Source organism: Pseudomonas sp. LBUM1649 (assembly GCF_059716155.1).
In genome coordinates this window covers 459,175-516,845 of sequence record NZ_CP166807.1, presented here as the reverse complement: position 1 = coordinate 516,845, position 57,671 = coordinate 459,175, and the positions used below count along the sequence as shown (strand labels likewise).

46 protein-coding genes and 1 pseudogene (2 of these 47 only partly in view) are annotated in these 57,671 nt (G+C 60.0%); 18 read left to right on the top strand and 29 right to left on the bottom strand.

All coding sequences use genetic code 11. The features are described 5' to 3' along the window. The 17 genes from ACA058_RS02275 to ACA058_RS02195 form a co-directional block, all read right to left on the bottom strand. Positions 1-259, bottom strand: the beginning of a protein-coding gene (locus tag ACA058_RS02275; protein WP_497637658.1) for a glycosyltransferase. 836 nt of this gene lie to the left of the window's left edge; the window shows 259 of its 1,095 coding nt (coding positions 1-259); it begins with the start codon at positions 257-259; its stop codon lies off the left edge, out of view. A gap of 48 nt (positions 260-307) precedes the next feature. Continuing rightward, complete coding sequence (locus ACA058_RS02270; RefSeq protein WP_497637657.1) at positions 308-1,069, bottom strand: glycosyltransferase family 2 protein; 762 nt, start codon at positions 1,067-1,069, stop codon at positions 308-310. Between the two features lie 55 nt (positions 1,070-1,124). Further along, entirely contained in the window at positions 1,125-2,081 is a 957-nt protein-coding gene (locus tag ACA058_RS02265; RefSeq protein ID WP_497637656.1) for a glycosyltransferase, read from the bottom strand. A gap of 85 nt (positions 2,082-2,166) precedes the next feature. Next, on the bottom strand, positions 2,167-3,567 hold the full coding sequence (locus ACA058_RS02260; RefSeq protein ID WP_497637655.1) for a PIG-L deacetylase family protein: 1,401 nt from the start codon (positions 3,565-3,567) through the stop codon (positions 2,167-2,169). Between the two features lie 8 nt (positions 3,568-3,575). Further along, positions 3,576-4,472, bottom strand: a complete 897-nt coding sequence (locus ACA058_RS02255) for an antimicrobial resistance protein Mig-14 (protein ID WP_497637654.1) — start codon at positions 4,470-4,472, stop codon at positions 3,576-3,578. Then, positions 4,472-5,602 carry a glycosyltransferase gene (locus ACA058_RS02250; protein WP_272604392.1) on the bottom strand — a complete coding sequence of 377 codons (1,131 nt, stop codon included), beginning with the start codon at positions 5,600-5,602 and terminating at the stop codon, positions 4,472-4,474. Before ACA058_RS02250 ends, ACA058_RS02255 begins: the two co-directional genes overlap by 1 nt. Further along, complete coding sequence (locus tag ACA058_RS02245; RefSeq protein WP_497637653.1) at positions 5,586-7,343, bottom strand: carbamoyltransferase family protein; 1,758 nt, start codon at positions 7,341-7,343, stop codon at positions 5,586-5,588. The genes ACA058_RS02250 and ACA058_RS02245 overlap by 17 nt, the downstream gene beginning before the upstream one ends. Before the next feature lie 165 nt (positions 7,344-7,508). Further along, positions 7,509-7,844, bottom strand: coding sequence for a YceK/YidQ family lipoprotein (locus tag ACA058_RS02240; protein WP_497637652.1), 336 nt, complete (start codon positions 7,842-7,844; stop codon positions 7,509-7,511). 228 nt (positions 7,845-8,072) lie between these two features. After that, positions 8,073-9,524 carry a lipopolysaccharide kinase InaA family protein gene (locus ACA058_RS02235; protein WP_497637651.1) on the bottom strand — a complete coding sequence of 484 codons (1,452 nt, stop codon included), beginning with the start codon at positions 9,522-9,524 and terminating at the stop codon, positions 8,073-8,075. Beyond that, positions 9,524-10,276 carry a lipopolysaccharide kinase InaA family protein gene (locus ACA058_RS02230; protein WP_497637650.1) on the bottom strand — a complete coding sequence of 251 codons (753 nt, stop codon included), beginning with the start codon at positions 10,274-10,276 and terminating at the stop codon, positions 9,524-9,526. Before ACA058_RS02230 ends, ACA058_RS02235 begins: the two co-directional genes overlap by 1 nt. Beyond that, complete coding sequence (locus tag ACA058_RS02225) at positions 10,273-11,007, bottom strand: lipopolysaccharide kinase InaA family protein (protein WP_497637649.1); 735 nt, start codon at positions 11,005-11,007, stop codon at positions 10,273-10,275. Before ACA058_RS02225 ends, ACA058_RS02230 begins: the two co-directional genes overlap by 4 nt. Beyond that, positions 11,007-11,813 carry a lipopolysaccharide core heptose(I) kinase RfaP gene (gene rfaP, locus ACA058_RS02220; RefSeq protein ID WP_497637648.1) on the bottom strand — a complete coding sequence of 269 codons (807 nt, stop codon included), beginning with the start codon at positions 11,811-11,813 and terminating at the stop codon, positions 11,007-11,009. Before rfaP ends, ACA058_RS02225 begins: the two co-directional genes overlap by 1 nt. Next, on the bottom strand, positions 11,814-12,935 hold the full coding sequence (locus ACA058_RS02215; protein ID WP_497637647.1) for a glycosyltransferase family 4 protein: 1,122 nt from the start codon (positions 12,933-12,935) through the stop codon (positions 11,814-11,816). It lies immediately after the preceding gene. Further along, complete coding sequence (waaC, locus tag ACA058_RS02210) at positions 12,935-13,996, bottom strand: lipopolysaccharide heptosyltransferase I (protein ID WP_497637646.1); 1,062 nt, start codon at positions 13,994-13,996, stop codon at positions 12,935-12,937. The genes ACA058_RS02215 and waaC overlap by 1 nt, the downstream gene beginning before the upstream one ends. Before the next feature lies 1 nt (position 13,997). Further along, positions 13,998-15,032 (bottom strand): lipopolysaccharide heptosyltransferase II, encoded by a 1,035-nt coding sequence (gene waaF, locus ACA058_RS02205; RefSeq protein WP_497637645.1) that lies wholly within the window; start codon positions 15,030-15,032, stop codon positions 13,998-14,000. A 297-nt stretch (positions 15,033-15,329) separates the two neighbouring features. After that, complete coding sequence (gene glnE / locus ACA058_RS02200; RefSeq protein WP_497637644.1) at positions 15,330-18,266, bottom strand: bifunctional [glutamate--ammonia ligase]-adenylyl-L-tyrosine phosphorylase/[glutamate--ammonia-ligase] adenylyltransferase; 2,937 nt, start codon at positions 18,264-18,266, stop codon at positions 15,330-15,332. Further along, the gene (locus ACA058_RS02195) at positions 18,263-18,577 is read right to left on the bottom strand and encodes a hypothetical protein (protein WP_497637643.1); all 315 of its coding nucleotides are present in this window, start codon (positions 18,575-18,577) and stop codon (positions 18,263-18,265) included. Before ACA058_RS02195 ends, glnE begins: the two co-directional genes overlap by 4 nt. Positions 18,578-18,649: 72 nt before the next feature. Between ACA058_RS02195 and aceE the strand changes: the two genes are divergently transcribed. The 5 genes from aceE to msrA all read left to right on the top strand — a co-directional run bounded on the left by aceE (position 18,650) and on the right by msrA (position 28,497). Then, the gene (gene aceE, locus ACA058_RS02190) at positions 18,650-21,295 is read left to right on the top strand and encodes a pyruvate dehydrogenase (acetyl-transferring), homodimeric type (protein WP_497637642.1); all 2,646 of its coding nucleotides are present in this window, start codon (positions 18,650-18,652) and stop codon (positions 21,293-21,295) included. A gap of 11 nt (positions 21,296-21,306) precedes the next feature. Continuing rightward, the gene (aceF, locus tag ACA058_RS02185; RefSeq protein ID WP_497637641.1) at positions 21,307-23,247 is read left to right on the top strand and encodes a dihydrolipoyllysine-residue acetyltransferase; all 1,941 of its coding nucleotides are present in this window, start codon (positions 21,307-21,309) and stop codon (positions 23,245-23,247) included. A 257-nt stretch (positions 23,248-23,504) separates the two neighbouring features. Further along, complete coding sequence (locus tag ACA058_RS02180; protein WP_497639849.1) at positions 23,505-24,905, top strand: alkaline phosphatase D family protein; 1,401 nt, start codon at positions 23,505-23,507, stop codon at positions 24,903-24,905. Positions 24,906-25,093: 188 nt separating this feature from the next. Beyond that, the gene (locus ACA058_RS02175; protein WP_497637640.1) at positions 25,094-27,787 is read left to right on the top strand and encodes a putative bifunctional diguanylate cyclase/phosphodiesterase; all 2,694 of its coding nucleotides are present in this window, start codon (positions 25,094-25,096) and stop codon (positions 27,785-27,787) included. Positions 27,788-27,849: 62 nt separating this feature from the next. Further along, positions 27,850-28,497 (top strand): peptide-methionine (S)-S-oxide reductase MsrA, encoded by a 648-nt coding sequence (msrA, locus tag ACA058_RS02170; protein ID WP_497637639.1) that lies wholly within the window; start codon positions 27,850-27,852, stop codon positions 28,495-28,497. 126 nt (positions 28,498-28,623) lie between these two features. On the opposite strand, the gene ACA058_RS02165 is transcribed toward msrA, so the two are convergent. The 5 genes from ACA058_RS02165 to putP all read right to left on the bottom strand — a co-directional run bounded on the left by ACA058_RS02165 (position 28,624) and on the right by putP (position 34,581). Further along, the gene (locus tag ACA058_RS02165) at positions 28,624-29,460 is read right to left on the bottom strand and encodes a 23S rRNA (adenine(2030)-N(6))-methyltransferase RlmJ (protein WP_497637638.1); all 837 of its coding nucleotides are present in this window, start codon (positions 29,458-29,460) and stop codon (positions 28,624-28,626) included. A gap of 127 nt (positions 29,461-29,587) precedes the next feature. Beyond that, entirely contained in the window at positions 29,588-29,902 is a 315-nt protein-coding gene (locus ACA058_RS02160) for a hypothetical protein (RefSeq protein ID WP_497637637.1), read from the bottom strand. Between the two features lie 734 nt (positions 29,903-30,636). Then, positions 30,637-32,061, bottom strand: a complete 1,425-nt coding sequence (locus ACA058_RS02155; RefSeq protein ID WP_497637636.1) for a PAAR domain-containing protein — start codon at positions 32,059-32,061, stop codon at positions 30,637-30,639. Positions 32,062-32,319: 258 nt separating this feature from the next. Further along, positions 32,320-32,649: a hypothetical protein gene (locus tag ACA058_RS02150; protein ID WP_497637635.1), complete on the bottom strand. Its 330-nt coding sequence runs from the start codon at positions 32,647-32,649 to the stop codon at positions 32,320-32,322. A gap of 447 nt (positions 32,650-33,096) precedes the next feature. Continuing rightward, positions 33,097-34,581: a sodium/proline symporter PutP gene (gene putP, locus ACA058_RS02145; protein WP_497637634.1), complete on the bottom strand. Its 1,485-nt coding sequence runs from the start codon at positions 34,579-34,581 to the stop codon at positions 33,097-33,099. 462 nt (positions 34,582-35,043) lie between these two features. Here putP and putA point away from each other — a divergent pair, with 462 nt between their 5' ends. Together putA and ACA058_RS02135 are read left to right on the top strand one after the other, a co-directional pair. Beyond that, positions 35,044-38,994 (top strand): trifunctional transcriptional regulator/proline dehydrogenase/L-glutamate gamma-semialdehyde dehydrogenase, encoded by a 3,951-nt coding sequence (putA, locus tag ACA058_RS02140; RefSeq protein ID WP_497637633.1) that lies wholly within the window; start codon positions 35,044-35,046, stop codon positions 38,992-38,994. A 253-nt stretch (positions 38,995-39,247) separates the two neighbouring features. After that, positions 39,248-41,050, top strand: a complete 1,803-nt coding sequence (locus ACA058_RS02135) for an acyl-CoA dehydrogenase (RefSeq protein ID WP_497637632.1) — start codon at positions 39,248-39,250, stop codon at positions 41,048-41,050. A 125-nt stretch (positions 41,051-41,175) separates the two neighbouring features. Here the strand turns inward: ACA058_RS02135 and ACA058_RS02130 are convergent, their stop codons facing one another. The 4 genes and pseudogenes from ACA058_RS02130 to ACA058_RS02115 all read right to left on the bottom strand — a co-directional run bounded on the left by ACA058_RS02130 (position 41,176) and on the right by ACA058_RS02115 (position 43,758). Further along, positions 41,176-41,907 (bottom strand): methyl-accepting chemotaxis protein, encoded by a 732-nt coding sequence (locus ACA058_RS02130; protein ID WP_497639848.1) that lies wholly within the window; start codon positions 41,905-41,907, stop codon positions 41,176-41,178. Between the two features lie 132 nt (positions 41,908-42,039). After that, a pseudogene (locus ACA058_RS02125) lies at positions 42,040-43,083 on the bottom strand (HAMP domain-containing protein); the annotation flags it as partial. A 145-nt stretch (positions 43,084-43,228) separates the two neighbouring features. Further along, positions 43,229-43,531 (bottom strand): cell division protein ZapA, encoded by a 303-nt coding sequence (locus ACA058_RS02120; RefSeq protein WP_497637631.1) that lies wholly within the window; start codon positions 43,529-43,531, stop codon positions 43,229-43,231. Continuing rightward, entirely contained in the window at positions 43,528-43,758 is a 231-nt protein-coding gene (locus ACA058_RS02115) for a hypothetical protein (RefSeq protein ID WP_497637630.1), read from the bottom strand. Before ACA058_RS02115 ends, ACA058_RS02120 begins: the two co-directional genes overlap by 4 nt. Positions 43,759-44,149: 391 nt before the next feature. Between ACA058_RS02115 and ACA058_RS02110 the strand changes: the two genes are divergently transcribed. From ACA058_RS02110 to selO, 3 genes are read left to right on the top strand one after another with little or no spacing between them, the layout of a single operon-like run. Further along, the gene (locus tag ACA058_RS02110; protein WP_497637629.1) at positions 44,150-45,892 is read left to right on the top strand and encodes a potassium/proton antiporter; all 1,743 of its coding nucleotides are present in this window, start codon (positions 44,150-44,152) and stop codon (positions 45,890-45,892) included. 34 nt (positions 45,893-45,926) lie between these two features. Then, positions 45,927-49,277, top strand: coding sequence for a mechanosensitive channel MscK (gene mscK / locus ACA058_RS02105; protein ID WP_497637627.1), 3,351 nt, complete (start codon positions 45,927-45,929; stop codon positions 49,275-49,277). Between the two features lie 48 nt (positions 49,278-49,325). Then, the gene (gene selO, locus ACA058_RS02100) at positions 49,326-50,789 is read left to right on the top strand and encodes a protein adenylyltransferase SelO (RefSeq protein WP_497637626.1); all 1,464 of its coding nucleotides are present in this window, start codon (positions 49,326-49,328) and stop codon (positions 50,787-50,789) included. Between the two features lie 6 nt (positions 50,790-50,795). Here selO and ACA058_RS02095 read toward each other — a convergent pair whose 3' ends face one another. Both ACA058_RS02095 and ACA058_RS02090 read right to left on the bottom strand, forming a co-directional pair. Then, positions 50,796-51,197: a helix-turn-helix domain-containing protein gene (locus ACA058_RS02095; RefSeq protein ID WP_497637625.1), complete on the bottom strand. Its 402-nt coding sequence runs from the start codon at positions 51,195-51,197 to the stop codon at positions 50,796-50,798. Next, positions 51,194-51,490 carry a type II toxin-antitoxin system HigB family toxin gene (locus ACA058_RS02090; RefSeq protein WP_497637624.1) on the bottom strand — a complete coding sequence of 99 codons (297 nt, stop codon included), beginning with the start codon at positions 51,488-51,490 and terminating at the stop codon, positions 51,194-51,196. Before ACA058_RS02090 ends, ACA058_RS02095 begins: the two co-directional genes overlap by 4 nt. A gap of 198 nt (positions 51,491-51,688) precedes the next feature. Between ACA058_RS02090 and trxC the strand changes: the two genes are divergently transcribed. After that, on the top strand, positions 51,689-52,123 hold the full coding sequence (gene trxC / locus ACA058_RS02085) for a thioredoxin TrxC (protein WP_497637623.1): 435 nt from the start codon (positions 51,689-51,691) through the stop codon (positions 52,121-52,123). Between the two features lie 49 nt (positions 52,124-52,172). Here the strand turns inward: trxC and ACA058_RS02080 are convergent, their stop codons facing one another. After that, positions 52,173-52,943, bottom strand: a complete 771-nt coding sequence (locus ACA058_RS02080) for a ParA family protein (protein ID WP_497637622.1) — start codon at positions 52,941-52,943, stop codon at positions 52,173-52,175. 356 nt (positions 52,944-53,299) lie between these two features. Between ACA058_RS02080 and ACA058_RS02075 the strand changes: the two genes are divergently transcribed. The 7 genes in view from ACA058_RS02075 to ACA058_RS02045 are tightly spaced (at most 9 nt apart) and all read left to right on the top strand, a layout consistent with a single transcriptional unit that may run on beyond the window. Continuing rightward, positions 53,300-54,025, top strand: coding sequence for a beta-ketoacyl synthase chain length factor (locus ACA058_RS02075; protein WP_497637621.1), 726 nt, complete (start codon positions 53,300-53,302; stop codon positions 54,023-54,025). Beyond that, positions 54,001-54,813 carry a lysophospholipid acyltransferase family protein gene (locus tag ACA058_RS02070; RefSeq protein ID WP_497637620.1) on the top strand — a complete coding sequence of 271 codons (813 nt, stop codon included), beginning with the start codon at positions 54,001-54,003 and terminating at the stop codon, positions 54,811-54,813. The genes ACA058_RS02075 and ACA058_RS02070 overlap by 25 nt, the downstream gene beginning before the upstream one ends. Continuing rightward, positions 54,791-55,066 carry a phosphopantetheine-binding protein gene (locus ACA058_RS02065; protein ID WP_497637619.1) on the top strand — a complete coding sequence of 92 codons (276 nt, stop codon included), beginning with the start codon at positions 54,791-54,793 and terminating at the stop codon, positions 55,064-55,066. The genes ACA058_RS02070 and ACA058_RS02065 overlap by 23 nt, the downstream gene beginning before the upstream one ends. 9 nt (positions 55,067-55,075) lie before the next feature. Then, positions 55,076-55,330, top strand: coding sequence for an acyl carrier protein (locus tag ACA058_RS02060; protein WP_497637618.1), 255 nt, complete (start codon positions 55,076-55,078; stop codon positions 55,328-55,330). Then, entirely contained in the window at positions 55,327-55,872 is a 546-nt protein-coding gene (locus ACA058_RS02055) for a COG4648 family protein (RefSeq protein WP_497637617.1), read from the top strand. The genes ACA058_RS02060 and ACA058_RS02055 overlap by 4 nt, the downstream gene beginning before the upstream one ends. Continuing rightward, on the top strand, positions 55,869-57,548 hold the full coding sequence (locus tag ACA058_RS02050) for an acyl-CoA synthetase family protein (RefSeq protein ID WP_497637616.1): 1,680 nt from the start codon (positions 55,869-55,871) through the stop codon (positions 57,546-57,548). Before ACA058_RS02055 ends, ACA058_RS02050 begins: the two co-directional genes overlap by 4 nt. Then, on the top strand, positions 57,541-57,671 hold the 5' portion of the coding sequence (locus tag ACA058_RS02045; protein WP_497637615.1) for a glycosyltransferase family 2 protein. The gene runs 604 nt beyond the window's last position; 131 of the gene's 735 nt are visible here — the first part of the coding sequence; the start codon lies at positions 57,541-57,543; its stop codon lies off the right edge, out of view. Before ACA058_RS02050 ends, ACA058_RS02045 begins: the two co-directional genes overlap by 8 nt.

Genomic DNA, 57,671 nt, shown 5'->3' with positions numbered 1-57,671 from the left:
TGTCCTTAAGGGCGCGGTGAAACCGGGCTCGCATCCAGGGTTTGGTCAATCGCCAGAAATGCCGCCCTTTCAATTGGGCAGAAGACAGCCCCCATTCCCGTATCTCACCAACGTTCACTCCACATTCGGCGGCGCCTCCCTGAAGCAACCAGGTTTTCACTGGAGTCGAGGGCAAGGCCTGAGAAAGTATCTGCTGATGCACCTTGTGGATGGAGGCAAACGGAGCACCACCGGCCCACATCACGTTGAGAATACTCATAGGGCAAGCAGCCAATACAAAAGGTTATGGGGATAAGCTGCGGTGTAGCTACTTGATGGTCCAGCCAATGCAGACTCCCACCAACAAAAACAAAACGAACTTGACCTGTTCGCGCCGACTGCGACGCGCCTTGCGCCGTCGCTCGACAGGCGTTTGCACGTGCAGGCCAAACCCGGTGTGCATGACTGCGTCTGCTTCAAGCGTCAGGGCAGTCAGATTCAACTGTGCGTATCGCTGTGACAGCGCTTTCTCGCCACCGTGCCCGGAAAATGGCGCGCACAATCGATATTCCTTGACCCGGCGCAGGCCCGGATTCAGCGAGAACCCCTGCCACTCCGGCTTGTCGGAAATCAATGGATGGCAAGCCACTCCACCGACGACCTCACGCGGCCCCAGATGAATGTAGGGGCTGTGAACCCGCAGGTCATGAGTATAGCTACGCAGCCACACTTGCAGGATTTCCGGGCGGGATTGGAGAACGGTCATGGAGTCTTCCACAAACCCTGGGCGATAGAATTCCCAGTCATCCTCGCAATGGAAGATGTAGCTCGTGCTGACGTGTTCGTACGCCAGATCGATCGACGCCAGCTGACCCAGCTTGGGTCGATTGACGAACACCGTACAGTGATCCTTCCAGTTGGCCGGAATGACCGCGTGAACCCCTTCGTCACCGGCATCTTCGGTGATGAACACTTCACGGATGGGTGCCGTATTGAATCGATCGAAGCTCTCGAGCGTAGTCTTGAGCAGATCCAGGCGACCACAGCTTGTCACCACTAGCGTGATGTCACTTTGGCTGGAAAAATGCACGGTTGTCTCAATAGAGTAAAAGTGGTCAGCAATATCAATGGCCGGCCAACGCTTGTCAAATACCCAAATTGAGTCGAATTCTTTCCAACAGGCTTAATGGCGCGCGAGCACGCAGTGCAGGCTCAAGCTCTTCGACGATACGTTGGCCGATGCGTGAAAAGCTGAACTGGCTGACCGCCAGTTCGCGACCGTTGCGAGCGATACGCTGTGCCAGTTGCGGGTCGCTGCGCAATCTGGCCAGCTTTTCCCGAAGCTGTGCAATGTCCTGATACAACACCACGTTGTGCATATCCTGCAAACCCAGTGCCTGGCTTTCCGTCGCGCCCTGATCATAGGCCAGCAAGACACAGCCACAGGCCATGGCCTCGAAATTCTTGATCATGAACTCGCCCATGCCGACGTCGGCACTGACGAAAAAGCGAATACGGTTGAGCGTATCGCGGTACTCCTCGCCGGATTTGGTGCGAGTTACAACCAGGGGTTCGACGCCCGCCAGCTCATCGAGCAGGGCCTTGCGACCGCTGTAGGCAACGCTGTTGGTACTGCCGACGAACGCCAGCTCGATATCTCGCTCGCGCCCTTGATCCGCAAGCTGCGTCTGGTCGTAGCCCTTGGGAACGAACACCGCATCGAAACCCTCCGCACGCAGGCGTTCGGTGACAACGAAACCGGAACTGATGACCCGCGCCCACGGCAGGCGACGGTAGTGCGCGCTGAACTTGCCGGTGTACTTGCAAGGAATGTAGTTCTGGTAGGCATCGTGTTCGAGGATGACCAGATTGGGAATCGTGCGGATAAATCCGACCTGGCGGATCTCCTGCTTGAAACGCAGGAAAAACACGATCCGGTCGTACCGGGACACATCGACTTCACGCCGGAAATAACTGCGCAGGTTGCGCTGTTCCTTGCTGCTCAACCACCGCAAGTCGCACTCGCAATGAGCGGCTACCCCGTCGTACAGACGGTCCAGAATGGCCCGCTGATCTTTCTGCACCAGAAATAAAACTTTCATCGTCTTCCTTGCCACAACAGGCAAATGGAGCAACACCTGAAACCGAACCTGCCCTCGGACAGCCGAACTTCAGGCCCATGACACCTTACAAACGCCAAAACAGTTCCTGGCGCCGCACAGCCTTGCGAAAAAATTCATTTTCGCCGTAATGCGAACCGGCCCGCCCCGCCAGCAACCGCTGCAACCCACGCCGCAAGCGACGCTTGAATGGAGCCGGTGGTTGCAGGTCGTGCATCATTGCCAATGCCATGGCCTTGTCACGCTGCTGATCCAGGGAAAGCTGCAGGCAGTAGGGATGCATCTGCTGGCCAAGATCGAACAGAGGAGGAAGGGCAATACCGGCTCCGGTGTCACCCATGGGCCAGCGATCGTTGTCATGCAGGTGATTGGCATACCCCAACAGCGTCGGCTGCCAATCAAGACCTTTGAGCGCTTCGAGCACCGCGGCCTGCGCACAGATATGATCGGGATGGGGGTCAAGGGTCGGGTGCGGCAACACGATCACTTCAGGCCGGGCTCGCTGCAGCAGGGCTTGCAGATCCGCCAGCAGGTTGTTCCAGGTTGGCGCGCCATCGACATCGCCCGGCAGGCCAAACGGGTTCAACTGGCGAAACAACCGGGTGTCGTGCAAATCCGCTTCCCGAGAGCCTACCGGCTTGGCGGGCGATGCCTGCATGGTCGCCAGTTGCAAGCAGAAATAGCCCAACTGCACGCAATGGGCTTGCGGTACGCCCGCCCAGCGCGGCACGGCAATGCTGTCCCAGGCGCGCAAACGGCCTTTCAGGCGCGCCGCCTCGACCTTGTTCATGCCGATGCGCTGATAATGTTCGGCTTCGATTTCACCGGCGGTGAGCGTCACGATCCAGGCCTCGTCTGCCTGGCTGTACAGACCGTAAGCCGCCAGCTCGGCATCATCGGCATGCGGGGCGATAACCATCACCCGTTGACGGCGAAAGTCCGGATGCTCGAATGCCCACAACACAGGCTCGCCCTGTAGCCGGCAGAATCGCCCGCGCAGACGCAACTCGCCGCGCGACAGCACCTGGGCCTGGCCACTGAGGTTGAGGTAACGCAGGCCGTTCACACCCCGCTCGAAGGTCTGCCGGTCAGGGTTGTCGCCACCCGCCAGCTCGACCACAGGATCGAAGAAGCGTCCCAGCCACGTGCTTTTTACCTTCAAGGCCAGAACCAGCGTCGCGTCGTCGACCAGCATGACACCCTCATCCAGGCGCAAGTGCTCCCCGCTCAGGTGCACTTTGGGCTGCGGGGTGTAGGGTGCAAAGGTGTACTGATAGTCGTCTTTGGGCGAATAGAACAGGTGATCGGCAAACCAGGCTTCGTGGGCCACCCAGCCCACCAGCGCAAGCACCAGCGGCAACCACCAAACCACCAGGATGCCGGACAGGATCAACAGCACCAGCGCGATCAGCAGACCGATGCGTTTGTTGCGCCGATGGCGCTTGAGCAATTGCTGTTTGCGGGTCATGGGTTGACTCATACGGTGTAGACCGGCACAGGGTTGCACCAGCGATCCTTGTATTCCCGGTCGGCGCGGCCAAAGGAAAAGCGCAGGGGCTTGTCCAGTGCCCTGGCGTGTTCCCAGGCGCTTTGGGTGTTGAGGAAACTCAGCACGCTACCGGGGCTGAACTCGCGGGTTTCGGGATCGACTCCGCCATTGATGTATTCGACGCTGATCCACTGCGGCGTCTCGACGCGGTACACCAGTTGAATGGCAATGGGGGCATCATTGAGGAAAATCACCGAACCGATCAGAAACTCGCGCAACAACTCGATGACGTCGGCCATGCGTTCGGCACCGGTCGCCGGAAAACCCCAGCGACGCAGGAACAAATCGCAATAGATTGCCCCCAGCTCCTGGCTGGAAAACTCGGAAACCGGTCGTACCACGCCACCCGCTTCTTCCAGCAACCTGAGTTCGCGGCGCTGGTTGTAGCGAAATTTCTTCGACAACTCTTCAGGCGTGCGGGCCATGGCAAGCTGTTCGGCCTGCAGCCTGATGCCGGTGAAACGGCTTTCGTTGAGCGCCGACAAGTAGCGCCCACGATGGCGCAAAGGTGCCTGGGCATCGGCGGCAGCCGGCAGGATGATCTCGGCATTGCCAAGGTCGAACAAGCCCTTCTTGCCGTTACGCTTGAGCACGTCCTTGGACAAGGCGAGGTCGCGCCCCCAGGTCGGGATCGCGGCCTTGATTTCGCCGTCTTGCTCCCAGGCCAGGTATCGCACGGGAATGCCGGCCAGCCGCGCCAGGCGCTCGACTACCAGCGGGTGAGTGGCGACGCTGCCGCCAAAACGCTGCCAGGTCTCGGCATAGGTCGGGGCATCGGATAGCGACCAGCCGCGTTCGCGCCAGCCTTGAAATCGGTTGAGCATCAGCCCCTCTGTGCCAGTTCGGTAACGTGCGGCAAGTGCCAGAAAGCATCGCGCACCGCGCGGTCGGAAAAGCGTTCACGCAGGCGCTCCAGCATCAGCTCGGCGCACTGGCGACGTTGCTGCTCGTCCATTGCGGCCAGATGCTGCAGGCCTTGAGCCAGGTGCTCGGCATCGCCCAGGGGGAACAGGATGCCCACGCCTTCGACCACTTCCTTCGCTCCGCCACAGGCCGTTGCCAGCAACGGTACGCCCGCCGCCATGGCTTCGAGCAGCACCATGCCGAATGGTTCATGATCGGAACTCAGGGCAAACACATCGAAAGCGCTGAAATACCGCCGGGCCTCAGGGACCTGACCAAGGAACAGCACCCGGTTGCCAATTCCCAGCTCGCGAGCCTGGGCCTTGAGATCCTGCTCCAGACGACCGCTACCGAGAATCACTAGCTGGCTGTTGGCCGGCAAACCGGGCAGCGCCGCGGCAAAACCGTCCAGCAACGTGGCCTGATCCTTGTCCGGATGCAGGCGACCGACGTTGCCGACAATCCAGGCATCCGCGGACAGGCCGAGGGTCTCCCGCGCCTCACGGACCGACACTTGGCTAGCCTGCAAAGCCGGTACATCGATCCGGTTATACAGTGTCTGGATCCTTGCCGCCGGCCACTTCGGCAGGCATTGGCGCATGTCATCGCGCACGGCATCGGACACCCCGAGCAGGCTCAGGCGCTTGCGGAAAATATGCGCGAAGAGCTTGCGTGTGCCGCGCTTGTAATCGTCAAACGCATGGTGCACGCCAATCACCGGCAACGAGGTGCCGAGCAAGGCGATGTAGATCGGCTTGAAGCGATGGGCGATGCAGAAACTGAAATTGCGCGAAGCGGCGATCTTGCGCAGATCGCCGATGGCGCCCAGCTTCAGGCCACGAATGGCCTTGGAGCTGTACTCCATAAACAACACTTCATCAGAGGCGCAACCTGCGGCCACCTCAGCGTCGGCGACCCCGGTCAGAAACACCGTGGTCACCCGATAACCGGTCCCCGCGAACAGGCTGGCGTACTGCCGGGCGCAGTCCAGGAACGGCCCGTCATAGCCGTGACAGAACTGCAGCACATGGCGTTCAGCCGAGCGTGTCATAGGTGTCCGCGCCCTCTTTGACCACCAGGATGTCTTCCATGATCAGATACTGTAGATCGGAACCGAAGAACATGTTCAAGGCGTCCGTCGGCGAGCAGATCATCGGTTCGCCACGACGGTTGAGCGAGGTGTTCAGCGACACTCCGTTACCAGTCAGCACTTCCAGCGCCTTCATCATGTCGTAGTAGCGCGGGTTGTATTCACGCTTGAGCACCTGGGCACGGGAAGTGCCGTCTTCGTGGACCACTTCCGGCACGCGGGTTTTCCACTCTTCAGCCACTTCGAAGGTGAAGGTCATGAACGGCGCCGGGTGATCGATCTTGATCATCTGTGGCGCAACGGTGTCGAGCATCGACGGGCAGAAAGGCCTCCAACGCTCGCGGAACTTGATCTGGTGGTTGATGCGGTCGGCCACGCCCGTCGCGCTTGGGCAACCGATGATCGAACGACCACCCAAGGCACGCGGGCCGAACTCCATACGCCCCTGGAACCAGGCCACCGGGTTGCCGTCGACCATGATCTTGGCAATGTTTTCCGGCATGTTCGCCAGCTTGCGCCACACCGGCTTGCTTGGGTGCCGGGCACAAGCCGCGAGCACGTCTTCGTTGCTGTACGACGGACCGAGGTAGACATGCTCCATCTTCTCGACTGGCACACCACGGGCGTGAGACACATAAGCCGCCGCGCCCACTGCGGTGCCGGCATCGCCGGATGCAGGCTGCACGAACAATTCCTTGACGTCGTCACGGGCGATGATTTTCTGGTTCAGCTTGACGTTCAACGCACAGCCACCGGCGTAGGCCAGTTTGCCGGTTTCCTTGAGCACGTCGCCCAGGTAGTGGTCGATCATCTGCAGCGCAATTTTTTCGAACAGCGCTTGGATGCTCGCTGCGTAGTGGATGTACGGCTCGTCGGCGATGTCGCCTTCGCGCTTAGGACCCAGCCACTCGATCAGCTTCGGCGAGAAGTAGTAACCCTTGCCCTTCTCTTTGTAGCGACGCAGGCCGATGACGTTGGCGTAGTCGGTGTTGATCACCAGCTCGCCGTTCTCGAACGAGGCCAGGCGCGAGAAATCGTATTTGCTGGCGTCGCCGTACGGCGCCATGCCCATGACCTTGAACTCACCGTCGAGCATATCGAAACCGAGGAACTCGGTGATCGCGCCGTACAGGCCGCCCAGGGAGTCGGGATCAAAGAATTCCTTGATCTTGTGGATCTTGCCGTTTTCACCATAACCGAAGAAGGTCGTGGCGTATTCGCCCTTGCCGTCGATCCCGAGGATCGCGGTTTTCTCCTTGAAACCGGAGCAGTGGTAGGCACTGGAGGCGTGGGCCAGGTGGTGCTCGACCGGCTCGATCTTGATCTTCTTCGGATCGAAGCCCAGTTGCTCGAGGCACCAGACGATCTTGTTGCGATAGCGCTTGTAGCGACGGTTGCCCATCAGGATCGCGTCCAGTGCACGGTCCGGGGCGTACCAGTAACGCTTGGCGTACTGCCAGCGTGCCTTGCCGAACAGGCTGATCGGCGCGAATGGAATCGCTACCACGTCAACGTCGGAAGGCTTGATGCCGGCCTGTTCCAGGCAGAACTTCGCCGATTCGTAGGGCATGCGGTTCTTTGCATGTTTATCGCGTACGAAGCGCTCTTCTTCGGCCGCCGCGACCAGCTTGCCGTCGATGTACAAGGCTGCGGAAGGATCATGGCTTAGGGCGCCGGACAGGCCAAGAATCGTCAATGCCACAGGGGTCTAGCCTCTTTAGTCTGCGTGCAGGCGCAATGCGCCTCAAAAATTAATGTGCCCTCGCAACGGGCGAGAGACAGCTAAAGGGCGGGATTATAGCTTAAAAGCAGCTTCAAGCCTCTAGCGGCAAGCTGCAAGCGACAGCGGTGTTGACCTTGCCGTTGGTTATCCGCGCGCAGGCCGCCAGTAGATGCGGATATTGCCATCCGTGCCCTGCCGGTAAATCGTATAGGGCAAGGCGATGGTATCCAGCGCACCAGACAACGCCAGGTCCAGCAAAATGACTGGAACGAAGATACCCGTTGGATCGGGGGGCGCATTCAATACGCAAAAATCGTAGGCCAGGCCGCTGTAAATCCGTGGGATGGACTGACAATAGGTTTTTTGCCGTCGAAGCCCCTGGGCTGCGTCGGCATCGTCCTGCAAGACCGTTGCGACGGTCCCGCACCCTGTCAAAGCCAGCGAGATGACACCTGATACGACTACCGTTTTGATCGTCAAAGCTTGCCCTCCGTAAGCGTCAGGCAAACTAGCATCGCGGTCATTCAGGCCACAGTTCATGGCTTCTCAAAATCGTGTAGGACCGTTCACAAGAACTTGTCCGCTAATCGCGGGCGACTGTTCCGGCCTCTTCGCGAGCAGGCTCGCTCCCACAGGAGTTCTTGGCCGCACACAAAATATGTGCGCGACGTAGAACCAGTGTGGGAGCGAGCCTGCTCGCGAAGGGATTCAGACAGCGCTGGAGATATCTTTCGGTAGACGCAGATCGATGACCTGATAGAGAGCACTACTCTCGGGCCAGTTACGCATGAACCGCGCCCGATCCCGCGCATACGCCGGTGCGAAACTGGCGAGCGAACCGTGCTGGCACATCGAATCCAGATCGATCAGCGCCCAGCGGTCCTGCTGCCAGAACAGGTTGTGGCCCTTGAGGTCGCCGTGGCTGATGCGCTCACCAATCAATTCGGCGAACAGGTCATCCAGCGCCCGCAACTCGGCTTCAGGAGCATCGCCGCTATCAATGTACGGCGCGAAACGCTCGATGATGTCCGGCCCCGGCAGATGCTCGGTGATCAGATAGGCACGGCTGCGCAGCCAGAGAAAACGTTTCTCCAGCACCGCCAGGGGCTTGGGCGTGGCGATGCCGAGAAATGCCAGGCGGTTGCCTTCGCGCCAGGAGTGCCAGGCACGGCTCGGGCGCCAGAAGCGCTTGAGCCAGTGGGCAAAACCCTTGATGTTGTAGCGCTTGATCACCAGCGCACGACCGTCCACCTCGACCTTGCCGACGCTCGCCGCGCCGCCGGTCTTGTAGAGATGCCCCTGATCCAGCAATGCGTCAGCTTGAGCCAATACCGGAAGCATCGCCGCTTCTTCCTCGCGACGGATCGCCCGCAGGCCGAACGCACCGCGCTGGACGCTGAACAGCGTGCATTCGCGACCGACCTTGATCAGGAAGTCCTTGAGGCGCCAGTTGCGAACCTTGTCGACCTGCTTCTGCAGCGCCTCCATGGGCAGGGCATGCTCGCCGTTGCTCAGTAGGTAGTACACCAGCAATTCTTCGGTAAACGGTTCCAGCGACTTGGGCAACTGGGCGAAAAACACCCCGAGGTTTTCCAGGACCTTCTGGCGCGAGAGTGGCTGGCCCGCCGTTTCGCTGCAGATCCCGGCGCCATCGATCAAATACAGTCGATTGCCCTGGCGCAACAGGTTGTCCAGGTGCAGGTCTTCCTGCCACAAACCTTTGCGATGCATTTGACCGATTGCGCCCAAGGCTTGCGCCAGCACGGCTGAATGCTCATCGGCCAGCACCGGCAAGCCTTCCACCTGCTGCCAGGCATCACCCAGGCTGTGGGCGCCTTCAAGGAATTCAAACAGCAGCCAGCCACCCTCGCCGTCCTTCAGACCGTCAGCCAACAGCAGCGGCGTCGTCAGGCCTTGGGCGGCGAGCAATCGCACGCCATCCAGCTCGCGCTGGAAATGCCGCGCGGCCTTGCTGCCAACCAGCAACTTGGCCAGCACTGGCCGGCCGCGCCAGACACCCGCACCGACATATCGCTGTCCGGGCAAGACCCGCAACAGAGTCAGCAACTGCAACTGCGCCGGCCCGGCAGCATCGGCCAGTGAAAGACTTAATGGCAGGTTCGGGTGACGGCCAGCGTTTCTCAGTTCGGACAACCGCATCAGCGCGTCTCCTTATGGCTGCGCCGCTCGGTCAAGCGCGTCAGCCAGCTATCGATCAGCGTGCTGCCCTGTGGCTGATCCAGATAGGCGGCCAGCAAAATGCGCAGCTGCGCCTCGTTCCATTCCGGCGCCCGACGCAACAGCGGCTCCAGATCCTTGACCCGATCCCGCTGACCGAACAGTAGCGGCCGGGTCTTTTCCAGATCGATCAGTTGCGCCTGGTAGCCGTCACCGGTGGCGCACAGGAAAATATGCTTGGGGTAAAAACAGCCATGTACCTGACGCTTGCCGTGCAGGCGCTGCGCCAGTTTTCCGCAGGCTTGAAGTATCGCGATATGTTGCGCCTCGCCGAGGTCCGACCAACGCTGCAGCAGCGAGTCCAGGTCATCCCAGCCGTCCAGGGCGCGAGTCAGGAGAATCGCCCGGACTTCGCCGTCGACCTTGCGCTCACCGAAGAACACCGCTTTCAGCGCCGGAATGCCGAGTTTTTCATAGTGGCTGATGTTACGAAACTCCCGGGCAAAACTCGGCTCGCCAAAGGGCGCGTGCAAGGTGTGCATCTGGTAGTTGCTCTGACGCTTGAGGTAGAACCCCTGACCCTCCAGATCCAGTCGAAACACGCTGCTCCAGCCACCACGCAGGGTGTTGGGTTCGTCCACGGCATCGAGCTGCCGGGCCCAGAGCGCATCGAAAGTGCCGAGGCCGTGACGCTCAAGCAGCGCACGGTCTTCAGCGGCCAGAAAATCAGTCATTCGCGTCCCTCGAAAAATCTCACCACGTGCCGGATGCGCTTTTTATCGGCGGCATTGAGCCGGCTGCATTGGCGGTATTGCAGGTAAAAGCGCAGGCGCTGGGTGGCCGACAGTTGATACTTGGCGACCTTGTCCAGGCAGGCCAGGTCCTTGGTGATTCGGTATTTGAGCCAGAAACCGCTCCAGAAGTCACCGTTGGGGCAGTCGATCAGGAACAGTCGGGCCTGATCGTCGACCAGCAGGTTGCGCCACTTCAAATCGTTATGGGTAAAGTGATGCTCGTGCATCGTGCGGGTGTAACTGGCCAGTTGTCGGCTGACGGTATCAACCCAGGCGCGGTCCGCCAGTTTCGCATCGTGCCGCTCGGCCAGTGCAGACAAATCTTCTGTACGTGGCAATTCGCGAGTGATCATCGCCCCACGATCATAGGCCGCACCCCGACGCTCCAGCCCCCAGGCCACTACCTCGGCGGTGGGAATGCCCCACTTGGCGAAGCGCTTGAGGTTCTGCCACTCCATTTTCACCCGTGGCTTTCCCAGGTAGCGGCGCAAGCCTTTGCCAGCCCCCACGTAGCGCTTGACGTAATAGTTGACGCCATTGCGCTGGACGCGAATGACCTCCGACAGCGGATCGCAGGTCAGGCGCTCGCCTTGCAGCGCAAACACGGTATCCAGGCTGCCGAAGTCTTCTGCCAGATCGCTGTAAGCGGGCTCCAGTCTCCAACCCGCCATCAGAGCGCGTCTCCGTATCGCTGTTTACGCTGGTAAAGCTTGTTGGCCTTGCCTTCGAGCCAACTCAAAAGCCCGGCTTCTTCGCTCAAGATCTGTCGCAGCGGCCGCTGGAAATAGCCTTTGAGGAAACGCAGCTTGTCGCGCCGGGTCAGGCCGATATCCAGGGCGGAGAAATACAGCGCCGCCAGATCCTTGTTACGCCAGCGTGCGGTGATCGTCGGGCGGGTGTGGGCGCGATGCAGGTCGATCACCGAGAGTTTGAAATCGTCCGCGGTCACCGGCTTGTCGGTGTGCAGCAGGAAGTGGCAGATGTAACAGTCTCGATGGTTGACCCCGGCACGGTGCATCATGCCGGTCATGCGCGCCACTTCGGCGATCAATGCACGCTTGAGTTTTGGTTCGGGCGGCTGCTTGATCCAGTTGATGCTGTAATCTTCGAGACTGACCGTCGGCGCCAGTTCTTCGGTGACGATGAACGAATGCTGGTCCGCCGGATTGCCGCCCTTCTCGCCATAAGCGACGGCGGTCATGGTCGGCACGCCGACTTCCTGCAGGCGTTGTATGGCCTTCCACTCCTGGCCGGCCCCCAGGACCGGCAGCTTGGCGGTGAGCAGATTCTTGAAGATTTCGCCCCAGCCGATGCCACGGTGGATCTTCACGAAAAACCCGTTGCCGTTCACCTCGGTACGCAAGGTTCGGCGAGCTTCGAGCTCACGGTACACTTCACCCTGCAAGCCCTCCACTTCGGCGAACGGGTCGCGTCCGGCCCAGAGGCTTTTGAACGGTTCAGCCAGCATCAACTTCATTTATGCGTGCTCCGCCAGAATCACATCGGCCGCGTGCTGCGGCATGCTGTAGAGGTCGGCCGTCTCGGCGAAGGCCACACCATTGCGGCTCCAGGCCGCCCTTGCTTGAGCGTCGCTCAACATACCAGTCAGGTATTGCGTCAGCTGGGCTTGATCGAATGGCTCGTCCAGCACCAGGCCAGCATCGGCCTCGGCGATGTAATGGGCGTACCCGCATACCGCGCTCACCAGCACCGGCAACCCGGCCACCAGCGCTTCGAGCAGCACGGTGCCGGTGTTTTCGTTATAGGCCGGGTGGATCAACAGATCGGCACCCAACAGGAAACGCGGAATATCGCTGCGGCCCTTGAGGAACGTCACGTTGTCGCCGAGCCCCAGTGTGGCGCTCTGCATCTGGAATAACTTGGGGTCGTCCTGGCCAATTACAAACAGCCGGGTGCGCTTCTTCAGATCAGCGGGCAATGCCGCCAAGGCCTTGAGACTGCGATCCACGCCTTTGGTCTTGAACCCGGAGCCGATCTGCACCAGCAGCAAGTCATCGTCCTTCAGATTGAACTCGGCGCGGAATCCGGCGCGAATCTCGTCCGCATCCGCCGGGCGGCGACGGTCCTGGGCGATGCCCGGAGGCAGCAGGTGGAAGCGCTCCAGTGGTGTGTCGTAGTGCTTGATGAACAGCGGTTGCTGGACCTCGGAAATCATCAGCACTTCAGTCTTGGCGTCCCTGGCGAATACCGCGCGCTCGTACTCGGCGAAATGGCGGTAGCGACCCCAGCGCCGGTACAGCGAATTGCGCAGGTTCTGCGCCTTGTCTTCGAAACAGCCGTCAGCGGCGTAGTAGACATCCAGGCCCGGCATCTTGTTGAAGCCGATCAAGCGGTCCACCGGACGCTTGGCCAGGTCGGCTTCCATCCACTCGCTGAGCTTTTCGTTGCGCCGGTGGTTGAAGAATGCCTTGACCGGTGCCACCAGCACTTCAAAACCTGGCGGCACCTCGCCTTCCCAGATCAGCGTGTAGACGCGGATCTGGTGGCCGCGCTTCTGGCACTCCAGGGCGATGCGCATGAAATCGCGCTGCAGGCCACCAAACGGAAAGTATTTGTACAGGACAAATGCCAATTGCATCAGCGCAGCTCCTCAGCCAGTAATAACGTGCTCAGTCGGCTCGCGACACGCTCGGGATTCAGACGCGTGAAGCACAATGGCCACTCGCGTTTCAGGTCAAACCGATTGGCATCTTCGGCCGTCGGTTGATAAGTGCATTTCTTTTGCAGGCACGGCGCGCAGGGAAAATCGCTGGCCATGTGAATCTGCGACTTGCCGTAGGCCCCGGTCAGGCCCGGATTAGTCGGGCCGAACAGCGATAGCGTCGGCACATCAAGGGCCGCGGCCAGATGACCGAGGCCGGTGTCCACCGCCACGCAGGCTTGCGCGCCAGCCAGCACCTTGCCGACCCCGGCCAGATTTAGCTTGGGCAATACCTCGGCGTGTTTGAAGCCGGCAGCGAGGCGCTCGGCGCGGGCCTTCTCCGCCGCGTTGCCCCACGGCAGTTTCACGCCCACCCCGAGATAACCGACGCGTTCGGTCAGCTCACGCCAGTAGGCTTCAGGCCAATGCTTGGTGTCCCAGGTGGTGCCATGCAGGAATACCACATACGGATTCTTGCGCGGCAGTTCCACCAGGCGCTCGACGCTCAGGCCGTAGTCGCCCAGGCCCTTGGGCAAGTCATAACCCAGAGCGATGGCGAACAACTGACGCACCCGCTCTACCGCATGCTGGCCGCGGGCAACCGCCAGGCGCCGGCTATAGAAACGCGCGGCGACAGGTTCGCGCGCCGAACTTTTGTCGAGTCCGGCCACAGGGGCTTTCACATACCGGGTCAGCAAAGCGCTTTTCAGCAGGCCCTGGGCATCGATGACCAGATCGTATTGGGTGGCGCGAACGCTTTGCTTGAAGCGCTTCCACTCGCCACTCTTGATGGTCTGCCAGATGTTCTTGCGCCAGCGACGGATCGCCACCGGAATCACCTTGCCCACCGCCGGGTGCCAGGTCGGAATTTCGGCGAAGCCTTCTTCCACCACCCAGTCGAACGTGATGCCGGGGATGGCCCGCGAGGCGTCGGTCAGCGCCGGCAGCGCATGAATCACGTCGCCCAGCGATGAAGTCTTGATCAGCAGTACCCGCAAACTATTTGACCTCGACCACAGTGCCCTGCAAACGCTGCAAGGCTTCGTTCACCGCCTGCGGCATCAGCTGACGCAGGCAGTTGTAATGGCCGAAACGGCACGTGCGGTCGAAGCATGGGCTGCATTCGATGCCCAGGCGCACGATCTCGACATGTTCGGCCAGCGGTGGCGTGAAGCCCGGTGACGTCGAGCCGTAGACTGCCACCAGCGGGCGGTTCAGCGCGGCGGCAACGTGCATCAGGCCAGAGTCGTTGGACACCACCGAATCGGCGCAGGACATCAAATCGATGGCCTCGGCCAACGAGGTGCCGCCACTGAGGTTCACCGACTCTTCACGCAAGCCGGGAATCAGCCGCGAACGGATGTCTTCACCCACGGCGTGATCGTTTTTCGAACCGAACAGCCAGACTTGCCAGCCCTCGCGAATCTTCGCTTCGGCCACCTTGGCATAATGCTCGGACGGCCAGCGCTTGGACTCGCCAAACTCGGCACCGGGGCACAAGGCCAACACCGGGCGGTCGAGGGCCAGACCAAACTTGGCCAATGCTGCCTCGCGAGTCACCGGGTCGATCTGCAGGCTCGGGCGCGGGTAAGGCTTCGGCAGTTCAACGCCCGGCTCGTAGGCCAGGGCCATGAAGCGCTCGATCATCAACGGGTAACGTTCTTTATCCAGCGTGCGCACGTCGTTGAGCAGGCCGTAGCGGAACTCGCCACGCCAGCCGGTGCGCTTGGGGATGCCGGCAAAGAACGGCACCAGTGCCGACTTCAGGGAATTGGGCAACAGGATCGCCTGGTCGTACTGTCCGGCCAGGGATTTGCCGATACGCCGACGCGTCGCCAGTTCCAGTGCGCCGTGGCCGAGCGGGAAGCTCAAGGCCTGGCGAACTTCGGGCATGCGCTCAAGAATCGGCCGGCTCCACTCGGGGGCCAGCACGTCGATTTCGCATTGCGGGTGGCGTTGCTTGAGACACTGAAACAGTGTCTGCGCCATCACCATGTCACCGACCCAACTGGGCCCAACGATCAGAATTTTCATGTGGTTTCCATAAACGAACCGGGGAGGCTTATGCCTCCCCGCCTCGAGAATCACTGTGGGAGCACCTTGTTCGCGATGGGATCGTCACCTTCAACATAATCGTCGACTGTCACTCCGCTATCGCGGGCAAGCCCGCTCCCACATGGTCTATTCGTACTGCCTACATCTACATAACACCGCAAATCTACTGTGGGAGCGAGCCTGCTCGCGATGAACCTGAGAACACCGCGGGGTATCAGACTAGCCGAGTTATCGTTAACGACCATCGTCGGAACGCCGCCCGGAGCATACTCGCTCCTACAGCCCCAACTCACGCCAGATCCGCATGACCTGTCGCCGTTCGTCCGCGAACTGGTCGCCCGGTATCACCCCGGCATCCTTCTGCAAGGCCTGCCGGTGGGCGGCGGAGCGGTAGGCTTTATAAGCTTCACGCAACAGGCTGGCGTCCTCGACAGGCATCAGCCCGGCCTTCTCCAGCTCTTCCAGAATGCGGATGTTGTCCGTCCAGCGCAGCAATGGCGGGTGCGTTTCGGACCACGCCAGGGCCGCGTATTGCACCATAAATTCAATATCGACGATACCTCCGGCGTCCTGCTTGAGGTCGAAGGGCGCCGTGGCTTCGAAGGCGTTTGCCCCGGTGCCGGCCGCGGTGCTCTTGCTGCCCAGGTTATCGCGCATCTTGGCGCGCATCTCGCTGACTTCCTGGCGCAGGGTCGGCAGGTCGCGCGCCTTGCCCAGGATCGCCGCACGAACCTGCTCGAACGCCCGACCGACATCCTCGCTGCCGACCAACACCCGCGCCCTGACCAGCGCCTGATGCTCCCAGGTCCAGGCTTCATTCTCCTGATAGCGGGCAAATGCCCCCAGCGAACTCACCAGCAGCCCGGATGCACCGGACGGGCGTAGGCGCATGTCGACTTCATAGAGCTGACCGGAGTTGGTCTGCGCCGTCAGCAAGTGAATGATCCGCTGCCCCAGCCGGGTGAAAAACTGCGCGCCGTCGATCGACTTCGGCCCGTCGGTTTCTGCCTGTGGATCGCCATCATGGATGAACACCAGATCCAGATCCGAACCATGCCCCAATTCCAGGCCACCGACTTTCCCATAACCGACAATGATGAAGCCGGGATCGCACAAGGTGCCGTCGGTGCGCAGCGGCGTGCCGTACTTGGCGACCGTTTGCCGCCAGGCCAGGGCCAGCACTTGCTCCAGAATCGCTTCGGCAAGCCAGGTCAGGTAATCGCTGACTTTCATCAGCGGCAGGCTGCCGGCGATTTCCGAAGCGGCGACCCGCAAGCGGTGCGCCAGCTTGAAATGACGCAAGGCTTCCATTTGCTGCTCGAGGTCGTCCTCGGGAATCCGGGTCAGGCGCTCGCGCAACTCGGCGGCCAGCTCCGGTGCCAACGGCGGCTTGAACAGCCGGCCTTCGTTGAGCAACTCATCGAGCAGCAGCGGAAAGCGGGTGATCTGTTCGGCGATCCACGGGCTCGCCGCGCACAAGGTCAGCAAGCGTCGCAGTGCGCCGGGGTTTTCGGCCAGCAGAACCAGATACGCAGAACGGCGGGCCACCGCTTCCACCAGTGGCAGCACCCGTTCCAGCACCAGATCCGGGCTGGCGTGCTCCACGGCCTGGGCCAGCAAGCGCGGAATAAAGGCATCGAGGCGCTCACGCCCCAGGCGCTGCATGGCGCGCAACTGTGGGCTGCCGCGCAGGCTGGCCAAGGCTTTCAGGGCTTTGGTGGCATCGGCGAAACCGCCTTCTTGCAACTGTCTGCAGGCGGCTTCTTCATCCTGTGCCTCTTCCCACAGCGGCAGCCATTCACCACCGACCACCACTTCGCTTTCGGCGCCCTGCTCCTCGTCAGGATCGGCGATCACCTGAGCGAAGTGCCAGGCCACACGGCCGCGCCAGTACATCAGGCGCTCATGAAACGCCGGCCAATCGGCGAAGCCCAGCATGAAGGCAATGCGCGCCTGATCCTGTGCGCCGTCCGGCAGCATTTGCGTCTGGCGATCGGCAATCGCCTGGATCGCATGTTCGGTGTAGCGCAGGAATTCGTAGCCTTCGCGCAGTTCATTGATCACCGCTGGCGGCAGGTAACCTTGACCTTCCAGCGTACTCAGCACTTTTAATAATGGACGCTGTTGCAGACTCAAGTCGCGACCACCGTGAATCAGTTGGAAAGCCTGGGCGATAAACTCCACCTCACGGATACCGCCGGAGCCGAGCTTGATGTTGTCGGCCATGCCCTTGCGCCGCACTTCCTGCTGGATCAGTTGCTTCATGGTGCGCAGCGCTTCGATGGCCGAAAAGTCCAGATAGCGTCGGTAAACGAACGGTCGCAGCATCTCTTGCAGTTGCGCCCCAGCCACTTGATCGCCGGCCACCACTCGCGACTTGATCATCGCGTAGCGCTCCCAGTCGCGACCCTGGTCCTGGTAGTACTGCTCCAGCGCGTTGAAACTCAACACCAGCGCACCCGACGAACCATAAGGGCGCAGGCGCATGTCGACGCGAAACACGAAACCGTCGACGGTCATCGGGTCCAGGGCCTTGATCAGGCGCTGGCCGAGACGAATGAAAAATTCCTGGTTATCCAGCGAGCGTTTCACGCCGACGGTTTCGCCACCCTCGGGGTAGGCGAAAATCAGGTCGATGTCCGACGACAGATTGAGTTCCATAGCACCCAGTTTGCCCATGCCGAGGACAACCATCTGCTGCGGCTCGCCGCTGCGCCGGCCGGTCGGCACGCCAAACTGCTGGCAATGCCGCGCGTACAACCATTGATAGGCCTGATCGATGCTGGCATCGGCCATGTCCGAAAGGTCGCGGCAAGTCTGGACCAGATCGGCCTGGCGGGTCAGGTCACGCCAGATGATTCGCACCTGGTGGCGCGCCCGTTGACGGCGCAATGCCCGGCCGAGTTGTTCATCGGTCTCGGCGGCGCTCACGGCGGCGGCAATCTGCGCGCACATCTCACCAGGGGCGAAGCTTCGGTCGAGTTCGCCGGACTGCACCAGCGCCAACAACAGCAGTGGATCACGCACACTTTGTTCAATGACGAAGTCGCTGGCCGCGGTGACGCGAGCAAATTGCGCCCAGCGTTCAGGGGTCCAGGTGGACAGCCCGTGGTCATCGTCCAACGCGGTGACGGCGGCGCGGAACGACTGCTCGGCGCGGGTGACAAACGGCAAGAGAATGGCGGGCAGGTCGGCAAGCGGAGGCAGGCTCATGGTCTATCCTTGATCGGCGTGTAACGGGCTGCATGTAGTGAATCTCGCAAACCCACTACCTGAAGGAGTGTCGAACAAAAGTTAGAAATAGCTGAAAATTCTTTCTTATTGGCAGCCAACATCAAGCTTTCACCTTTTTCGGTTGATAAAAGACCAACCTTAACGATTATTCTCACAACGCAGCCGGGGGCCACAAGCCGCTCATCTGTAGTTTTACTACTCGTATATACATTAGCAAGGCTGAAATGCCGGATGATTTGTAGTAAAACTACACGCCGCCGGAACAACCTATCGGCAATCCAAGAATTCATAACGTCTGCCCACAAGGCCAGTCGCTAACTCAGGCAACCGATTCTGGTAGCCTTTCCGCCCTGGAGCAAGCCATGCAAGACCTCGATCCCGTCGAAACCCAGGAATGGCTGGACGCCCTGGAATCGGTTCTCGACAAAGAAGGCGAAGACCGTGCTCACTATCTGATGACCCGTATGGGCGAACTCGCAACCCGCAGCGGTTCGCAGTTGCCTTACGCCATCACCACGCCTTACCGCAACACCATCCCGGTTACCCACGAAGCACGCATGCCTGGCGACCTGTTCATGGAACGCCGCATTCGCTCGCTGGTACGCTGGAACGCGATGGCCATGGTAATGCGTACGAACCTGAAAGATTCTGACCTCGGCGGTCACATCTCCAGCTTCGCTTCCAGCGCGACCCTGTATGACATCGGCTTCAACTACTTCTTCCAGGCCCCGACCGACGAACACGGCGGCGACCTGATCTACTTCCAGGGCCACACCTCGCCAGGCGTCTACGCCCGTGCATTCATGGAAGGCCGCATCACCGAAGACCAGATGAACAACTTCCGCCAGGAAGTCGACGGCCAGGGCTTGTCGTCCTATCCGCACCCTTGGCTGATGCCTGATTTCTGGCAGTTCCCGACTGTATCCATGGGTCTGGGTCCGATCCAGGCAATCTACCAGGCACGCTTCATGAAGTACCTGGAAGCCCGCGGTTTCATTCCGGAAGGCAAGCAGAAAGTCTGGTGCTTCCTGGGCGACGGCGAGTGCGACGAGCCGGAATCCCTGGGCGCGATCTCGCTGGCTGGCCGCGAAAAGCTCGACAACCTGATCTTCGTCATCAACTGCAACCTGCAGCGCCTCGACGGCCCGGTTCGCGGCAACGGCAAGATCATCCAGGAACTCGAAGGCGTGTTCCGCGGTGCTCAGTGGAACGTGACCAAAGTCATCTGGGGCCGTTTCTGGGACCCACTGTTGGCCAAGGACGTCGACGGCATCCTGCAACGTCGCATGGACGAAGTCATCGACGGCGAGTACCAGAACTACAAAGCCAAAGACGGCGCGTTCGTACGTGAACATTTCTTCAACTCGCCAGAACTCAAGGCGATGGTTGCCGATCTGTCCGACGACGAAATCTGGAAACTCAACCGTGGCGGCCACGACCCGTACAAGGTCTACGCGGCGTACCACGAAGCGGTCAACCACAAAGAACAACCCACCGTCATCCTGGCCAAGACCATCAAGGGTTATGGCACTGGTGCCGGCGAAGCGAAGAACACTGCGCACAACACCAAGAAAGTCGATGTCGACAGCCTGAAGTTGTTCCGCGATCGCTTCGACATCCCGGTCAAGGACGAAGAACTGGAAAACCTGCCGTTCTTCAAGCCGGAGCCAAACAGCGCCGAAGCCCGCTACCTGAGCGAGCGCCGCACTGCACTGGGCGGTTTCGTACCACAGCGTCGCGCCAAGAGCTTCGACATCCCGACACCGCCACTCGATACCCTCAAGGCTATCCTGGACGGCTCGGGCGACCGTGAAATCTCCACCACCATGGCCTTCGTGCGGATCCTCGCGCAGCTGGTCAAGGACAAGGAAATCGGCTCGCGCATCGTGCCGATCATCCCGGACGAAGCCCGTACCTTCGGTATGGAAGGCATGTTCCGTCAGTTGGGCATCTACTCGTCCGTCGGCCAGCTCTACGAGCCAGTCGATAAAGACCAGGTGATGTTCTACAAGGAAGACAAGAAGGGCCAGATCCTCGAAGAAGGCATCAACGAAGCGGGCGCCATGAGCTCCTTCATCGCTGCCGGTACTTCGTACTCCAGCCACAACCAGCCAATGCTGCCGTTCTACATCTTCTACTCGATGTTCGGCTTCCAGCGTATCGGCGACCTCGCCTGGGCCGCCGGCGACAGCCGTACCCGTGGCTTCCTGATCGGCGGCACCGCCGGCCGTACCACCCTGAACGGTGAAGGCCTGCAACACGAAGACGGTCACAGCCACCTGCTGGCTGCGACCATCCCGAACTGCCGCACCTACGATCCAACCTACGGCTACGAGCTGGCGGTGATCATCCAGGACGGCATGAAGAAGATGACCGAAGAGCAACAGGACGTCTTCTACTACATCACCGTGATGAACGAGTCCTACCAGCAGCCAGCCATGCCGGCCGGTGCCGAAGAAGGCATCAAGAAAGGCATGTACCTGCTCGAGGAAGACACCCGCGAAGCGGCGCACCACGTTCAGCTGATGGGCTCCGGCACCATCCTGCGTGAAGTCCGTGAAGCAGCGAAGATCCTGCGTGAACAGTTCAACGTCGGCGCCGACGTGTGGAGCGTTACCAGCTTCAACGAACTGCGTCGCGATGGTCTGGCCGTCGAGCGCACCAACCGTCTGCACCCTGGCCAGAAGCCTAAGCTGAGCTATGTGGAAGAGTGCCTGAACGGCCGTCAAGGTCCGGTCATTGCCTCTACCGACTACATGAAACTGTTCGCCGAGCAGATCCGTCAGTGGGTACCGTCCAAGGAATTCAAAGTCCTGGGCACCGACGGTTTCGGCCGCAGCGACAGCCGCAAGAAACTGCGTCATTTCTTCGAAGTCGACCGTCATTTCGTGGTGTTGGCAGCCCTGGAAGCACTGGCTGACCGTGGTGACATCGAACCTAAGGTTGTGGCTGAAGCCATTGCCAAGTTCGGTATCAACCCGGAAAAACTCAACCCACTGGACTGCTGAGGAGAGATTCTGTGAGCGAACTCATTCGCGTACCTGACATCGGCAGCGGTGAAGGTGAAGTAATTGAACTGTTTGTAAAGGTCGGTGACCGTATCGAAGCCGACCAGAGCATCCTGACGCTGGAATCGGACAAGGCGAGCATGGAAGTGCCTGCGCCGAAGGCCGGTATCGTCAAGAGCCTGAAAGTGAAGCTGGGCGATCGCCTGAAAGAAGGCGACGAGTTGCTGGAGCTGGAAGTTGAAGGTGCCGCTGCTGCAGCCCCTGCGGCTGCCGCTGCGCCTGCTGCCAAAGCTGAAGAGAAACCGGCCGCTGCACCAGCGCCGACCGCTCCTGCTGCTGCGCCTGCAGCCGCTTCGGTTCAGCAAGTGCACGTGCCGGACATCGGTTCGTCGGGCAAGGCCCAGATCATCGAGATCCAAGTCAAGGTCGGCGACACCGTCGCGGCTGATCAGTCGCTGATCACCCTGGAATCCGACAAGGCCAGCATGGAAATCCCGTCGCCTGCCGCTGGCGTGGTCAAGGCCATCAGCGTCAAGCTCAACGACGAAGTCGGCACTGGCGACCTGATTCTGGACCTGGAAGTGGCGGGTGCTGCGGCACCGGCTGCCGCCGCTGCTCCTGCTCAGGCTGCAGCCCCGGCCGCTGCTCCTGCTGCACCGGTAGCCGATAGCGTTCAGGACATCCACGTTCCGGATATCGGTTCGGCAGGCAAGGCCAAGATCATCGAAGTCCTGGTCAAGGCCGGCGACAGCGTTGAAGCCGACCAGTCGCTGATCACCCTGGAATCCGACAAGGCGAGCATGGAAATTCCATCGCCTGCCGCTGGCGTGGTGGAAAGCGTTTCCGTCAAGCTGGACGACGAAGTCGGTACCGGCGACCTGATCCTCAAGCTGAAAGTCAAAGGCGCGGCTCCTGCTGCTGCCCCGGCACCTGCTGCCGCTGCTGCGAGCGCTCCTGCGCCAGCCGCTGCGGCTCCTGCTGCCGCCGCACCCGTTGTTGCCGCTCCGGCTGCTGCACCTGCCAAGCCTGGCGCCAAGGTTCACGCAGGCCCGGCCGTGCGCCAACTGGCCCGTGAATTCGGCGTCGAGCTGAGCGCTGTCGGCGCCAGCGGTCCGCACGGTCGCATCCTGAAAGAAGACGTGCAGGTTTACGTCAAGGCCATGATGCAGAAGGCCAAGGAAGCACCGGCCGCTGCTGCTGGCGCAACCGGTGGCGCGGGCATCCCGCCGATTCCGGTCGTAGACTTCAGCCGCTTCGGTGAAATCGAAGAAGTGCCGATGACCCGCCTGATGCAAATCGGCGCGTCGAGTCTGCATCGCAGCTGGCTGAACATTCCGCACGTGACTCAGTTCGACTCGGCTGATATCACCGAGCTGGAAGCGTTCCGTATCGCTCAGAAAGCTGTTGCGGAGAAGGCTGGCGTCAAGCTGACCATCCTGCCGCTGCTGCTCAAGTCCTGCGCGCACTTGCTCAAGGAGCTGCCGGACTTCAACAGTTCGCTGGCACCAAGCGGCAAAGCGATCATCCGCAAGAAGTACGTGAACATCGGTTTCGCGGTCGACACCCCTGAAGGCCTGCTGGTACCGGTCATCAAGAATGTCGACCAGAAGAGCCTGCTGCAGCTTGCGGCTGAGGCTGCTGCGTTGGCTGCCAAGGCGCGCGACAAAAAGCTTACTGCTGACGACATGCAAGGCGCCTGCTTCACCATTTCCAGCCTCGGTCACATTGGCGGCACCGGTTTCACGCCGATCGTCAACGCGCCGGAAGTGGCGATCCTCGGTGTTTCCAAGGCAACCATCCAGCCAGTCTGGGACGGCAAAGCCTTCCAGCCGAAACTGATGCTGCCGCTGTCCTTGTCCTACGATCACCGTGTGATCAACGGCGCCGCTGCTGCACGCTTCACCAAGCGTCTGAGCGACCTGCTGGCGGACATCCGCACCATCCTGCTGTAACACCGGCCGGCCCTCCTTCGCGGGAGGGCCTGTCGCGTTTCATGTTTTCCGAGCGCCACGCTCGTACCTCAACCCCGCCAATTTGGCGGGGCTTTTTTTGCCCACAGTTTTTACCTCAACAGATGCCTTCCTACATTTGTGGCTGATATCCCCCACAAGTCGAATCCATTTCAGCCCGGTATTTTTCAAGGCCAAATAACTAGCCTTGCCTGCAAGGCCATTTAAAGCCGATTGATTAAAGCCGAATGGATTCGAATATGTTCAGACCAACTGTCGGGCCAATCATTGGCCACACCACAACTAACCATGCACGTATTTTTTTGCGTGGAGAATCAAATAAAGACGCCCATGCATTCGCCGGCATTCGCTATCGGCAGCTCGGTGACGAGAACTGGTCAAACGGAATTTTCGCTGAACTCGAGAAAGCCCGCGACATGTCTGCCGTCCTGGTTCTCAACGACCTGGCTGCCGACACCGTGCATGAATATCAGGCAGGTTGGTTCAGCGCGATGCAGCCTATGCGCTCTGCCGAGGCAATGCAGGACCTGCCCTTGCAATGGCCACGGCAGATCCATCGCCTGCGTACCCGCTCAAACCAGGCCAGACAACCAAGGGCCTATGTCGTGGGTTCTTGCCGCTATCTACGCCTCACCGCAGGCATTGCCGCCGAACCGCATTTGGGTGACAGGATGTTCGCGACAATAGCAAGCCTGGCCGAGCAGGCCGATCCGCCTGTCAGCGCCATGTTGATGACCGGTGACCAGATCTACGTCGATGATTTGAACCTCATTGCACCGGACCGCGAGCTCAAGGATATTCTTCTCAAGTATCGAGTGGCCTTTTCTCAGCCAAACATTGCAAAGTTAATGTCGGCCCTACCAACTTATATGATCCTCGATGATCATGAGATCGAAGACAATTGGCCAGCCAACAGAAACAAGTCCGATGACTTTCTATATGCCAATGCGATAAACGCCTATGAGCTGTACCAGGCCAGCCATGGCCCGGCACACGAACTCTGCGTCGATGGGCAAGTCGATAAGAAGCTGGACAAATATTGGTACCTGTTCACCGACGGCGATATCGAGTGGTTTGTCACCGACAGCCGGACCCGACGCCATCTTGCAGCCAGCGACCGACGCATTCTTGATATCGAGCAGGAGCAAGCCTTGTGTGCATGGCTGATCAACAGTTCGGCCCGAGTTAAATTCGTGGTCACCAGCGTCATGTTCTACCCCGACAGCAAACGCCAGGGCGATGACGCCTGGCAAGGCTTTCCCGAACAACGACTACGGCTGCTGGAAACCATTCGTTCGCACGGCATCAAGAATGTCTTCTTCATATCCGGCGATGTCCACGGTTCCCTGACCAGTCGGTTGACCCACAGCGGGGACCCGGACTTCGAAATCCACACCATCGTCTCCTCGCCGCTGTGCAACAGCCGACTGCTGCCCTACGCCAAAGCCTCCACCTTCATCCTCGATCAACCCCTGGCCCGGACGGCTGCTGGCGATTATCGACACGAACTGACGAGCACGGTGATCAGCCAGGACAACTTCGCACACCTGATTGTCGATTCCGAACAGGTCCAGGTGCGTTATCACGATCGGGAGGGCAGCCTGTTGCAATCGATCAATATAAAATTGCGCCAGGGCTGACGTTAGGTAAACAGCATTACTTTTTGCAGTTGACTGGAGAAATCTTCGCTGCGGCCGACATATTCTTATAGCACTTGGCCTTCATCTCTCTTGTCAGTCAGTGTCGCAATGATGCAACCTTGCCGCAGGCAACAGTAAAGAGGGCGAGAGCCCGGCGCGATCAGCATATTCGAAGCGAGTTTCCCTCCATGAAAAGCCAACCCGATGCCGCCAGCCGTATGGTGGCCGAGGTAGTGACGCAGTTGCCTGTGCCCTCGCGGCTCGGCATGCTGCGTTTCGAACGGCTGAATGAACCAAGCTGGGCGCTGCTGTTTCTCGATCCCAATTGCGAACGCCAGTTCGGCCTGCCGGCCATGGAACTGTGCGGCCTGGTCGGCTCGCCCTACGCCAGCCTGATGGAGCCGGAAGCACGCTATCAGCTGCATGATGCGATTCAGGCGCAGTTGAGCGGGAGCACCCACTATCTGATCCGCTACATCCTGCACACCGCCTCTGGCTCGCTGAACCTGCTGGAACTGGGCGAAGCCTACAAACAACACAATCGACACCTGCTGCGCGGTTACCTGCTGGTCATAGACGGCCTGTTCGAGGATGACCCGCTGCTACCGGCGCTGGATCTCGAAACCCAGAACTCGCGCCTGCAGATCGCCCTGGAGCTCAATCAGCGCGCCCAGCAGGAACAACTGCAGCATCTGGACCGGGTGCGTGCTCAGCAGGACCTGATCCTGCTGCTGACCCGCCAGCGCTACAGCAGCAACAACTCCCTGCGGGAAGCCGCCGAACTGATCACGCGCAGCGCCTGCGAGATTTACCAGATCGACTGCGCCAGCCTGTGGCACCTGGAAGGCTCGATGCTGGCGCCCATCTCGGCCTACCACCGCTCGACCCAGGATTACCTGCTGCCGGCGCCGATCGACGTCAGCGTTTTCCCCGATTATCTCGACGCTCTGCATACCGGCCGCGCCATCGATGCCCACAACGCTATGCGCGACCCACGCACCCGGGAAATGGCCGAAAGCCTGCGCCCGCGCGATGTCAACGCGATGCTCGATGCCAGCATTCGCGTCGACGGCCAGGTGGTCGGCGTGTTGTGCCTGGAACAAACCGGTGCGACCCGCGCCTGGCAGCAGGACGAAATCGCCTTCGCCGGCGAGCTGGCGGATCAGTTCGCCCAGGTCATCAGCAATCACAATCGACGCACCGCCACCAGCGCCCTTCATCTGTTCCAGCGTGCGGTCGAGCAAAGCGCCAACGCCTTTTTGCTGGTCAATTGCGATGGCATCGTGGAGTACGTCAACCCGAGCTTCACGGCGATTACCCAGTACACCACCGAAGAAGTTCACGGCCAGCGCCTGGCGCAACTGCCGGCGCTGGAGAACCTCAGTGAACTGCTGTTCGACGCGCCCTCCGCGCTGACCAAGAGCAACAGCTGGCAGGGCGAATTCAAGAGCCGGCGCAAAAACCTCGAACCCTACTGGGGCCAACTGTCGATATCCAAGGTCTATGGCGACAACCGCGAACTGACCCATTACATCGGCATCTATGAAGACATCACGCAGACCAAGCTCGCCCAGCAACGCATCGAGCGCCTGGCCTACACCGATAACCTGACCAACCTCGGCAACCGCCCGGCCTTCATCCGCAACCTCGATGAACGCTTCGCCCGCGACAGCGACGCGCCTATCAGCCTGTTGCTGGTGGACATCGACAACTTCAAGCGGATCAACGACAGCCTCGGCCATCAGACCGGCGACAAGCTGCTGATCAGCCTGGCCCGGCGCCTGCGCAACAGCCTCAACCCGGGTGGCAGCCTGGCGCGGTTTGCCAGCAACGAGTTCGCGGTCTTGCTGGACAACACGGGCCTTGAACTCGGGCAGCAGGTCGCCAGCCAACTGCTCACGACCCTCGACAAACCGATGTTCGTCGACAACCAGCTGATCAGCGTGACCGGTTCGGTCGGCCTGGCCTGCGCCCCCTTACATGGGCGCGACCCGCAGACCCTGATGCGTAACGCCGGGCTGGCCCTGCACAAGGCCAAGGCCAACGGCAAGCATCAGGTGCAGGTCTTCACCGAAGCCCTGAACGCCGAGGCCAGCTACAAGCTGTTCGTCGAGAACAACCTGCGCCGAGCCCTGACCCAGAACGAACTGGACGTGTTCTACCAACCCAAGCTCTGCCTGCGCAGTGGGCGCCTGCTGGGAATGGAAGCGCTGCTGCGCTGGAATCATCCGGAAAAAGGCATGATCCGCCCGGACCAGTTCATCAGTGTCGCGGAAGAAACCGGCTTGATCATTCCGATTGGCAAATGGATCGCCCGCCAGGCCTGCCGCATGAGCAAAGCGCTGACCGCCGCTGGCCTGGGCAATCTGCAGGTGGCAATCAACCTGTCACCCAAGCAGTTCTCCGACCCGGATCTGGTGGCATCCATCGCCAACATCCTCAAGGAGGAAGCGCTGCCGTCGCGCCTGCTGGAGCTGGAACTGACCGAAGGCCTGCTACTGGAAGCCACCGAAGACACTCACCAGCAGCTTGACCAGCTCAAGCGCCTGGGCCTGACCTTGGCGATGGACGACTTTGGCACCGGTTACTCGTCGCTCAGCTACTTGAAAAAATTCCCCATCGATATCATCAAGATCGATCGAAGCTTCATTCACGAAATCCCGGATAACCAGGACGACATGGAAATCACCTCCGCGGTGATCGCCATGGCCCACAACCTGAAACTCAAGGTCGTGGCTGAAGGCATCGAGACGGCCGAGCAGTTGGCCTTCCTGCGTCGCCACCGTTGCGACGTTGGCCAAGGCTACCTGTTCGACCAACCAATCCCGGGCCTGGACCTGATCGACAAGCTCAAACGCTACCCGCGCGGCCCGATCGCCTGACAGCGAGTCAACACTCGGGCAAACTGCATCTCTGATTATTCCAACGACTGAGAGGACTGACGATGGTTCTGCGCTCGGAAATTCTGGTGAACAAAAACGTGCTCCCTACTAAAGAACAAGCTCTGCCTGGCCGCGAAACCCCCATGACCGTGCCGGAAAAACACTTCGTCCACGACGCCCCGCTACTGGGCCCGTTCGCGATGGATGTGGATTTCGCGATCTTCGGCCTTGGCTGCTTCTGGGGCGCGGAACGCAGGTTCTGGCAGCGTGAAGGCGTGGTCAGCACCGCCGTGGGTTACGCTGGCGGCTTCACCCCGAACCCGACTTACGAAGAAGTCTGCTCTGGCCTGACCGGCCATAGCGAAGTCGTGCTGGTGGTCTACGAGCCGGCAAAGGTCAGCTACGAAGCGCTGCTGAAGATGTTCTGGGAACTGCACAACCCGACCCAGGGCATGCGCCAGGGCAATGACCTCGGCACTCAGTACCGCTCGGTGATCTACGCCACCAACCCGACCCAGCTGGAAGCCGCGAAAAAGAGCGCCCAGGTGTTCCAGGTCGAACTGACCAAGGCCGGCAAGGGCATCATCACCACTGAAATCGACGAAGCGCCGACGCTCTTCTTCGCCGAGGCGTATCACCAGCAGTACCTGGCGAAAAACCCGGAAGGCTATTGCGGGATTGGCGGTACCGGCGTGACCTGCCCGATCTGACCACTGCCCGATCGTTCCCACGCTCTGCGTGGGAATGCAGCCCAGGACGCTCCGCGTCCCCTCCAGAGCCGAACGCGGAGCGTCCGTTGAGGCATTCCCACGCAGAGCGTGGGAACGATCATCGCCTTATTCGGCAATCAACCAATCCATCCGCCACCCACCCTGCGTCTGCCCAAGCTTCTCGGACAACCACGGCAGCAACTCACGCAACTCTTCCTCCAGCCCCCACGGCGGATTGGCAATGGCCAAACCGGAGCCGTTCAGGCTGTTCGGCGTATCCAGCGGATGCACCAGCAACTCTACCCGCAACAACTTCGGCGCACCGGTACCGGCCAGATCCTGATAGAAACGACGCAACGCGCGCTGATCCTTCACCGGATACCAGATCGCCGCCACGGTCTGGCGCATCCGCCCAACCGCCTCTTTCAAGGACGCCGCGCAGCGCTGCATCTCGTCGAGTTTTTCGAATGGCGGGTCGATCAACATCACCGCACGCTTCTCCGGCACCGGCAACATCGCCCGCGGCACATGCCAGCCTTCGCCAAGATGCACCTTGACCCGACGATCACCGGCCATGTTGTCCTTGAGCAACACACCGTCTTCCGGGTGCTTCTCGTTGAGCAACACCCGATCCTGCGGACGAGTCAGGCGCCGCGCCAACTCCGGCGACCCCGGGTAATAGCGCAACTGGCCATCCGGGTTCATCTCGTGCAGCACCTGCATGTAATCCGCTGTCAGGATCGGCAAATCCGGCTGATCCCACAAACGCGCAATGCCTTCCAGGTACTCACCGGTCCGGCTGGCCTGATCGCCCTGAAGGTCGTACAGACCAATACCGGCGTGAGTGTCGAGATAAGCAAACGGCTGCTCCTTGCGCGACATCAGGGCGATGAGACGGGTCAAGGTCAGGTGTTTGAACACATCGGCGTGATTGCCGGCATGGAAGGCGTGACGATAATTCATGGTTGCTCCTGCGAAGGCCGGCAAGTTTACCTTTTACTGGGCGGCAAGTCAGGGCCTCGCGGCCGAGTGGCGAACCCGCCCCGCCTCCTCCTGTAAGACTTTCGAGGTATTTGTAAGTCGCGAGCCGTTATCTGCGATATTCTTTTCCAAAAAAGAATATCGAAATAAAATACAAAACCCAACCGGCGTAAAAGCAGTTTTTTATTATTTTTTTATATGTTTTTTCATTAGGATTATGAAGATAATTGGAAACAATTAAAGATAGAAAACTAACTGAAAATAATATCAAAGAAAACGCTGGCACCAGAGCTCCAAGCCCTGAAAATTCTACCCGCCAATCCCGACCACGAGGGCCGCCGGGCAACACAAGATGCTGATTAGAAATCGCATAAATTGAAAGTGCTAAAAAAAGCAAAGAAGCACCACCAAGCAGTAGTTTCAATCGTAGTGGCGCCTCCTTCAAAATATTGAAGTTTCCTGCATCGTATATTTTAATCCTGCATGAAAGACAACGCCCCCTTCTATTCGCGACAAGCCGTCTTCATCCAACTCTCCACATTTTTTACATTGCTTTACTCTAGGCTTCATTTATCCACGATTCATCTATTCATATAGAAGGGTTGTACGGACCTTACGCGTCATCGCAGTACTTCTGGGTGTCGCGCTGACGCGCAAGTGCTGGTACGGTGCATGGGAGGGAGACTAGGTTTTTTTGGAATTAATTCCCAATCCAGCACAAGCCCCCCACTGGAATGCAGCGCCCTCTGCAGTCGCTGGAAACTGCAGAGGCCGATTAAAAAATCTCCATTTCAACCAACGCTGCGAGGCAGAACATAATCAATAGCAGGACGATTACAGACCACTGCAATACAATCAGCCTACATCTTAGTGATGAAGGTAGACTTCTTATATCGTCGGCACTGATACGACCTCGTTTAATGTAGAAATCGGGGAATGTCACAAACCCGGAGATTCCCCCTACCACCATTAATTTCCCCCACGGCCCACCGCAGCTTAGATGTGCAAGAGTTATAACGGCAGGGCTATTGTGAAAATAACCCAGCAAAACCTTCATTTTTGTATGAGCCAAGTACAGTGAAAATCCAATGCACGCGATGAGCCCTCCGAAGTCAATCAGTCCGACTGCAAGAAATAATTTATCAGCAGTGCTCAAAGTCACTTCACTGACTCATAAATTTTCTCAGCAATATTTTCACCGACTTTTTCACCCACTTGACCTGCAGAAAAGGACGCTCCTCCAGCCACCAAAATTCCACAAGCCAATACTGATAAACCTCTGCTAAGGCCACCAAGGCCCACGCAGAGCCCTCCAACTATAGGGGCAGTCAACACAATACCGGAGGCCCAGCCACCGGCAAGACCTCCAGCAAAGCTTCCCGCCTCAGTGAACTTGACTCGCTCGCAAGCTTCGGTATTTCCCGCGGAACACACATCCTGAACCTTGAGGGCAGATGCCCCACCACCAACGGCCGTCCCGACCCAGCCGCCGTACTTGAGGTATTTGGAAGCCTTGGCCACACCCTCTAGATGAGTGGCGTATCCCGGCATCTGCCCTACGCCGCCGGCTTCTGTCCAGCGATGAACCAGAGTGGGAGGAGAAAGGAACATTGCACGATTCAAATTGGGGTGGTCGGGGAAGCCGATACCTTTGCGCGTCAGGCTTGTCAGGTGAATATCGAGTGTTGCGAGCAGCTTTTGGCGTTCCGTCAGAAACGTCGATGAACTCAGATGACCATCGCGTAGGAATGAATGCTGATGCAACGCTTCGATTTTTTTCAGGGTTTCGCTAACGTTATCCAGATTATTTTTGAGAATACTTGCGCCGACGCCGATTGCGGTCGAGCCATGGCCCAAGAAAGTCTGGATGGCATCACGGTGCTGCACCATGAAATCCGCTTCTTCCGGGCTAAGCGTTTCAAGTATTTGGTTGGTCCTGGCCGCCACGTCCATGAGCAAGGCTTCTTCACGGGTGCACTGGTAGTTGTTGGGGTCGCTCAGCACGATCATCGAGCCGGCTTTGACGTCGCGCAGGTTAGGATTGAGCAGCTTGAATTTGCCCATCACCGCCGGGTCACGCAGGGTGAACAAGGAGGCTTCGAGCTGTTCGCGGGTGGTGCTCTTGGGCACGATGTAGAAGCCTGGTTCCTGGGCGTCGAGACCGGTGAACCGTGGCGCAGCAGGAGCGTTTGTCGCTGACGTAAAGCCAGATGGGTGCGGCGTCGTAATGTTGCTGGCTGTCGGCGATGGTGCGGTTGTGACTGGCTGAGTGAATGTCTTGGCAGATTTCGCGATAGGTGGGTCATTCACATAACTGCCCTCGAAGTTCGAGGGAATCAGTTGGGCTTTACAGGGGCAACCGCTGAAGCTGTCAAGTGTGCCCGCAACGCGCCTGCCGTTGTTGAGGACGTGAGAAACCCCTCCGTGGATCTGATAACTCTCATCGTTTTCACCGCAGGTGACCAAGTCTCCTTCGTAGACATGAACGAGGCCGAACAAACTGAAGCTGACATCGTCCCCACCCAGAACCGCACCACCGCAAGTGGTTTTATCGCCCGGCCCAATGTAATACCCGGTAGCCATGCCTTGATCTCCCTCTCGACTGGCCTCCCAGCCGTGGGAAGCGCGCCACTGTTAACGATGAGTTACCTCACTCGAAAATGAGCTGGGTTAGTGCAAAGTACGTGCATACACAGAGAATTCAAGGCGCCCGAGCAAAACAGGAAATGTCCCACGAGCAGTACAGAAAAAGGCCACGAAGCTGGAGATAAGGGCCAATGCCTGAAGAAAAAACGGCCCGTACCTTAAGGCTGCGAGCCGTTAGAGATTGGGAGAGTTCGCCTACGCCCCCGCTGAAGGCCGCGCCCGCAACCGCCGCCCAACCACATCCAGCACGTCACAGCCATCGCGCAACGGAATGGCGCAGAGCAAGGCAAAATCGCTGAGGATGAAGGACTCGCACTCGATCGATCCGCGCATCGACAAGTTCTCAAGCACTTGGGTAACGGCGCGGATTCTGTAGTGGGCGGCGTCGGCAAGGATGTCGAGTGGCGCGTAGGTGTCGATAAACAGGGTAGGCATGTCGGTGCAGTTGCTGGTCAATGCCATGAATCGGTTGTCAGGATGAGGGATCGGCTTTTCGTAGGGTGGATCGGGATGAACTGTTTTCATTTTTTTAACTTCTGGTAGAAGCGGGGCTACCATCGGCCTTCCTACAGGCTTGGGTGGCAGCCATACGCGGGGTAGGAATATCGAGACCAGAGAACTCGACCACGCCAAAGCGTGCCCGCGCACAGCCGCCGCAACAGATCTTACGGGGGCACGTTAGTGGCCGCAAATCAGTGTCGACGCCAAAGCGTTTCATGGTCTTAACGGGTTCCTACACCCCTCCACTGAATAGTCAGTGACCACCAAAGACTATCCATGAAACCTAAGCCCCACCAGTTCATGGAAACCGCTACGTTTTGAAGGAAACGTCCTAGGACCTTGCCCGGAAATTTCGCAAGACTGACGATGCAGCGGACTCAGATCTGAATTCGCCCCCCCAAAAAAAACGGCCCGCCTCCTGTAGGAGACGGGCCGTTTTTTGCGAAAAGTCAGAGCCTCAGCTCATCCCCATCACTTGTTCAGTCGGAAATCCGCCTCAGCCGCAGCAAAGCGCGAAAGCATGCCGGTAGTCGGCGCACCCAGCTTGCTGACCATGTAGATAGCCAGGCTGGCGAAGATGAAGCCAGGGATGATTTCGTACAGGCCCAGCAGTTCGAAGTGCTTCCAGACGATCACGGTGATCGCGCCGACCAGGATACCGGCCAGTGCGCCGTTGCGGGTCATGTCTTTCCAGATGACGGAAATCAGCACGACCGGACCGAATGCAGCACCGAAACCTGCCCAGGCGTAGCTCACCAGGCCCAGTACGCGGTTTTCCGGATTGGCCGCCATGGCGATGGCGATCAGGGCAACCAGCAGCACCATGGCGCGGCCGACCCAGACCAGTTCAACCTGGGAAGCGGTTTTACGCAGGAAGGTTTTGTAGAAGTCTTCGGTCAGGGCGCTCGAGCACACCAGCAGCTGGCAGCTCAGGGTGCTCATTACCGCAGCCAGGATAGCCGACAGCAGTACACCGGCAACCCATGGGTTGAAGAGGATTTTCGCCAGTTCGATGAACACACGCTCGTGGTTTTCGGTTACAGGACCGGCCACTTCAGGGTGCGCCGAGAAGTAAGCGATACCGAAGAAGCCTACCGCCACGGTGCCGCCCAGGCACAGGATCATCCAGGTCATGGAGATACGACGGGCATTAGCGATCGACTTCACCGAATCCGCCGCCATGAAACGCGCCAGGATGTGCGGCTGGCCGAAGTAACCCAGGCCCCAGCCCATCAGCGAGATGATGCCGATGAAGGTGGTGTTTTTCAGCATGTCGAAGTTGCTGGCGTCTTGCGCTTCGATGGCCAGGAACGTGGTGTCTACGCCACCAGTGGCCAGCAGCACGATGATCGGCGTCAGCAAAAGGGCGAAGATCATCAGCGTGGCTTGTACGGTGTCAGTCCAGCTGACCGCCAGGAAACCGCCGACGAAGGTGTAGGCAATCGTCGCCGCAGCGCCGGCCCACAGCGCTGTCTCGTAGGACATGCCGAAGGTGCTTTCGAACAAACGGGCGCCGGCCACGATGCCGGAAGCGCAGTAGATGGTGAAGAACACCAGGATCACGACGGCGGAGATGATCCGCAGCAGGCCGCTTTTGTCCTCGAAACGGCTGGAGAAGTAGTCCGGCAGGGTCAGCGCATCGCCGTTGTGCTCAGTCTGCACGCGCAGGCGGCCGGCGACGAACAACCAGTTCAGGTAAGCACCGACGATCAGGCCGATGGCGATCCAGCTTTCGGACAGACCGGACATGTAGATGGCGCCCGGCAGGCCCATCAACAACCAGCCGCTCATGTCGGATGCACCGGCGGACAACGCGGTCACGACGCTGCCCAGGCTACGGCCGCCCAGAATGTAGTCGGAAAGGTTGTTGGTGGAGCGATAGGCCATGAAGCCGATCAGCACCATTGCTGCGATGTAGATCACGAACGTGATCAGGGTTGGATTGCTTACGCTCATTTAAGTGATGCCCTGGCATTGTTTTTATGTAGCGGCGGCTGGTGAACCGTTTTCAAACGGTGACGTTTGAAAGACGATCCGGGATCCCGCGCATTTATGACCGATGTTTCCCCAGGAAAGCCATCAGCCGGCACACCGGTCTTGCGACTGGTTGCACCTTGGTGCGCGAATGCTATTCAACAAAGCAAATAAGGTGCAACCCATTTCTTGAGAATAAGTTGCACCCAGTCGGAAATTTATTTCGAACCGAGTTTTTTGCTCCTTTTCGGAGCAAGAACGAACGCCAACCAATCCAAAAAGCACCAAGGCGATGCAGCAATGGCGCAGTAGAATTTATTTCCTGACGAACTGCCGTTTATTCCAGTAAAAAAAGGGTTGCACCCGGTTGCACCTCATTCATCGCACGGCTAATCTTGGCGCCAGCTGATGCCACGCAGTCGTGGCAAACATGAGGATAAAAACATGGCTACCACCACCCTTGGGGTCAAACTCGATGACCCGACCCGCGAACGCCTCAAGGCTGCCGCGACCTCGATTGATCGCACGCCGCACTGGCTGATCAAGCAGGCAATTTTCAATTACCTGGAAAAACTCGAGGGTGGTGCAACCCTGTCCGAGCTGAGCGGTATGACCCGGGACGCTGACGAAGCGGGCGAAGTCCATGTCGACCACGCGCACCAGTGCTTCCTCGAATTCGCCGAAAGCATCCTGCCGCAATCGGTCCTGCGTGCTTCGATCACCGCGGCTTACCGTCGCCCGGAACCCGAAGTGGTGCCGATGCTGATCGAGCAGGCCCGCTTGCCGGCGCCAATGGCTGAAGCCACCAACAAACTTGCCGCCTCGATCGCGGAAAAACTGCGTAACCAGAAGAGTGCTGGCGGTCGTGCAGGAATTGTTCAGGGCCTGTTGCAGGAATTCTCCCTGTCGTCCCAGGAAGGCGTGGCGCTGATGTGCCTGGCCGAGGCGCTGCTGCGCATTCCAGACAAAGGCACCCGTGATGCCCTGATCCGCGACAAGATCAGCACCGGCAACTGGCAGCCGCACCTGGGCAACAGCCCGTCGCTGTTCGTCAACGCTGCGACCTGGGGCCTGCTGCTGACCGGCAAGCTCGTGTCCACGCACAACGAAGCCGGCCTGACTTCGTCCCTGAGCCGCATCATCGGCAAGAGCGGCGAGCCGATGATCCGCAAGGGCGTCGACATGGCCATGCGCCTGATGGGCGAGCAGTTCGTTACCGGCGAAACCATCGCCGAAGCCCTGGCCAACGCCAGCAAGTTCGAAGCCAAGGGCTTCCGCTATTCCTACGACATGCTCGGTGAAGCCGCACTGACCGAGCACGATGCGCAGAAGTACCTGGCATCGTACGAACAAGCTATCCACTCGATCGGCAAAGCGTCCCACGGTCGTGGGATTTATGAAGGCCCGGGCATTTCGATCAAGCTGTCGGCCTTGCATCCGCGTTACAGCCGCGCCCAGTACGAGCGCGTGATGGACGAGCTGTACCCGCGCCTGCTGTCGCTGACCTTGCTGGCCAAGCAATACGACATCGGCCTGAACATCGACGCCGAAGAAGCCGACCGCCTGGAGCTGTCGCTGGATTTGCTGGAGCGCCTGTGCTTCGAGCCGCAACTGACTGGCTGGAACGGCATCGGTTTCGTGATCCAGGCTTATCAGAAGCGTTGCCCGTACGTGATTGACTACGTGATCGACCTGGCTCGCCGCAGCCGTCATCGCCTGATGATCCGCCTGGTCAAAGGCGCGTACTGGGACAGCGAAATCAAGCGTGCCCAGGTCGAAGGCCTGGAAGGCTATCCGGTCTACACCCGCAAGGTGTACACCGACGTGTCCTACATCGCTTGCGCACGCAAACTGCTGTCGGTGCCGGAAGTCATCTACCCGCAGTTCGCCACGCACAACGCCCACACCTTGTCGGCCATTTATCACATCGCCGGTCAGAACTATTACCCGGGCCAGTACGAGTTCCAGTGCCTGCACGGCATGGGTGAACCGCTGTATGAACAAGTTGTAGGCAAGGTTGCCGAAGGCAAGCTGAACCGTCCGTGCCGCGTGTACGCACCGGTTGGCACTCATGAAACCCTGCTGGCCTATCTGGTCCGTCGCCTGCTGGAAAACGGCGCGAACACCTCGTTCGTCAACCGTATTGCCGACCAGTCGATTTCGATTCAGGAACTGGTGGCCGACCCGGTGGCGAGCATCGAGCAGATGGCGACCGTGGAAGGTGGTTTCGGCCTGCCGCACCCGCGCATTCCTCTGCCGCGCGATCTGTACGGTTCCGAGCGCGCCAACTCCAGCGGCATCGACATGGCCAACGAACATCGCCTGGCGTCCCTGTCCTGCGCCCTGCTGGCCACCGCGCACAACCACTGGAAAGCCGCGCCGATGCTCGGTTGCGCGTCCAGCAGCGAAACGCCTGCGCCAGTCCTGAACCCGTCCGACCTGCGTGACGTGGTCGGCCATGTGCAGGAAGCGACTGTCGAAGACGTCGACAACGCTATCCAGTGCGCCCTGAACGCCGCACCGATCTGGCAGGCCACCCCGCCGGCCGAACGCGCCGCGATCCTGGAGCGCGCTGCCGACCTGATGGAAGCCGAGATCCAGCCGCTGATGGGCCTGCTGGCTCGCGAAGCCGGCAAGACCTTTGCCAACGCCATCGCCGAAGTGCGTGAAGCCGTGGACTTCCTGCGTTATTACGCGGTACAAGCGCGCAACGACTTCACCAATGACGCCCACCGCCCTCTGGGTCCAGTGGTGTGCATCAGCCCGTGGAACTTCCCGCTGGCAATCTTCAGCGGCCAAGTGGCTGCGGCACTGGCTGCCGGTAACCCGGTATTGGCCAAGCCTGCGGAACAGACTCCGCTGGTGGCCGCTCAAGCCGTGCGCCTGCTGCTCGAAGCCGGGATTCCGCAAGGCGTGCTGCAACTGCTGCCGGGCCGTGGCGAAACCGTCGGTGCCGGCCTGGTGGGCGACGATCGCGTCAAAGGCGTGATGTTCACCGGTTCCACCGAAGTCGCGCGCCTGCTGCAACGCAACATTGCCGGTCGCCTGGACAGCCAAGGTCGCCCGATTCCGTTGATCGCCGAAACCGGTGGCCAGAACGCGATGATCGTCGACTCTTCGGCACTGACCGAACAAGTGGTGATCGATGTGGTTTCGTCGGCCTTCGACAGCGCCGGCCAGCGTTGTTCGGCCCTGCGCGTCCTGTGCCTGCAGGAAGATTCCGCCGACCGCGTCATCGAAATGCTCAAGGGTGCCATGGCTGAAAGCCGCCTCGGCAACCCTGAACGCCTGTCCGTGGACATCGGCCCGGTGATCGACGCCGAAGCCAAGGCTGGCATCGAGAAACACATCCAGGCCATGCGCGACAAAGGTCGCAGCGTGTACCAGGTAGCCATCGCCGACGCCGAAGAAGTGAAACGCGGCACCTTCGTGATGCCAACGCTGATCGAACTGGAAAGCTTCGACGAACTGCAAAGGGAGATCTTCGGCCCGGTGCTTCACGTGGTGCGCTACAAGCGCAAAGACATCGATCAACTGATCGCTCAGATCAACGCTTCCGGCTATGGTCTGACGCTGGGCGTGCACACTCGTATTGACGAGACCATCGCCAAGGTGATCGACAACGTCAATGCCGGTAACGTCTACGTGAACCGCAACATCGTTGGTGCCGTGGTCGGCGTGCAGCCATTCGGCGGCGAAGGCCTGTCGGGTACCGGCCCGAAAGCCGGTGGCCCGCTGTACCTGTACCGCCTGCTGTCGACTCGTCCTACCGATGCGATCGAACAATCCTTCGCCCGTGGCGATGCCATTGCCGCCCCGGATGTTCGTCTGCGTGACGCCATGAGCAAACCGCTGACCGCCCTGAAAACCTGGGCCGACAGCAACAAGTTCGCCGACCTGAGCACCCTGTGCGTGCAATTCGCCGCACAATCGCAAAGCGGTATCACCCGCTTGCTGGCCGGCCCGACCGGCGAGCGCAACAGCTATGCGATCCTGCCGCGCGAGCACGTGCTGTGCCTGGCGGACGTCGAAGGCGACCTGCTAACGCAACTGGCTGCAGTATTGGCTGTCGGCGGTTCGGCGGTATGGCCGGAAGCTGAGCTGACCAAGGCCTTGTTCGCCCGTCTGCCGAAAGACATTCAGGCACGCATCAAGCTGGTTTCCGACTGGAACAAGGACGAAGTGGTGATCGATGCGGTGCTGCATCACGGCCACTCCGATCAGTTGCGCGCGGTTTGCCAGCAAGTGGCCAAGCGTGCTGGCGCAATCGTCGGGGTTCAGGGCTTGTCGCAGGGTGAAACCAACATTGCGTTGGAGCGTCTGGTGATAGAGCGGGCGTTGAGCGTTAACACGGCTGCGGCGGGTGGTAATGCCAGCCTGATGACGATCGGTTAATACCTCCCCATCATGATCGTTCCCACGCTCCGCGTGGGAACGCAGCCCGGGACGCTCTGCGTCCCATCGGTGTCAGACTCGAAATCGGCAGCGCGGCTGGAACGCGGAGCGTCCCTTGAGGCATTCCCACGCAGAGCGTGGGAACGATCTTTACCTCACCTCGTTCTGCCCCTTTATCACCCTCATCAATCATCCTTTCACCCCACCCTCCCCACGCCTAGACTCGGTCCACTCCAATAAAAGGTAGGCCGCCATGTCCGAGACGTTGCTCAGTTCCCGCAATCTGGCTTTCGAGCTGTATGAAGTCCTTGATGCCGAGGGCCTGACCCAGCGTGAGCGTTTCGCCGAGCACAATCGCGAAACCTTCGATGCCGCCCTCGGCACCGCCCGCAACATCGCCGAGAAGTTCTTCGCCCCGCATAACCGCAAGGGTGACGAGAACGAGCCGCGCTATGAGGACGGCCAGGCGATTCTGATTCCGGAAGTGAAACCGGCGGTGGATGCCTTCCTCGAAGCCGGCTTCCTCAATGCCGCGCGCAGTTTCGACGCTGGTGGCATGCAGCTTCCTACACTGCTGTCCCAAGCCTGCTTCGCGCACTTTCAATCGGCCAACGCGGCGACGACCTCCTATCCGTTCCTGACCATGGGCGCGGCGAACCTGATCGAAAGTTTCGGCACGCAAGAACAGAAGCGCCGCTTCCTGCAACCGATGATCGACGGTCGCTTCTTCGGCACCATGGCCCTGACCGAACCCCACGCAGGCTCGTCGCTGTCGGATATTCGTACACGGGCCGAGCCTGCGTCCGACGGCACCTATCGCCTCAAGGGCAACAAGATCTTCATCTCCGGCGGCGATCATCCGCTGTCGGAAAACATCGTGCACATGGTCCTGGCCAAGTTGCCGGATGCACCAGCCGGCGTGAAGGGTATTTCGCTGTTCATCGTGCCCAAGTTCCTGGTCAACGATGACGGCAGTCTCGGCAAGCGCAACGACGTGCTGCTGGCCGGGCTGTTCCACAAGATGGGCTGGCGCGGCACCACGTCCACCGCGCTGAACTTCGGCGATAACGGCGAGTGCGTGGGCTATCTGGTGGGCAAGCCGCACCACGGCTTGAGCTACATGTTCCAAATGATGAACGAAGCGCGAATCGGTGTCGGCATGGGTGCGGTGATGCTCGGCTACGCCGGCTACCTGTATTCGCTGGAGTACGCCCGCGAGCGCCCGCAGGGTCGCGTTCCAGACAGCAAGGACCCGAACACCGCTCCGGTGGCGATCATCCAGCATGCCGACGTCAAACGCATGCTGTTGACGCAGAAGGCTTACGTCGAAGGATCGTTCGATCTGGGGTTGTACACCGCACGCTTGTTCGACGACACCACTACCCTTGAGACCGAAGCCGAACGCAAGCAGGCACATGAACTGCTGGATTTGCTGACGCCCATCGCCAAATCCTGGCCTTCGGAGTTTTGCCTGAAGGCCAACGAACTGGCGATCCAGATCCTCGGCGGCCACGGCTATACCCGCGAATATCCGGTCGAGCAGTACTACCGCGACAACCGTTTGAACCCGATCCACGAAGGCACTCACGGCATTCAGTCGCTGGACCTGCTGGGCCGCAAACTGGCACAGAACGGCGGCGCGGGGCTCAAGCAATTGATCCGCCTGATCGCCGAAACCGCCGAGCGCGCACAGGCCCATGAATCGCTGACCCTGTTGCGTGAACCGCTGGAGAAACTGGTGGCGCGCCTGCAAACCGTGACCATTGGCCTGCTGACGGACCTGGCCCAGGGCAAGGTCAACAGCAGCCTGGCGAACTCGGCGCTGTACCTGAAAGTGTTCGGCCACACGGTGATTGGTTGGCGCTGGCTGGAGCAGGCGATTCGCGCCGAGGAAGGGCTGGTCAAAGGGAATTTGGCGGATGTGAGTTTCTATAAAGGCAAGTTGCAGGCAGCGCGGTACTTCCTGACTTGGGAAGTGCCGGGGTGCCACCATGAGCTGGCGATTCTTGAGGCGCGGGATGATGTTTGCCTTGGGATGCAGGATGAGTGGTTCTGATCCACCCTTACCGATCGTTCCCACGCTCTGCGTGGGAATGCCTCCTGTGACGCTCTGCGTCACGATCCAAAAGGGACGCGGAGCGTCCCGGGCTGCATTCCCACGCAGAGCGTGGGAACGATCAGTTAGCGGAGCCTGAACCCACCCATCTGCCGCGCCAGATCATCCGCCAGGCGCTGCAACGTATGACAATCTTCCCGACAAGCCCTGACGTCCGCCGCCGTCGCCCGCGCCAGATCAGAAATCCCCTGCACGTTGCGATTGATCTCCTCGGTCACCGCCGACTGCTCTTCCGTCGCTGTTGCGACCTGATGGTTCATGTCGCTGATGCGCTCGACCTGCCCGGTAATCGCCGTCAACGAAGCCCCGGTGCGCTGGCTCGACTCAACCCCCGTGCCCGTCGCCGCTTGCCCGGTGTGCATCGACGACACTGCATTCTCCGCGCCCTGCTTGAGACTGCCGATCATCTGCTGGATCTCATCGGTGGAAGCCTGCGTACGTCGAGCTAAAGTGCGCACTTCATCGGCAACCACCGCGAACCCGCGCCCCATATCTCCGGCCCGCGCGGCTTCAATGGCGGCGTTGAGCGCCAGCAAGTTGGTCTGTTCGGAAATCCCGCGAATCACCGCCAGCACCTGATCGATCGACGCCACCTGATTGGCCAATTCGCCCACGGCGCTGGCGGCGACACCGATTTCGTCGGACATGCTTTCAATATGGCGGATCGAACCGCCGACCACTTCCCGCGCGTGCATTGCTTCATCCCGGGCGTTTTGCGAAGCGACTGCCGCGTTGCCGGCGTTTTGCGCAATTTCCTGCACGGTCAGGCCCATTTCGTGGACCGCGGTGGCGACCATATCGGTCATCTCCTGCTGGCGCCCGGAACGCTCTGCGGTGTTGTCCACCACCCGCGCCACCTGGCCGACTGCGGTACGCAAGCGTTCACTAGTGGTCAGCACTTCGCCGATCATCTCGCGCTGGCTATCAAGAAACCGATTGAACCCGCGAGCCAGATCGCCCAGCTCATCGGCGCGGCTGGAATCTAACCGATGGGTCAAATCTCCACCACCGCTACCGATGGCCACCAGCGCCGCTGTTACCTGACGAATCGGTCGTACCAGCCCACGGGCCAGCAACACCACCAGCAACAGGCACACCAGGGCCACCGCCAGGCCGATACCGCCGCTCATCCACATGGCGCGACGGGCTTCGGCGTAGATTTGCGACTGTGGCACTTCGGCCACAAGGGTCCAGCCGAGGTCGCGAAGAGGCAGGCTCAATGCCAGGAAATCTTCGCCGTCGCGTACAAAGCTATTATTAGTGGCAGACGCTTTGGAGGTAGAGAGCTGACCCATCACCGCCCGTGCCGCCGGCTCGCCAATCTGTTCGGCCAGGGTACGCTTGCCGCTTAGTTGCGCCTCGGGATGTACCTGGATCAAACCGTCTGAACGCACGAGATAGACCCTGCCACGCTCACCGAAGCTGAAGTTGTGAATCAGCTCGGACAGCTCTTTCATGCTCAGGCCTAACCCGGCAACGCCCACAACTTTCCCTGCCTTCTCGACTTTGAGGTCAATGAAAAGCGCCAATTCTCCGGTGGCCGTGTCGTTGTCGATATTGAGCGTGCGCGGCTGGTCGCTGTCGAGGAAGGCATAAAACCAGGCGTCTTTTGGATTGGAACGACTGAGGGTCCGGTCCAGGCCTTTTTCGTTGAAGTAATGGTTGGACGCCGTACCGACCATCAACGCGGTAAAGGCTTTGTGTTCGGCGCGCACGCCTTCAAGGTAAGTGGTAAACGTGCCGGTCTGGGCACTGTCCTCACCCGCGGCCAGCCAGTCGCGCACCATACTGTTGCTGGCGATGTCCTTGGCGGCGGTGAGGGGTTGGACAAGGATGCGCTCGATATCGTTGCGCATCGCTTCAATGCTCGACGGCAGCGCCTGCTCCACCAGATAGCTCTGGGAGAGGCGATTGACCACCAGGGTATAAACGCCAACCACGAGCAGAATGCTGACCAGCAGGGCGGTGCCCATGCTCAGGATCAACTGCCACTGAATACTGCGTCGCCAGAACTGCATGGAGCACCCCCAAAGAATAAGAGGCTGAAACACTGCAACAGCCATGCCGATTGTATACAACTAAGCCGACAATTTATTCTTTGGTTGTGCGCAAAGCCGATCAGGCCTGATTGATCGTCTTGGAGATCACTTCAACCGTGGCGCTGACTTGCTCTTGGTAACGGTCGAGTTCCTGCTTGTGCCGCTTTTGCATTTCGATCTGCTGGGAACACAGATTCATCGCCGCCAGCACCAGCAGTCGGTCACCGATCAGGGTCGGGTACTTCTTTTTGGTGTCGGCCAGGGCAGCCTTCAACATCAACGCGGCGTCCAGCAGGGTCTGTTCTTCCCCGGCCGGCGCCCTGATCGAATAGTCCTCCCCCAGGATCGAGACGACTTTTACCCCTGCGGCGCCCTGACTCATGCGCTGACCGGGCCAGCGCTGACGCGCTCAACCAGGGCCTGGATGCGGGCCACGGTGGCGCCTTGTTTCTCTTCCTGTTCCATCAGGCTCAGTTGCAGGCTTTCGTTTTCATCCTTGGCCTGGGCCAGTTCGGCGCTCAGGGCCTGGTTGGTGCCGACCAACGCCTGGTTCTGTTGCACAAGGTCGCTGACCAGTTGTTCCAATTGGCTTAGGGTTGCTTCCAACATTTTGATTTTCCGGGCATTTTCAAAGGGCGCGTACGATAAAGAAAAGTCACGGTGGATGCCAGGGTTATACAGGCGCAAGGCCTTGATTTTCCTGACCAGTAACCATTCTCGCGAACTGTAGAGACTGTGATTGGTCAATCTGGTTCCTGCACTTCGTCGACATAGCGCTTGTTTGGAAGAATCAGGAACAACCGGTTGACCCTCGAGTGCGCGGTGATCAATTACAACGCGCTGAATCAGACAGCACCTGTCATCGTTGACCTCCATCGCGAGCAAGCTCGCTTCTACAAAAAGCTTTTTGACAGCATCACATTTCAACAGGTTAGAATCGCTGGCACGCAGACTGCATGGTCAGTTTGTGCCCGCCTTTCAGCCTTCCGGAGTACTGCCTTTGAATGCGACGACCATCAACAGCCTGTTCTTGATCGGCGCGTTGCTGGTAGGTGCGAGCATTCTGGTGAGCTCACTTTCGTCCCGCCTCGGCATCCCGATTCTGGTGATCATCCTGGCCGTGGGCATGGCGGCCGGCGTCGATGGCGGCGGCATTATCTTCGACAACTACCCCACCGCTTATCTGGTCGGCAACCTGGCATTGGCGGTGATCCTGCTGGACGGCGGCCTGCGTACCCGCGTGTCGAGTTTCCGCGTGGCGTTATGGCCGGCGCTATCGCTGGCCACGGTCGGGGTGTTGATCACCACCGGCCTGACCGGCATGGCCGCGGCCTGGCTGTTCGACCTGAACCTGATCCAGGGCCTGCTGATCGGCGCCATTGTCGGCTCCACCGACGCCGCGGCGGTGTTCTCGCTGCTGGGCGGCAAAGGCCTGAACGAACGGGTGACCGCCAGCCTGGAAATCGAATCCGGCAGCAACGACCCGATGGCGGTGTTCCTCACCGTGACCCTGATCGACATGCTTGCCAGTGGCCAGACGGGCCTGCACTGGAGCTTGCTGACCCACCTGCTGCGCGAGTTCGGCATCGGCGGCGTCATCGGCCTCGGCGGTGGCTGGCTGATGCTGCAACTGGTCAACCGGATCAATCTGGCCACCGGCCTCTATCCAATCCTGGTGATTGCCGGTGGCCTGGTGGTGTTCGCCCTGACTAACGCCCTGCATGGCAGCGGCTTTCTGGCCGTGTACCTGTGCGGCCTGGTTATTGGCAACCGTCCGGTGCGCAGCCGCCACGGCATTTTGCACATGCTCGACGGCATGGCCTGGCTGGCGCAGATCGGCATGTTCCTGGTGCTGGGGCTACTGGTCACGCCCCACGACCTGTTGCCGATTGCGATACCGGCACTGGGGCTGGCGCTGTGGATGATCCTGTTTGCCCGGCCATTGTCGGTGATGGTTGGCCTGCTACCGTTCAAGGCGTTCCACGGGCGCGAGAAGGCGTTCATTTCCTGGGTTGGACTGCGCGGTGCGGTTCCGATCATTCTGGCGGTGTTCCCGCTGATGGCTGGCCTGCCCAACGCCCAGCTGTACTTCAACCTCGCCTTCTTTATCGTGCTGGTATCGCTGCTGGTGCAAGGCACAAGCCTGCCGTGGATCGCCAAGCTACTGAAGGTGACCGTGCCGCCCGAGCCTGCGCCAATCTCCCGTTCGGCCCTGGAAGTGCACGTCACCAGCGAGTGGGAACTGTTCGTTTATCGTCTCGGCGCCGAAAAATGGTGCATCGGCTCGCCCCTTCGCGAACTGAAAATGCCGGAAGGCACGCGCATCGCCGCCCTGTTTCGTGGCCAGCAACTGCTCCATCCGTCGGGTAGTACGGTGCTCGAAGTCGATGATTTGCTGTGTGTTATCGGCCATGAACACAACTTGCCGGCCCTTGGAAAACTGTTCAGCCAGGCACCGCAGCGGGGCCTCGATTTGCGCTTCTTCGGCGACTTCGTACTCGAAGGAGACGCCCAGCTGGCTGCGGTTGCCGCCCTGTACGGGTTGAAGGTCGAAGGCATCGATCCGGACATGTCGCTGGGGCACTTCATTGCCCAGAAGGTAGGGGGTGCACCCGTGGTCGGTGACCAGGTTGAATGGAACAACACCATCTGGACCGTTGCGGTCATGGAAGGGAACAAGATCGGCAAAGTGGGCGTCAGATTCCCCGAAGGAAGTCGCCCGGGTCCGGGACTCTTCCTCTAAACTCCATTCTTCGTCTCGTTTTCGATCGGTCTCTATGTCAAGCCTGCGCACCTTTTTCGTCATGGTCCTTTTGGGCCTGAGCCTCTCTATCGGTACATTACAAGCCGCCGAACCGCCCACCCGCGAATCCGTGCAGGCGAGCCTGGACAAGATCGCCGAACGCAAACTGCCGGAAGCCGATCAAAAGGCCCTGCAATCCGTCCTGCAAAGCACGCTGACACAGCTCAACAACCAGCGCGATTACGAGCAGAAGCTGGTCGACCTCAAGCAGCAACTAGCCAGCGCTCCCAAACAGACCATTGAGAACCAGCGTGAACTGGCCCGCCTGAAGGCCAGCAGCGTGCTACCGGTGGCGCAACGCTTTGCCAAAGAGTCGATTCAGCAACTTGAGCAAATGCTCACCGAACGTGCGACCCACCAAAGCGATCTGCAAAAAGCCCTGGGCGACGCCAACAGCCTGATCATTACCGCCCAGACTCGCCCCGAACGCGCCCAAGCGGAAATTTCCGCCAGCCAGACGCGCATCCAGCAGATCAACAACATCCTCAAAGCCGGCAAAGACGCCGGCAAGACTCTGAGTGCCGAGCAGCGCGACCAGCTCAATGCCGAGCTCATGGCACTGAACGCCCTGATCCCGCTACGCCGCCAGGAACTGGCGAGCAACACCCAACTGCAAGACCTGGGTAACAGCCAGCATGATCTGTTATCGGAAAAATCCGATCGCCTGGATCAGGAAATTCAAGAGCTGCAGAACCTGATCAATCAGAAGCGCCTCGCGCAGTCTCAAGAAACAGTCACCCAGCAATCCATCGAAGCACAGAAGGCCGGCGGCAGCAGCCTGCTGGCCATCGAAAGCACGGCCAACCTGAAGCTCTCGGACTACCTGCTCAAAAGCACCGACCGTCTCAACGAAGTCACCCAGAAAAACCTGCAAACCAAGCAACAACTGGACAGCCTGACCCAGAGCGATTCAGCCCTGGACGAACAGATCAACGTGCTCAAGGGCAGCCTGCTGCTCTCCAAGATTCTCTACAAACAGAAACAGGCCTTGCCACGCCTCAGGGTCGACCGTGACCTGGCGGACCAGATCGCCGACATTCGCCTGTATCAATTCGAAGTCAGCCAGCAACGGGAGTTGCTCAGCAACCCGGCCACCTACGTCGACAACCTGCTGTCGTCTCAGCCGCCCGAGCAAGTCACGCCACAGCTGCGCAAAACCCTGCTGGAGTTGGCCACCACCCGTGCCGACCTGCTGGAGCGGCTGAACCGCGAACTGAGCGCGGTGCTCAACGAATCCATCACCCTGCAACTGAACCAGAAGCAACTGCTCAGTACTGCGCAAAGCCTGCGGGCGACACTCGAAGAGCAGATGTTCTGGATTCCCAGCAACAAGCCGCTGGATGTGGAGTGGATGCGTGCTGTGCCGGAACGCCTGAACCGTCAGGTCGATACCCTGCCCTGGGCCTCGAGCCTGAGTGAATTGGTCGACGGCCTGACCCAGCGCCCACTGCTGTTCCTGCCGCTGGCGTTGCTGATTGGCGCGCTGCTATGGCGACGCAAGCAGCTGTATGCCCGCCTGAACAAGGTCCACCAGGACATCGGCCATTTCAAGCGTGACAGCCAGTGGCACACGCCCCAGGCCATTTTGATGAACATCCTGCTGGCGATGCCGGTGTCGCTGGGCCTCGCCCTGTGTGGCCTGGCCCTGCAAATCGACGCCCGCGGGCAGAACGCGAGCATGGGCGCGGCATTGCTGCAAATGGCCGGGGCCTGGCTGGTGTTCTACACCGCCTACCGAATCCTTGCGCCGGGTGGCGTGGCGGAACTGCATTTCCGTTGGGAAAAACCCCAGGTGGAGTTCCTGCGCGGCTGGGTCCGTCGCCTTGGCATGGTGGTGATGGCTCTGGTCGCCGTGGTGGCGGTTGCGGAACTGCAACCGGCGGCACTGGCCGATGACGTGCTCGGCATGCCGGTGGTGCTGATCTGCTACGCCTTGATGACCTTGCTGCTCAGCCGCTTGCTGATCAGCAGCCCGACCCACGAAAACGCCTCGTTGTTCCGCAAGGTCCTGGGCATTCTGTTTACCGCACTGCCGATCGCGTTGTTCGTGGCCGTGTGTTTCGGCTACTACTACACCGCACTCAAACTCAGTGACCGGCTGATCAACACCCTTTACTTGCTGATGTTCTGGCTAGTGATTGAAGCGACCTTCGTGCGCGGGCTGAGCGTGGCGGCACGACGCCTGGCTTACCAGCGCGCCCTGGCCAAACGCCAGGCGGCGAAAGAGGCCGGCGACGGCGAAGCGGTCATCGAAGAACCGACGCTGGATATCGAGAAGGTCAATGAACAATCCCTGCGCCTGATCCGCCTGGCGCTGCTGGGCGGCTTTATCGCCGCGCTGTACTGGGTCTGGGCCGACTTGATCACGGTGTTCTCGTACCTGGACAACGTCACCCTCTACGAATACACCAGCGGCACCGGCGCCAACATGAGCATGGTGCCGATCAGCATCGGCGACATGCTGGGCGCGCTGATCATCATCGGTATTACCTTCGCCCTGGCACGCAACCTTCCGGGCCTGCTGGAAGTGTTCGTGCTGTCGAAGCTGGAACTGGCCCAGGGCAGCGCCTACGCCACCACCACGCTGCTGTCCTACGTGATTGCCGGCGTCGGTTTCGTCTCGACCCTGTCGACCCTCGGCGTGAGCTGGGACAAGTTGCAATGGCTGGTCGCGGCGCTATCGGTCGGCCTCGGCTTCGGCATGCAGGAGATCTTCGCCAACTTCATCTCCGGCATCATGATCCTGTTCGAACGCCCGGTGCGCATTGGTGACACCATCACCATCGGCAACCTGTCGGGCACGGTGAGCAAGATCCGCATCCGCGCCACCACCATCACCGACTTCGACCGCAAGGACATCATCGTCCCGAACAAGACGTTCATTACCGGTCAACTGATCAACTGGTCCCTGACCGATACCATCACCCGGGTCACCCTCAAGCTCGGGGTCGACTACGGCTCGGACCTGGACCTGGTCAAGGAACTGCTGCTCAAGGCCGCACGGGAAAACCCGCGGGTACTCAAGGAGCCCGAGCCGCACGTGTACTTCCTGAACTTCGGCGAAAGCACCCTTGACCACGAACTGCGCATGCATGTGCGCGACCTCGGCGACCGCAACCCGGTGCTTGATGAGGTCAACCGCTTCATCAACCGCGAGTTCAAGAAGCAGCGCATCAACATCTCGTTCCGCCAGATGGAGGTCTACCTCAAGAACCTCCACGGCCAGGAATACAAGATGGTGCCGATCGAGCCGGAAGCGAAAACCATCGTGCCACTGGTCGACGGCAAACCGGTGCAAGAACCGCCTCCCGCCAAACTCGACTAACCGGCCTTTCCCCAGCAGAATGCTCGGACATTCTGCTGGAGCCGGCCCTTGAAAGCCCTCGACGAACTGACCTTCGACAATCGCTTCGACCGCCTGGGCGATGCGTTTTCTGCCCACGTGCTGCCCGAGCCTATCGATAACCCGCGCCTGGTGGTCGCGAGCCCGGCTGCCATGGCGTTACTCGACCTCGACCCCGCCGTGGCCGAAACCCAAGAGTTCGCCGAGCTGTTCAGCGGCCACAAACTCTGGGCTGACGCGATCCCCAGGGCCATGGTCTATTCCGGTCACCAGTTCGGTTCCTACAATCCGCAATTGGGCGATGGTCGCGGCCTGTTGCTGGGCGAGGTGTACAACGAGGCTGGCGAGCATTGGGACCTGCACCTCAAGGGCGCCGGGCAGACGCCCTTTTCGCGCATGGGCGATGGCCGCGCGGTGCTGCGCTCCTCGATCCGCGAGTTCCTCGCCTCCGAAGCCCTGCAGGCCCTGAACATCCCGACCACCCGGGCGCTGTGCGTCATCGGCTCTGACACTCCGGTCTGGCGCGAAAAACAGGAGCGCGCGGCCATGGTCCTGCGCCTTGCACCGAGCCATGTGCGCTTCGGGCATTTCGAATATTTCTACTACACCAAACGGCCCGAGCAGCAGAAAGTACTGGGTGACCATGTCCTGGCCATGCACTTCCCGCAGTGCCTGGAACAAGCGGAACCGTACCTGGCGATGTTCCGTGAAGTGGTCGAGCGCAATGCCGAACTGATCGCCAAGTGGCAGGCCTACGGTTTCTGCCATGGTGTGATGAACACCGACAACATGTCGATCCTCGGCATTACCTTCGACTTCGGCCCATTCGCCTTCCTCGACGACTTCGACGCCAACTTCATCTGCAACCACTCCGACGACCAGGGACGCTACTCCTTCAGCAACCAGGTGCCGATCGGTCAGTGGAACCTCAGCGCCCTGGCCCAGGCCCTGACGCCGTTCATCAGCGTCGAGGCCCTGCGCGAAACCCTCGGCCTGTACCTGCCGCTGTTCCAGGCCCATTACCTGGACCTGATGCGCCGCCGCCTCGGCCTGACCACAGCCGAAGAGGACGACCAGAAATTGCTGGAGCAACTGCTTCAACTGATGCAGAACAGCGGCGTCGATTACAGCCTGTTCTTCCGACGCCTGGGTGAAGAGTCACCCGAATCGGCCGTCGGCCATTTGCGCGATGATTTCGTCGACCTCAAGGGTTTCGATGCCTGGAGCGAGCTCTACGTCGCCCGTGTGGCCCGCGAAGGCGAGGTAAATCAGGACCAGCGTCGCGCCCGGATGCATGCGGTCAACCCGCTGTACATCCTGCGCAACTACCTGGCGCAAAAGGCTATCGATGCGGCGGAAAGTGGCGACTATTCGGAAGTCCGCCGACTGCATGCAGTGCTGAGCACGCCGTTCGAGGAACAACCAGGGATGGAAAGCTACGCAGAGAGGCCGCCGGAATGGGGCAAGCATCTGGAGATCAGTTGTTCGTCGTGAGGCGGGTCAGATAAAGACATCTACCGGCACATTGAATCGCTCGGCCAACCAGCGGATCTGGCGCAGGTTGAGCTGGCGCTTGCCGCTCAGGATTTCGGAGACGACCGACTGAGGGCCGACGCCGGGCAGGTCGCTTTGAGTCAATCCATGTTCGCGCATCATGTATCCAAGCACTTCGGCACCTGTGGCTTCGGGCATAGGGTGATGTTTGTGATCCCATTCCTCAATCCAGTCACCGATGATGTCCACCAGACTCATCAGAGGATGCGACTCGTCAACTCCAGTCATCTCGAGTAACTCGTCGAGTGCCTGCACCAGCGTGTCATAGTCGTCTTCGTTTTTGGGTTTGCGTAGCAATGGCGATACAAACTCCCAGTGCTCGGCCGCGTTTTTGATCATAACGCTCATGCTCTTGCCTCCTTCCATTTACCGCGGTCATATTCGCGGTGATCCAGCACATGCTTGATGTAGATTTTTTGATGCTGATATCGAACATAGGCGATCAGCCGTAATTTGTTACCGCCAATATCGAAAACGTGAAACTCACCGACTTTGTCGGTTGCGGGAAATGAAAATTTCATTTCCGCAAAATCTCTTGGCTTGACGCGCTTTACCATTCGATACCACTGGTCCAGTGCGCTGGCCGCTTGCGGCCACTTTTCCTTGGCGTCCCAGATTCGTCTTTCGGAAAACACTCGCATGCAACATCCTTATCGCGTTTTGCTATGAATGAGTTAATCACAAAGATTTTTTATCGCAAGTTGCGATACACCTAAGCAGACCAACGGTCTCAATCCGATCCTTTTCTCAGCCTAGATTCAACGCCGGTTGCTGCATGATTGAAAATATAAGCAAACGTCTCCAACTAGGTGCTACCAGCTTCCATTTGGATATCGCTCATGACCGACCCACTCCTCATCCCCTGCCCCCACTGCAACGGCCTCAACCGCATTCCCGCCGAGCGCCTCAGCGACCATCCCAAATGCGGACGCTGCAAGGCCGAAGTCCTGCTGAATAAGCCCTTCGAACTCAAGCAAGGTGATTACGCGAGTCAGATCAAGGGCGATCTGCCGCTTTTGGTGGATGTGTGGGCAGACTGGTGCGGGCCGTGCAAGTCGTTTGCGCCGGTATTCGAGCAGGCGGCGGGACAATTGGCGGGCAAGTGTCGGCTGGCCAAGCTCGATAGCGAGGCGAACCAGCAATTGTCGGCGCAGCTGGGGATTCGCTCGATTCCGAGCTTGATTCTGTTCAAGAGCGGCCGGGAAGTTGCGCGTCAGAGCGGCGCGCTTCCTTTACCGCAGCTGATGAGCTGGTTGCGCAGCCAAGGGATTTAAACGATCGCAGCCTGTGTAGGAGCTGCCGCAGGCTGCGGTCTTTTGATCTTCAGGTGTTTTCCAGCAGGTTGTGCAACTCAACAAACTGCTGCGTCAGCTTGTGCCGCGGGTCGAGATGGATCAGCGGCGTGTTTGCCTGATGGGATTCGCGCATGCGCACCGAGCTGCCCAGGTACACCGGCAGCACTGGCAGGCCTTCGGCGATCAATTCGTCGAGGATCTTCTGGGGAAGGCTGGCGCGGGCCTGGAACTGGTTAACCACGATGCCTTCGACTTCCAGGCCTTCGTTGTGGTCATCTTTCAGTTCTTCTATTTCAGCCAGCACACCGTAAAGCGCCTGCCGGGAGAAACTGTCGCAATCAAAGGGGATCAATACACGATCAGCGGCAATTAACGCCGAAACCGCATAAAAATTCAGTGCCGGCGGCGTGTCCAGGTAGATCCGGTCGTAATCTTCATCAAGCTCTTCGAGCAATTTGCGCAGCTTGTTGATCTTGTGCTTGGCCTCAAGTTTGGGCTGCAAGTCCGCCAGCTCGGCCGTGGCGGTGATGACATGGAGGTTGTCGAACGGCGTTTCGTAGATGTCGACCTGGTTCTTCTTGGAGAAAGGCCCGGAGGACAAGGTCTGCTTGAAGAAATCGGCAATACCCATCGGGATATCGTCACCGGTGAGTCCCGTCAGGTACTGAGTGGAGTTGGCCTGGGCATCGAGATCGACCAACAGGGTGCGATAGCCCTCGCTGGCGCTGACCGCCGCCAGATTGCAGGCAATACTGGATTTGCCCACACCACCTTTCTGATTGAACACCACGCGCCGCATTGCAAAACCTCCGTGTATCAAAGAATGACCGAGTGTAGTGGTGCACGGCATGGCTACGCTACCTCGCAGATACAGGGACTACACAGTCATCAGCCTTTTCTTGCCAAAAAAACCGCAGGAGTCTCAACGAACAGAGGCGAAAGCCGACAGACGGGCGATGAAAAAACGCGAATTATTGCCAAACGTTCAGTTTTTGCGAACTGACCGGTACAACTCACTGAGCAAAACGTAACCAGTATTTGCTACACGTTCGTCGCACCGGGATAATGCGCACCACTCGGCGCCAAGCGCCACGCAGGGTGTGCCGTGCCATTGCGCCACTCACCGCGTCAGGAAGCCCGCAAGGGCGGGATTGAATGTCTGTGATCAATTTCAACATCGCCCAGTGGCGCGCTTGGGCCCCGGGGCTTGAAAGCGTGGATGACTGGCAAGCCTGGTGCCGACAACCGTTGATGTTGCCGGCCAGCGATGCCGCACCCGATGTCTCGTTCCTGCCGGCCATGCAGCGTCGGCGGCTCAGCCGTCTGGCGCGGATGGCCTTCAGTGTCGGCTGGCCATTGGCCGAAGGTCGTCAGGACCTGCCATTGGTCTTTGTTTCCCGTCACGGCGAAACCCCGCGCACCTTCGACATTCTCAGCGACCTGGCCGTCGACCAGCCGCTTTCGCCGACCCAGTTCAGCCTGTCGGTGCATAACGCGATCATCGGCCTGTGGTCGATCATGCGCGGTGAAACCAGCGAAATGACCGCCCTGGCCACCGCCGGCGACGGCCTTGAACACGGTATGCTGGAGGCTGCGGCCCTGCTGGCTGAAGGCTCACCCGCGGTATTGCTGGTGGTCACCGAAGAGCAACCGCCGCAGGCCTATTCGGCGTGGATCGACGATGTGCCCTTCCCTTATGCCGTCGGCCTGCTGATTACCCCGGGCAATGACTGGCAGTTGTCTCTGAACAGCGCTACGGATGCGTTGTCCAAAGCTCGCTGGCCGCACGCGTTGAATCTGTTGTGCACGCTGCTTGGCCCGCAAACCACCTGCCAACATGCCTGGAAAAATCGTGTATGGACCTGGCAACGCAACCCGTGACTGAAAAAAACCGCGATGCCTATTACTGGCGCCTGCTGGCCACTGCCGCGAGCTTTGCCCTGTTCGGGTTGGGCGGCCTGTGCCTGCGCCTGGTGATTTTCCCGCTGCTTGCCTGCCTGCCGGGTGATGCCCAGACCCGCCGGTTGCGGGCGCGTCAAACTGTCAGCCGCTGTTTCTGGTTTTTCGTCCGCTTCATGGCTCGCGCCGGCGTGCTGACCTACGAGATTCAAGGCGCGGAAAAACTCGGGCGGCCGGGCCAGATGATTATTGCCAATCACCCATCGCTGATCGATGTGGTGTTCCTGATCGGACTGGTTCGCCACGCCAACTGCGTGGTCAAGCAAAGCCTTTGGGATAACCCGTTCACCCGCACGCCCCTGCGTCGCACCGAATACATCAGCAACGACGGCAGCATGGACATGCTCGATGCCGCCGCCGATGCGCTGAAACAAGGCCAGACCCTGATCATCTTTCCCGAAGGCACGCGCACCCAGCCGGGCCAGGCGCCCGCCTTTCATCGGGGGGGAGCGGCAATTGCCGTGCGCGGTGCGAAAATCCTCACCCCCGTGGTAATCAGGGTCAGCCCGACCACACTGACCAAGGCCGAGCCCTGGTATCGGATCCCCAACCGCCGCGTACACTTCAGTTTCCGCGTCGGGGCCGATATAGACCCCCAGGCCTTCGCAGCGCTAGGCCCGCCCCCCCAGGCCTCGCGCAAGCTCAACGATTATTTGCATTCCTATTTCATTAAGGAGCTCGCCAAAGATGAGCGATCTGAAGACCGTTAGCCTGCTGCATGACATCAAACTGCTGATCATCGACGCCCTTGGCCTCGAAGACATCAGCGCCGAGGATATCGGCGACGATCAGACCCTGTTCGGCGAAGGCTTGGGCCTGGACTCGGTGGACGCCCTGGAACTCGGCCTGGCCATCCAGAAAAAATACGGCATCAAGATCGATGCCGACGCCAAGGACACGCGCAATCACTTCAGTAACGTGGCGAGCCTTGCGGCGTTCGTCACTGCAAAACAGGCAGCTTGAGACCGGACCATGCAAACTCGTGACGACATTTTCAACACCCTGCGCGAAGCCTTGGTCGAGCTGTTCGAACTGGACCCCGAACGGGTGAGCCTCGAATCCAACCTGTACCAGGACCTGGAAATCGACAGCATCGACGCGGTCGACCTGATCGATCACATCAAGCGCCAGACCGGCAAGAAAATCGCGGCCGAAGAATTCAAATCCGTGCGTACCGTCAGCGACGTGGTCGAGGCGGTCTACCGTCTGGTTCAACCGGCCGCATGAGTCGACTGATCGGCCTCGGCCTGCTGCTGGCGGGCTTGCTATACCCTTTTGCGGTGTATTTCGGCATGGAGCATTTCGCCCCGTGGCAGTTCGGCCTGCTGTTGGGCAGCCTGTGGCTGGCCCGCGCGCTGACCGGGAAGCGACGGCCAGGCAGTTCGTGGATGGCTGGCGTGGCCATCCTGTTCTGCCTGTTGCTGGCGCTGTTCGACAGTCCGGTGCTGCTGCGTTGGTATCCGGTATTGATCAGCGGGTTCATGCTGGGACTGTTCGGACTGAGCCTGAAGTACGGCTCGCCGATGGTCGAACGCCTGGCCCGCCTGCGCGAAGCGCACTTGCCGGTCAGGGCCATCCGCTATACCCGCCACGTGACCATCGCCTGGTGCGTATTTTTTCTGTGCAATGGGATCTGCGCTGCAGCCCTGACACTGTGGGCGCCGCTAAGCTGGTGGATGCTGTACACCGGCCTGATCTCCTACGGATTGATAGGCCTGATGTTTGCCATTGAATGGCTAATACGACAACGGGTACGAGGCCGCCCATGAACTGGATAAAACTTGAGCATCTGCTGCTCAAGGCCGAGCCGGAGCGTGCCGTGACGGCCGAACCGCAGCTTGATCACGCACAATTGCGCGAGCAGGCCCTGCGCCTGGCCGCCAGCCTGCAAACCCGGGGGGTGCGGCGCATTGCCGTGCATCTTGAAGACGCCGCCGACCTGGCGATTGCCCTGTTGGGCGCCTGGCGTGCCGGGGCCAGCGTGTTGCTGCCTGCCGACCTGCAACCGCAGACCCGCCAGCGTTGGTCCGGCGAAGTGGATTTATGGCTCACCGATCAGCCCGACGATGCACACCTGGGCGATTACCAGGATCCACCCCTTGGCGCCGCCGCCCTCGACCTTGAGGGCTGCTCGCTGAGCCTGTGCACCTCCGGCTCTAGCGGTGAGCCCAAGCGCATCGAAAAAACCCTGCGCCAACTGGCCAATGAAGTCCAGGCCCTGGAGCGGCTATGGGGCGCCGACCTGGGCTCGACTTGCATCATTGGCAGCGTCGCCACCCAGCACATCTATGGCCTGCTATTCCGGGTACTGTGGCCACTGTGCGCGGGGCGCCCGTTCGTTCGCAGACAACTGGCCTTCCCGGAAGACTTGCAGCGTGCCAGTCGCGAGCACCCGGCCTTCGCCTGGGTTGCCAGCCCGGCCTTGCTCAAGCGCATGGGCGACAACCTCGACTGGCCGGCGCTGAGCGCGGTGCGTCGGGTATTTTCTTCCGGTGGCGCGCTGCCGGCCGAGGCCGCGCAGAGCCTGCATGAGCGCCTGCACCAATGGCCCACGGAAATTTTCGGCAGTTCGGAAACCGGCGGCATAGCCTGGCGCCAGAGCCAGTCACTGTGGCAGCCCTTTGCTGGCGTCCAGTTGAGCCAGGACAACGAGGGTGCTTTGCTCATTGCCTCGCCTTACTTGCCTGACGGTCATATCGAGCACACGGCCGATGCCGCGCGAATCACGGCTGACGGCCGGTTCGAACTGCTCGGACGACTGGACCGGATCGTCAAGCTGGAAGAGAAACGGATCTCCCTGCCGATGCTGGAGCAGGCGCTGATGGCCCACGACTGGGTGGCCGAAGCGCGCCTGGGTGTCGTCCAGGAAAACCGCGCCTCGTTGGGCGCGTTGTTGGTCCTGACTGACGCGGGCCTGCATGTGCTGCGCAATCAGGGTCGACGCACACTCACGGAACAACTGCGTCAACACCTGAGCCTGCATTGTGAAGCCCTGGCCTTGCCCAGACGCTGGCGCCTGCTGCAACAACTGCCGCTGAACGCCCAGGGCAAACTGCCCCAGGCCGACGTCGAAGCCCTGCTGCTGGCACCGCGTCCCAAGACGCCGCAGGTGCTGGAACAGGTCGAAGCCAACGGTGAGTGGAGCCTGCAACTGGCCGTGCCGCCGGATCTTGCCTATTTTAGCGGGCACTTTCCAACGGCTCCGGTGTTGCCCGGTGTGGTGCAGGTGGAGTGGGCGCTGCACCTGGGCCAGCAACTGATGCACCTGCCGGAGAAATTCGCCGGTATGGAAGTGCTGAAGTTCCAGCAACTGGTGCGTCCCGGCGACGAAGTCCAGCTGCACCTGCGTTTCGACCCGACCCGCAACAAATTGTATTTTGCCTACCGCAATGAAACCGCCACCTGCTCCAGTGGGCGGATTTTGTTGGAGACGGCGCATGCATAACCCCTGCGCCATCATCCCGGTCTATAATCACGAAACCGCGATCACCACCGTGGTTGATGCGCTGCTCGCCAGCAAACTGCCGTGCATTCTGGTGGACGACGCCAGCAGCCCGGCCTGCGCCAG

What these genes read in the sequence shown, in the direction of transcription:
- aceE (WP_497637642.1), top strand. Translation starts at nt 18,650, where the DNA reads ATGCAAGACCTCGATCCCGTCGAAACCCAGGAATGGCTGGACGCCCTG.
- ACA058_RS02050 (WP_497637616.1), top strand. Translation starts at nt 55,869, where the DNA reads ATGAACTGGATAAAACTTGAGCATCTGCTGCTCAAGGCCGAGCCGGAG.
- ACA058_RS02250 (WP_272604392.1), bottom strand. Translation starts at nt 5,602, where the DNA reads ATGACACGCTCGGCTGAACGCCATGTGCTGCAGTTCTGTCACGGCTAT.
- ACA058_RS02260 (WP_497637655.1), bottom strand. Translation starts at nt 3,567, where the DNA reads ATGACCCGCAAACAGCAATTGCTCAAGCGCCATCGGCGCAACAAACGC.
- trxC (WP_497637623.1), top strand. Translation starts at nt 51,689, where the DNA reads ATGACCGACCCACTCCTCATCCCCTGCCCCCACTGCAACGGCCTCAAC.
- ACA058_RS02115 (WP_497637630.1), bottom strand. Translation starts at nt 43,758, where the DNA reads ATGTTGGAAGCAACCCTAAGCCAATTGGAACAACTGGTCAGCGACCTT.
- ACA058_RS02225 (WP_497637649.1), bottom strand. Translation starts at nt 11,007, where the DNA reads ATGGCGGGTTGGAGACTGGAGCCCGCTTACAGCGATCTGGCAGAAGAC.
- ACA058_RS02155 (WP_497637636.1), bottom strand. Translation starts at nt 32,061, where the DNA reads ATGGCTACCGGGTATTACATTGGGCCGGGCGATAAAACCACTTGCGGT.
- mscK (WP_497637627.1), top strand. Translation starts at nt 45,927, where the DNA reads ATGTCAAGCCTGCGCACCTTTTTCGTCATGGTCCTTTTGGGCCTGAGC.
- ACA058_RS02130 (WP_497639848.1), bottom strand. Translation starts at nt 41,907, where the DNA reads ATGGTCGCCACCGCGGTCCACGAAATGGGCCTGACCGTGCAGGAAATT.
- ACA058_RS02065 (WP_497637619.1), top strand. Translation starts at nt 54,791, where the DNA reads ATGAGCGATCTGAAGACCGTTAGCCTGCTGCATGACATCAAACTGCTG.
- msrA (WP_497637639.1), top strand. Translation starts at nt 27,850, where the DNA reads ATGGTTCTGCGCTCGGAAATTCTGGTGAACAAAAACGTGCTCCCTACT.
- ACA058_RS02255 (WP_497637654.1), bottom strand. Translation starts at nt 4,472, where the DNA reads ATGCTCAACCGATTTCAAGGCTGGCGCGAACGCGGCTGGTCGCTATCC.
- ACA058_RS02080 (WP_497637622.1), bottom strand. Translation starts at nt 52,943, where the DNA reads ATGCGGCGCGTGGTGTTCAATCAGAAAGGTGGTGTGGGCAAATCCAGT.
- ACA058_RS02230 (WP_497637650.1), bottom strand. Translation starts at nt 10,276, where the DNA reads ATGACTGATTTTCTGGCCGCTGAAGACCGTGCGCTGCTTGAGCGTCAC.
- putA (WP_497637633.1), top strand. Translation starts at nt 35,044, where the DNA reads ATGGCTACCACCACCCTTGGGGTCAAACTCGATGACCCGACCCGCGAA.
- putP (WP_497637634.1), bottom strand. Translation starts at nt 34,581, where the DNA reads ATGAGCGTAAGCAATCCAACCCTGATCACGTTCGTGATCTACATCGCA.
- ACA058_RS02165 (WP_497637638.1), bottom strand. Translation starts at nt 29,460, where the DNA reads ATGAATTATCGTCACGCCTTCCATGCCGGCAATCACGCCGATGTGTTC.
- ACA058_RS02215 (WP_497637647.1), bottom strand. Translation starts at nt 12,935, where the DNA reads ATGCAATTGGCATTTGTCCTGTACAAATACTTTCCGTTTGGTGGCCTG.
- ACA058_RS02150 (WP_497637635.1), bottom strand. Translation starts at nt 32,649, where the DNA reads ATGAAAACAGTTCATCCCGATCCACCCTACGAAAAGCCGATCCCTCAT.
- rfaP (WP_497637648.1), bottom strand. Translation starts at nt 11,813, where the DNA reads ATGAAGTTGATGCTGGCTGAACCGTTCAAAAGCCTCTGGGCCGGACGC.
- ACA058_RS02090 (WP_497637624.1), bottom strand. Translation starts at nt 51,490, where the DNA reads ATGCGAGTGTTTTCCGAAAGACGAATCTGGGACGCCAAGGAAAAGTGG.
- waaF (WP_497637645.1), bottom strand. Translation starts at nt 15,032, where the DNA reads ATGAAAATTCTGATCGTTGGGCCCAGTTGGGTCGGTGACATGGTGATG.
- ACA058_RS02055 (WP_497637617.1), top strand. Translation starts at nt 55,327, where the DNA reads ATGAGTCGACTGATCGGCCTCGGCCTGCTGCTGGCGGGCTTGCTATAC.
- glnE (WP_497637644.1), bottom strand. Translation starts at nt 18,266, where the DNA reads ATGAGCCTGCCTCCGCTTGCCGACCTGCCCGCCATTCTCTTGCCGTTT.
- ACA058_RS02095 (WP_497637625.1), bottom strand. Translation starts at nt 51,197, where the DNA reads ATGAGCGTTATGATCAAAAACGCGGCCGAGCACTGGGAGTTTGTATCG.
- ACA058_RS02060 (WP_497637618.1), top strand. Translation starts at nt 55,076, where the DNA reads ATGCAAACTCGTGACGACATTTTCAACACCCTGCGCGAAGCCTTGGTC.
- ACA058_RS02180 (WP_497639849.1), top strand. Translation starts at nt 23,505, where the DNA reads ATGTTCAGACCAACTGTCGGGCCAATCATTGGCCACACCACAACTAAC.
- ACA058_RS02235 (WP_497637651.1), bottom strand. Translation starts at nt 9,524, where the DNA reads ATGCGGTTGTCCGAACTGAGAAACGCTGGCCGTCACCCGAACCTGCCA.
- ACA058_RS02195 (WP_497637643.1), bottom strand. Translation starts at nt 18,577, where the DNA reads ATGAATTCTTGGATTGCCGATAGGTTGTTCCGGCGGCGTGTAGTTTTA.
- ACA058_RS02135 (WP_497637632.1), top strand. Translation starts at nt 39,248, where the DNA reads ATGTCCGAGACGTTGCTCAGTTCCCGCAATCTGGCTTTCGAGCTGTAT.
- ACA058_RS02265 (WP_497637656.1), bottom strand. Translation starts at nt 2,081, where the DNA reads ATGAAAGTTTTATTTCTGGTGCAGAAAGATCAGCGGGCCATTCTGGAC.
- ACA058_RS02075 (WP_497637621.1), top strand. Translation starts at nt 53,300, where the DNA reads ATGTCTGTGATCAATTTCAACATCGCCCAGTGGCGCGCTTGGGCCCCG.
- ACA058_RS02175 (WP_497637640.1), top strand. Translation starts at nt 25,094, where the DNA reads ATGAAAAGCCAACCCGATGCCGCCAGCCGTATGGTGGCCGAGGTAGTG.
- ACA058_RS02070 (WP_497637620.1), top strand. Translation starts at nt 54,001, where the DNA reads ATGGACCTGGCAACGCAACCCGTGACTGAAAAAAACCGCGATGCCTAT.
- ACA058_RS02120 (WP_497637631.1), bottom strand. Translation starts at nt 43,531, where the DNA reads ATGAGTCAGGGCGCCGCAGGGGTAAAAGTCGTCTCGATCCTGGGGGAG.